The following is a 56,765-nucleotide window of genomic DNA, read 5'->3' as shown; positions in this document are numbered from 1 at the left end:
GTCCGGGGTGACACCATACTCCCGGAGCACCAGGCGGCGGGCTTCCACCCAGTGCCGCTCGGTGTCCATCAGAGTGCCGTCGCAGTCGAACACGACGGCCTTCGGGGTCCAGCTGAGAATCCGGTCTGCTGTCACTTTTCCGACCTTCCGCGAGACGTCTGGCCTGGTGGACTGCGGTCGGCCTCTCCCTCGCCCTCCCTCGTTCACAGAAAGGATTTTCCGTGCGGTAGGCCGCCACCGCGTTCGGGAATTGACGCCCCGTAACAGGGTCGCCACATTCGCGTCATGTCACCCACGGAATAGAGAGGACATTGCAAAAGCCACGGTAAATTCCCGCACGGCGGCCCGTCAATTGCCTCCGGCTTAATAGGCTTAAGTGATCGGTGATATACAGCCGACGCTGCGGCAGAGAATTCCAGAATTCCATCCGACAATCATGCGGGGGCATCCACGCGGCCCCGCGGCGGGCGCCGCGGGCCCGGCCCGGCCACGGCGGTCCGGAACCAGCCGCGGGCCGGGACCGGCCACGAGCTCCTCAGCCCTGCCCGTCCCCGGCGTCCTGCCGGTAGGTGACCTGGCCCAGTTCCAGGGCCGCCGTCCCGGCGGTGGCGTCGGCCAGCCACTCCCGGAACCGCTCCAGGTCCGTCTCGGCCACCCCCACCTCGATGGCGACCCGGGCGCCGTAGCGCACCCCGCGCACCGTACGGCCGGTGGCCCGCAGGTCGTTCTCCAGCCTCCCGGCCCGTCCGTGATCCACGGTCACGGTGGCCAGCCGCACCGGGTGGCGGGCGACCGTGCCGAGCGCGTCCAGCGCCTGGCCCACCGCGCCGCCGTACGCGCGGATGAGGCCGCCCGCGCCGAGCTGGACACCGCCGAAGTGGCGCGTGACGACGGCGACGACATCCCGGACCTCGCGGCGCAGCAGCATCTGCAGCATGGGCACCCCCGCGGTGCCGCCGGGCTCGCCGTCGTCGCTCGACTTCCGCACGGCCCCGGCGGGCCCGAGGACGTACGCCCAGCAGTGGTGGGTGGCGCCCGGGTCCCGCTCCCGGACGCGCCGGATCACCGCCCGCGCCTCCTCCTCGGTGGCCGCGGGCGCGAGCGTCGTCAGGAAACGCGACTTCCTGACCTCGGTCTCGTGGACCCCTTCGCCTGCCACCGTGCGGTGCTGCCCGTCCTGCATCGGGCCAGCGTACGGACCCCGGCGCCCGGGGCGTCCGCCGCCCTGCCCGCCGGCGGCCGGCGGTGGGCGTGCCCCGGCGCCCCCGCCGCCGTCACCGGGGAATGCGCCCGGCGCGCGCCCTGTTGACGGCGGCATGCATCAGGACACGGAGACGATCCGGCGGATACTGACCGGCACCGGCGGCACCTGGGCGGTGGTGGGCCTGTCCTCGAACACGGCCCGGGCGGCCTACGGCGTGGCGGGCGTGCTGCAGCGGTACGGCAAGCGCGTTGTGCCGGTACACCCGAAGGCGGAGACGGTGCACGGGGAGCAGGGCTACCCCTCCCTGGCCGACATCCCCTTCCCCGTGGACGTGGTGGACGTCTTCGTGAACAGCGCCGAGGCCGGGAAGATCGCCGACGAGGCGGTGGCGGCCGGCGCGCGGGCGGTCTGGTTCCAGCTCGGGGTGGTCGACGAGCGGGCGTACGAGCGGGTCCGCGCCGCCGGGCTGGACATGGTGATGGACCGCTGCCCGGCCATCGAGATCCCCCGGCTGGGCTGATCCGCCCCGGGCGGCACCGCCCCCGCCCCCGTCCACGGCCACCGGCCGTCAGCGGGCCAGGCCCTCGACGACGGCCGCCCCGGGCAGCCCGGCGAGCACCTTGCCGGTGACGATCAGCTTGCCGCGCCGGCGGCCGCTGCCGACGACGAGGTGCGGGCGGTCGACGACGGCCGCGTCCACCAGCAGCGGCCAGTGCTCGGGCAGGCCGATGGGCGTGATGCCGCCGTACTCCATGCCGGACTCCCCCACCGCGGTGTCCATCGGCGCGAACGACGCCTTGCGGGCGCCGAGATGGCGCCGCACGGCTCCGTTGACGTCCAGCCGGGTGGAGGAGAGGACCACACAGGCGGCGAGGGTGGTCTCCCCCGCCCGCCGGGCCGCGACGATCACGCAGTTGGCCGAGGCGTCGAGCAGCCCGGGGCCGTACGCCTCGGCGAAGACGGCGGTGTCCGCCTTCTCCGGGTCGGTGTCGACATAGAGGACGGACTCGGGGCCGGCCGTGTGGCGGGCCGTCACGGCCTCGGCGACCGGCGGGCAGAGCACATCGAGGCGCTCGGCCGCGGGCCACGCCTCGTCGAAGGTTCCGATGGGGGCTCGCATGGCCGCACGGTAGCAAGCGGACGGGGCCGGGCGCGGGCGAGGCTCCCACGCCTTCCGGACGCGCGGCCCGCCGGCCGCGGACAGGCCGGCCGGCCCGGCCCGGGCCCCCGCCCATGACGGGCCCGGCGGCCGCTCACCACTGCCGGATCGCGTACAGCAGCAGCGCGAAGCCGTGCAGGGCGACGGCCGCCAGCAGCAGGAGCCGCAAGGTGCGGTTGTTCATGGCCGGACCTTCCTCCTCGTGACCCTCCCCGCGGTCTTCCTCCGCGTGGCCTTCCTCAGCGTCCTCCGCGTCACCCGCGGTGGGCCGCCGGGCCGGGGTCCGCGCCCGTCCCCACCTCGGCCGGCCCCGCGCCGGAACCGCCCCGCCCGGCGGTGCCCTCCTCCGTCAGGCCGGCCGGCGCGGCGAGCGCCCGGAGTTGCGCGGCGGTGACCCCTTCCGGCGGGGGTTCCGGCGCCGGGGTGCGCAGCGGTGGCCGCCACCCCGTCCCCGGCTCCCAGCGGCGGACCACCCGGGCCGGCGCGCCGGCGACCACGGCGTGGTCGGGCACCGTGCCGCGCACCACCGAACCGGCGGCCACCACCACGTTGCGGCCGATCCTGGCCCCGGGGAGGACCACCGCGCCGGCGCCCAGCCAGCTGCCGGCGCCGATCTCCACCGGCGCGGTGCGCGGCCACTGGCGGCCGATGGGGGTGTGGGGGTCGTCATAGGCGTGGTTGTCGCTGGTGACGTAGGTGTACGGGCCGCAGTAGACCTCGTCGCCGAAGATCACCGGCCGGGAGGCCACCACGTGGCTCCCGCGCCCCAGCACGACACCGTTCCCCAGCACCAGCACCGGGTCGGGCCCCAGGTCGAGACCGGGCATCATCCCGGCCGTCAGCGTGACCTGCTCCCCTATCACACAGTGCGCCCCGAGGCGGATCCATTCCTCGCCGAAGACGGTGCCCTGCGGGTAGGCGAGGCGGGTGCCCTCCCCGATCCGCCCGAAGCGGTAGGGCCCGGGGGTCTCGCGGGTGACGGCGCCGGCCTCCCGCACCCAGCGCGCGCCGCGGTGCACGGCCCGCGAGACCGCGCGGCGGCGCCAGGCGGCGAGGGAGGAGAAGGGGTTCCGCTGGATCGGCACTCCGTCACCGTACTCATCGGTAGCCGCCGTGGTCCCCCGGGGCGGGGTGTGACCTTCGCCCCACGCGACCGCCCCGGGACGGCGGCGCCGCCCGCCGCCCCGCTCAGGTCACCCCCGTCCGGCGGCGGCCTCCCGGTGCGCCGCGGACAGCTCCCGGTACATCGCCGCGTTGAGCCGGATCGTCTCGCGCTCCTCGCCGGTCAGCTCCCGCTTGACCTTGGCGGGCACTCCGGCGACCAGCGAACCGGGCGGCACCCGCATCCCCTGCGGCACCAGGGCCTGGGCGGCGACGAGTGACCCGGCGCCGATGTGCGCGCCGTTGAGGACGGTGGCGCCCATGCCGATCAGGCAGTCGTCCTCCACGGTGCAGCCGTGCAGCACCGCGTTGTGGCCGACGGAGACCCGCTCACCGACGGTCACGGGGAAGCCGGGGTCGACGTGCACGGTGCAGTTGTCCTGGACGTTGCTGTCCGCGCCGACCACCACCGGGCCCAGGTCGGCGCGGACCACGGTGTGATACCAGACGCTGGCCCCCTCGGCCAGGGTGACCTCGCCGAGGACGACGGAGGTGGCGGCGGTGAACGCCCCCTCGTGGACCTCCGGCGTCCGGCCGGCCACCGCCGCGATCAACGCCCGTTCCGTCATGGCTCGCTCCTCGTCCGCGGGTGTACCGGGTGCGCCGGATGCGCTCCGGGCCGTTCCGGCTGTGCCGCCACGTCACCGGGTCACCACGGAGCCGCGTGACCGCGGATCCGCGGCTCCGCGTACCGTACGGCGGGCCGGCGCGCGGCCCCGCGCCGGCCCTGCCGCTCAGCTGTTCGGGCGCAGGGTCCAGACGATGGTCATCTCCCCGGTGACGGCCCCGTCCTCGCGGGTCAGCACCACCTCCACCGGGAACTCCGGGCGTGCGCCGCCGTCCAGCTCCGCGACCACCTCGGCGGCCGGGCGGCCCAGGCGGGCGGTCGCGGTGACCGGGCCCCGGGCGACCTTCCGGTAGTGGATCTCGGCCCGGACGGCGAGCGGCACCGCCCGGGAGAGCTGCTCGCCGAAGGCGGCGAGGACGACGGCGCCGCTGGCGGACTCGGCCAGCGTGAACATGGCCCCGGCGTGCGCGCCGCCGAGATGGTTGTGGAAGTCCGGCTGGTCGGGCAGCCGGACCGCCGCGCGCTCCGGTGTGGTTTCGCCGAACTCCAGCCCCAGGGTGCGGACCATGGGGACGGTGGCCGCCAGCAGGTCACCCGTCGCGGTGGACGAGGTCACGGCGGACGGGGGCGCGGCGGGCGAGGGAGGCGGGGTGGAGGTCGCGGCCGGTGGCGTCGTCTCTGACATGACCGCAGGTTACCAGCGGGTAGCACAACTGTGCGGCCCGGCGTGGCCGGACGTCACCGTCCGCTCTATCGTTGTCGGCCATGTGGCCAGGACAGCAGCCGCCCGGGGGCGAGCAGAACCCGCAGGACCCGCAGCCGTATCCGCAGCAGGGACCCGCGCAGCCGGGACAGCCGGCGCAGCATCACCCGTACCAGCAGGCGGGGCATCCGCCCCAGCCCAACCCCTATCTGCAGCAGCCGGGGTACCAGCAGCCCAACCCGTACCAGCAGCCGACCGCCCAGTGGGCGGCCCCCGGCACCCCCGGCGCGCCGAAGCCGCCGGACGACGGGAGGAAGACGAAGGCGGTCGCCATCGGCGCCGCGCTCGCGGTCCTGGTGGCGGCGGGCGTCACCGGCTTCCTGGTGTTCGGCGGTGACGACGGAGGCGGCCAGGCCGGCGGGGACCCGGATCCGTCGCCCTCCGCCTCGGCCTCCCGCTCCCCGTCGCCCTCGCAGAGCGCGGAGGAGAGCGACGGCCCCGACCCGGACAACCCGCGCGCGGGCAACCCGGCCGCCGAGCCGGTGGTCGAGGGCTGGCAGACGGTGGTCAACCCGAAGCGGCGGAACGCCTTCGACGTCCCCTCGGAGTGGGCGGTGAAGTCCCCGACCCTCGGCATCGGGTTCGAGGACGAGAACAGCAAGGAGGAGATACCCGGCGCCGTGACCATGATGACCGGGCCGGCCTACTACAAGGAGGACTCCTGCACCGTCGGGGACGACTCCTACGACCTCGGCGCCGCGGGAACCAAGGGCGCCCAGGGCGCGAAGAGCCTGCAGAACGCGGCCGAGACGGCGGCGGAGGTCTGGGTCTACGCCGCCTTCGACCAGGGCCAGACGGGCACCCGCAAGGTCACCGAGGCCACGTCCTTCAAGAGCGACCACGGGATCGAGGGCTACACGGCCACCGCCACGGTCACCGGCGTGAAGAAGAAGAACAAGTGCTCCTCCGACGGCAAGGCGTACACCGTCGCCTTCACGACGGAGGGCGGCGACTACGCGGTCTGGTGTCTCTACGCCGCGGCGGGCGTCGACGACGAGCTCCCGGACAAGACCATCGAGAAGATCATGAAGACCCTGCGGCCGCTGAAGAGTTCCTGAGCCGCGGGCCCGCCGACGCCGGGTACCGGACGGTCTCCGGGCAACCGGACGGGGACCCGCCCGCCGCGCCACCGCGCTCCGCCGCCGTCCCCCTCCCCGCACCGGCGGGAGCACGGCGGCGGAGCACCCCCGTCCGTCCGACACGAGAAGAGTCCTGACATGCCGTCACCGGCACGGGTCCGCCGCCCGGCCTGGGCGGGCCGGAACTACACCCTGCTCACCGCCGCCGCCGTGGTGACCGGCCTCGGCAACTCCGGGGCCCTGGTCGCGGCGGCGTTCGCGGTGCTGGAGTCCGGCGGCAGCGGGACGGACGTGGGGCTGGTCGCCGCGGCCCGCACGGTGCCGCTCGTCGTCTTCCTGCTCATCGGCGGCGCCGTCGCGGACCGCCTCCCCCGGCACCGGGTGATGGTCGCCGCCAACGCGCTCAACTGCGTCTCCCAGACCCTCTTCGGCCTGCTGGTGCTCAGCGGCGAGGCCCTGTCCGCGGGGCTCTGGCCGGTGCTGCTGCTGTCCGCCCTCGGGGGCACGGGGCACGCGTTCTTCGCCCCCGCCGCGGAGGGCATGCTGCTGGCCACGGTCTCCGGTGAGCACTCCGCGCGCGCCTTCGCCTTCTTCCGCATGGGCATGAGCGGGGCCAACATCGGCGGCGCGGCTCTGGGCGGGTTGCTCGTCGCCGCGGCCGGACCCGGCTGGGTCCTCGTCCTGGACGGGGCCGCCTTCGCCGTGGCGGCAGCCCTCCGGGCGTTCCTCGACATCCGGGAGATGCCCGAGCGGCCGCCCGCCGGCGGGCTTCCGGCGCAGCTGCGGGAGGGCTGGCGGGAGGTGGCCGGCCGGACGTGGCTGTGGGCGGTCGTCCTCCAGTTCGCGGTGATCAACGCGGTGGTCGGCGCGGCCGAGGCGGTCTACGGGCCGCTGGTCGCCCAGGAGCGGCTGGGCGGCGCGCGCTCCTGGGGCCTGGCCCTCGCGGCGTTCGGCGCCGGCACGGTGCTGGGCGCCCTGCTGATGACCCGGCTGAAGCCGCGCCGGATGCTGTTCACCGGCAGTGTGGCCGTCTTCGTGCTGGCCCTGCCCTCGGCGGCGCTGGCGGTGCCGGTGCCGGTCTGGGCCCTGTGCCTGGTGATGCTGGTGAGCGGCGTGGCGGTCGAGGTCTTCGCGGTCGGCTGGATGACGGCGCTGCACCAGGAGATCCCGGAGGACAAGCTCTCCCGGGTCTCCTCGTACGACTGGTTCGGCTCCGTGGCCATGGTGCCGGTCGCGACGGCCCTCGCCGGGCCCGCCGCGGACCTCTTCGGGCGCGAGGCCGCGCTGTGGGGCTGCTCGGCGCTGATCGTCCTGCTCACGGCGGCGGTACTGACCGTGCCGGACGTCCGGAACCTCACCCGCCGGGGACCGGGGGCGGCCGCCCCCGGCACGGTGGACGCGCTCGGCGGCAAGGCCACCGCCGCCCTGCCGGCGGCCCCGCCCGTGCCGCCCGTCCCCACCGGCCCGTCCGCCCCGGCGGCGGGCGAGGCCACCGGGCCGGAGGGCACCGGGCCACAGAGCCGCGGCTGATCCGGCGGGCCCGGCGCGGCCCGAGCGGCCCGGTGGCCCGGGCCCCGTCAGACCTCGAAGGCGCCCGGCGGCGGCACGGGCGGGGGCGCCGTCTGCCCGTCGTGCACCACGGCGGCCCCCGCCACCAGCCGCGCCAGCGCGTCGCCGTGCGCGACCCGCGCCGGGAACGGGTCCGCCGCGCAGCGCCGGGCCAGTTCCTCCACCGGCAGCTCCCGCCCGGAGGCGACGACCAGGCTGTTGGCGAAGCGGCGGCCGCGCAGGACCGCCGGCTCGGCGATCAGGCAGAGGTGCTCGAACACCGACCCGAGGGTGGCGAGTTGGGAGCGGAGGAAGTCCAGCGGCGGGCCGTCGGCGACATTGGCCACGTAGACGCCTCCGGGGCGCAGGACACGAGCCGCCGCCCGGGCGTACTCGGCGGTGGTGAGGTGGGGCGGCATCCGGGTGCCGCCGAAGACGTCCGCGATCAGCAGGTCGTGCCCGGCGGCCGGCGCACTCTCCAGCCAGGCGCGGGCGTCGGCGACATGGAGGGTGATCCCGCTGTCCGGCGGCAGCGGCAGCACTTCGGTGACGAAGCGGAGCAGTTCCCCGTCGGTGTCGACGACGGCCTGCCGGGAGCCGGGCCGGGTGGCGGCCACATGGCGGGGCAGGGTCAGGGCGCCGCCACCGAGGTGCAGAACGTCCGGCCCGGGCCCGCCGGCGGGCGGGTCCCCGACGGCGGCGTGAAGGACGTGGGCGACGCGCCGGGCGTACTCGAACTCCAGGTGCTCGGGCGCGTCGAGGTCGACGTACGACTGGGGGGCGCCGTCCAGGGTGAGCAGGTAGGCCCGCTCCCGGTCGACATCGGGCATCAGTTTGGCCAGGCCGCCGTCGACGGCCCGGCTCACGGGTATGGGCTCCTCCACCCGGCCATTGTGCCGTGCCGGGCCGGGACGGGCGGCGCCGGGGAACGACGGCGCCCCGGGGCCGCGCCGGTGGAGCCGGCAGGCCGCCGCGCGCCGGTGCGGCCCCGGGCCGCCGGCCGTCCCGGCACGCCGGGAGAGCCCGGCCGGGCCCGTGACCCTCACCACGGTGGCCCGGCCCGCGCGGGCACCGGCGCGGCGGCGCGGGAGCCGGCCCGTCCGCGGCGCGCCCCGCTCCGCCCCGGCCCGCGGCTGACCTGCGGCTGACCTGCGGACGGACGGGAGCCGGCCACGCGTGTCCCGCCACCGGCGGGGACGGGGCCGCGCGGGCCGGGAGAGGCGGTCACCGGCCCGCTGGACGGCCTCACTTGTGCGGCGGCCGGCGCGGGTGTCCGTTAGGCTCCCCCGCATGCACCACAGTCCCCCGCAGTCACCCGGCTGGACCGCTCGCGCCGCCGGGGTCCTGCTCTCCCCGTGGTCGCGGCTGACGCTGCTGGTGCTCCTCGTCGGCTGCGCGGCCACGGCCGTCGCCCTGATGGAGCCACAGCGGCTACTCGCCTCGGGGTGGCCGCCCCGGGTCTCGGACGGCGGGGCCGTGGTGCTCTTCGCCGCCGTCTACGGCGTGTGCACGGCCGCGCTGCTGCCGCGCCCGGTGCTCAACCTGGCCGGCGGCGCCCTGTTCGGCTCGCAGTTCGGGTTGATGGCGACGGTCGCGGGCACGGTCCTCGGCGCGGGCATCGCCTTCTGCCTGGGCCGCGCCCTCGGCCAGGACGCCCTGCGCACCCTGCTCCGCGGCCGCTGGCTCACCGCCGCCGACCGGCAGCTCAGCGACCACGGCTTCCGCTCGACGCTGGTGGTGCGGCTGGTCCCGGGGGTGCCCTTCGCGGCGGCGAACTACTGTGCGGCCGTCTCCCGGATGCGGCTGCTGCCCTTCCTGCTCGCCACCGGGCTGGGCTGCATCCCCAACACCGCCGCGTACGTGATCGCCGGCAGTCGCGCCGCGTCGCCGACCTCCCCCGAGTTCCTCGCCGCCACCGGGTTCATCGTGCTCAGCGGGGTGGCCGCGGTGCTCGTCGGCTGGCGCCGGCGCGGCCGGGTCCGGGCGGCCTGAGCGGGAATCCGCGCGGGCAAGGGCCCACGGGCTCCCGGCGCCGGACCGGCCGCGGCCGGCCATGACGTCCACCTGGTGAGCGTGTTCACCCTGGGGCGTTACAGTGCCCCCCGTCCGGCACGCGGTCAGCCGGCCGCCGGCACGCGCGCCCGCCGTGCCCGGGCGGTGAGCGGCCGCGCCGGGCAGTCCACGCCCTTCCGGGCCGGTCCGCGTCCGCGGCCCCGGCGGCCGGGGCCCGATCCTCCTGTGGGTGGCACAGCTCCATGTCCTGGTTCGAATCACTCATCCTCGGGCTCGTCCAGGGGCTGACCGAGTTCCTCCCGATCTCCTCCAGCGCCCATCTGCGGCTGGTGGCGGCGTTCTCCGGCTGGCAGGACCCGGGTGCGGCCTTCACGGCGATCACACAGATCGGCACGGAGGCCGCGGTGCTGATCTACTTCCGCAAGGACATCGGGCGCATCCTGTCCGCGTGGTCACGCTCCCTGGTGAACAAGGAGATGCGGTCCGACCATGACGCGGTGCTGGGCTGGCTGGTGATCGTCGGCTCCCTCCCGATCGGCGTGCTCGGGATCACTCTCAAGGACCACATCGAGGGCCCGTTCCGTGACCTCCGGCTGATCGCCACCACGCTGATCGTGCTGGGCATCGTGCTGGGCATCGCGGACCGGCTGTCGGCCCGCGCCGCGACCGGTGGCCGGCACCGGGCGTCCAGGCCGCTCAAGACCCTGCGGGACCTGGGTGTCCGGGACGGCCTGATCTTCGGTTTCTGCCAGGCGATGGCCCTGGTGCCCGGCGTCTCCCGGTCCGGCGCGACGATCAGCGGCGGTCTCTTCATGGGGTACTCCCGCGAGGCCGCGGCCCGCTACTCCTTCCTGCTGGCCATCCCCGCCGTGCTGGCCTCGGGTGCCTACGAGCTCAAGGAGATCGGCGGTGACAGCCATGTCGCCTGGGGGCCGACGGTCTTCGCGACCTTCGTGGCCTTCGCCGTCGGATACGCCGTCATCGCCTGGTTCATGAAGTTCATCACCCGGCGGAGCTTCATGCCCTTCGTGGTCTACCGGATCGCCCTCGGCCTGCTGCTGTTCGCGCTGATCGGGGCCGGGGTGCTCAGCCCGCACGCGGGCGAGTCCGCCGGCTGACGTCCGGGCGGCGCGGCACGGCGGGGCCCCGCGCTCCCCGGTACGCACGAACGGCCCCGCCGGCTGCGTCCGTGCGCGGGACAACACGGCGCGGCCGGCGCGTGCCCTCCGCCGGAGCCGGGTGGCGCGGCGTCCAATGGCCCTTGGCAGACCCCGGCCCCGGCCGTCCGCGGGCCGGCCCACGACGGCCGCCCGCGGGCCTCCTCTCCCGTCCGGCCCGCGGCCGGCGGATCAGAGAGGAAGCGCTCCATGCATCCCGGCTCCCCCCGGCGACCCGGCCGCCACGTCCTGCTCGGCACCGCCGTCGCCACGGTCCTCACCCTCACCGTCCCCGCCGGCGCCACCGCCTCGCCCGCGACCCCGAACACGCACGGCCCGGTGAACGAGGCGTTCTCCCGGGCCGCGGACGAGTTCGGCGTCCCCCGGGACCTCCTCGTGGCCCTCGCCTACGCGGAGACACGGCTCGACGGGCACGACGGCGAGCCCAGCCACGCCGGCGGGTACGGCGTGATGCACCTGGTGGGCGACGCGCGGGGGCACACCCTGGAGCGCGCGTCCGAGCTGACCGGCACCCCCGAGGAGGAACTGCGCACCGACGACGCCGCCAACATCCGGGGCGGCGCCGCGGTCCTGGACTCCTACGCCGACGAGGCCGGGCTGGGCGAGGAGCGGCGGCACCGGGCCGCCGCCTGGTACCCGGCGGTCGCCCGGTACGGCGGCGCGCAGCCCGGCACCGGGGCCCGCTTCTACGCCGACACCGTCTACCAGATCCTGGCCGAGGGGGTGCGGGCCCGCACCCCGGACGGCGAGGCCGTCGTCACTCCCGGGCAGGAGGTACGGCCGGAGCGCGGCCCCTACGCCGGGACGCCCGGGCCGGGGCCGGAGGGCGTCCCCGGGGAGGAGCCGGCGGACAAGGCCCGGAGGGCACCGGTCACGGCCCGTGACTACCCGTCCGCCCGCTGGGTCCCCGCCGATCCCGCCAACTACCGCAAGGGGCGCACCGCCCGGATCGACACCGTCGTGGTGCATGTCGCGCAGGGCACCTACGAGGGCACGGTGAGCTGGTTCCGCGATCCGTCCTCCCAGGTCAGCGCCCACTACGTGGTGCGCTCCTCGGACGGCGCGGTGACCCAGTCGGTGCGGGACGCGGACACCGCCTACCACGCCCGGCAGGCCAACGCGCGCTCCCTGGGCATCGAGCACGAGGGCTGGATCAACGACGCGAAATGGTTCACCGACGTCATGTACCGCTCGTCCGCGGCGCTCACCGCGTACCTCTGCGAGACCCACGGCATCCCCAAGGACCGGGCGCACATCGTCGGTCACGGGGAGGTCCCGGGCAACGACCACACCGACCCGGGGCCGTACTGGGACTGGAAGCGCTACATGGAACTGGTGCAACGCGCGTGACCCGCGGGGTGGCCGCAGGGGGCGCGGCGGACCGCGGCGGACGGGACCGGCCGGTCTCAGCGGCCCTCCGTGAGGCCGTCCGCCGCCGCGCCACGGCTGAGGACGGCCCGGCGCACCCGGTCCCGGACCTCCGGGAACCGGCCGGCGGTGGCGGTGACCACCCGGAACGGCGGCCCGGTGTCGGAGTGGACGGGGAGGAACTCGGCCTTCCGCACGGTCCAGCGGTCACCCTCGGGAACGAAGGTGAATCTGGCCATCGAACCCTCGTTCCCGCGGAACTTGGCGGGCACGAAGCTGGCGACCTGGTCGCCGAGGCCGTAGACCACCCAGGTGCCGCCCACCTTCTCGTACGGCTGCGGCACGTGGTTGTGCGTGCCGATCAGCAGGTCGATGTCGGGACGGCCACCGGTGCGGGCCGCGGTGAGCCGGCGGGCCAGGGACCGCTGGGCGGCGTCCGGCTCCTGCTGCCACTCGGTGCCCCAGTGCAGGCTGACCAGGACGACGTCGGCACCGGCCCGGCGCGCCGCCCGGGCGTCGGCGACCACCCGGTCCGGGTCGAGCAGGTTCACGGCCCACGTCCGGCCCCCGGGCAGAGGTATGCCGTTGGTGCCGTAGGTGTAGGCCAGATGGGCGATCTCCGCGCCGCCGGCCCGGAGCCGGGCGGGGCGGCGCGCCTCGGCGGCCCCGCGCGCCGAGCCCGCGTGGCGGACCCCGGCCCGGTCCAGGGCGTCCAGGGTGCGCCGGACACCGGCGAACCCGTCGTCGAGGGTGTGGTTGGAGGATGTGGAGCAGGTGTCGTAACCGGTGTCCCGCAGCCCTTCGGCGAGCTGGGGCGGGGAGCGGAAGAGGGGGTAGCCGGTGAACGGGCCCTCCTCGGGCCCCAGCGGTGTCTCCAGATGGCACACCGCCACATCGGCGGCGGACACGGCGGGCCGGACGCCGGCGAGGATGCGCCGGAAGTCGTGGTCCACGGCCCCCGCGGGACCGGCCCGGCCCGCTCCCGGCGCGCCGGTACCGGAAGGCCCGCTCTCACCGGCACCACCACCGGCATCGCGGCGGGCCTGCTCGATGACGGACGGGTAGGGGATGACGTCCCCGGACGCCAGCACCGTGAAGGCGGTGCGCCCGGCCGCCGCGGCCCCGTTCCCCGGGCCCGGCCCACCGCCCGCCCCGCTGCCGGGCAGGGCGGACCGTGCCGTGCAGGACGCCAGCACCACGGCGGCGAGCGCGCCGAGGTACAGGCCCGTCCGGACCGGCCACCGGGGGCGGACGGGACCGGCCGGTCCCAGCGGCCGCCCGCCGGTCCGCTCCGGCCACCCGCCGTGTCCGCCGTGACGGCGGTATCCGCCGTGACTGCCGCGACTGCCGTGTCCACCGTTCAACGGGGTCTCCCTGCGCCTCGGTGACGCCCCCTGAGGGCAGCCTCACCCCGGAGCGGGGCGGACGACAGCCCGGTACGGCCGCCCGGGTCACGGAGCCGTGAACGCGGCCGGCATCCCCGGTCTTACGCGCCGCCCTCCGGCGTGGGCCGGTCGGCGTACCGGACGCGGGAGATCTCCCGGACCTCGCCGAGGGTGCCCCACTCGTCCTTGCCGAGCCGGGTGAGCGGCCGCAGCCGTGTCACCTCGGGGTGGCCGTCGACCAGCATGTCCTCGGAGACGGCCGCGTGCACGACGCGGCCGAAGACCACCGTGGAGTCCCCCAGCCGGACGGTGCTGTGCAGCTCGCACTCCAGCACGGCGGGCGACCCGGCCACCCGCGGGGGTGCCACCTTGAGGCTCGGCTCCCGGGCGACGCCGACCGCGTCGAACTCGGACACGCCGTGCGGGAAGTCGGTGGCGGTGGCGTTGATCTGCTCGAAGAGCGGCTCGGGAGCGAGGTTGACCACGAAGGTGCCGGTCCGCTCGATGTTGCGCAGCGAGTCCTTGCGTCCCACGGAGGTGAACTGGACGACGGGCGGCGCCACGCAGGAGATGGTGAAGTACGAGTGCGGGGCGAGGTTGTCGACGCCGTCCGCCGAGGTGGTGGAGACCCAGGCGATGGGGCGGGGCACGACCACCGCGTTCAGCAGCGAGTAGAGCCGGTTCCGGCCGAGGTCGGCGGGGTCGAAGTCGATACGCATGGGGCCAGTATTCCCTCTCGTCCGGAGCCCCGGACGGTGGGCCCGGCGGGCGCGGGCGGATCCGTGCCGGAGGGAGCCCGGCGGTAGGAGGAAGCGCGCATCCTGCCGGGAGGGGGGCACTCCGCCCCACGGCGCCCCCCTCGGGTGGAGTTTGACGGACCCTGACGGACCAGGCATTACGTCTGGTAACACGCATGTGCGGCGGCTATTTCTCTCTACGTCAACTTCACGGAACGCAGTGCGACTTGGCTTCCGCTTCCATGATTAAGATGATGACCACATCAGCATTCCGTGGCGGACGCCGACAGCGGGGCCACCATCTCCCGTGTGTCGTCCGCCGGTACTCCCCTGCGCGGATCCGGGCGGGCTCGGGTGCCGGCGGTCGCCCGTCGTCGCATCTCCCCCGGTCTGCCCTCGCCCCCCGAGAACGAGGATCCGATGACCCAATTCGCACCGGAGGTCGTCTTCTGGTGCCTCGTCGCCGGCCTGGTCGCCGCCCTGGTCCTGCTGCTCCGTCAGCACGGCATCACCCGGGCGCTCCGCAGGCACGCGACGGCACTGGAGGACGGGCTCCGCGCCCGTGACCAAGAGGCCCGGCATCTGGTGGAGGTCCGCCTCCCAGCCCTGCAGTCCTCGCAGCATCAGCCGGGGGCGCTGCCCGGCCTGCTGCACGACCGGCTGGCCGGCACCTCCTTCGCCGAGTCCCTGCAGACCGTGATCGACCTGTTCAGCAGCGCCGCCGACCGCGCGCGTTCCCGCGCCGACCAGTCGGCGAAGGCCGCGCTGAAGGCGTCGATGCGCGCCCTTCAGGGTCTGGCGAACGAGCAGCAGCTCGCCATCACCGACATGCAGGACAACCACGACAGCCCTCATGTGCTCCAGGACCTGCTGGAGATCGACCACGCGAATGCCCAGTTCGGGCGGCGTGCCCAGGGCATCGCCGTCCTCTGCGGCTCCTGGCCGGGCCGGCAGCGCGCCGCCTCGCCGCTGGTCGACGTCGTCCGCGGCGCGAAGTCGCGGATCCGTGACTACCGGCGCGTCGAGGTGAGCGCCCAGGTCGATCTGGCCGTGGTGAGCCGGGCCGTGGAACCCGTGGTGCTCACGGTCGCCGAGCTGCTCGACAACGCCGCGCGCCACTCACAGCCCAACACCCAGGTCGAGGTCACGCTGCGCCCCGCGCACAACGGCACCGCCATCGTGATCGACGACGCCGGTGTCGGCATGGACAGCCGGGAGATCCAGAAGGCGTCCATGCTCCTCGCCGGACGCCAGGACATCGACATCAACCGGCTGGGCGATCCGCCCCAGTTCGGCTTCGCCGTGATCGGCGTACTCGCGGCCCGGTACGGATTCACCGTGTCCGTGGACACCCGGTCACCCTACGGAGGTGTCCGCGCCGTGGTGTTCCTCCCCAAGGAGCTGCTCACGAGCGTGAACGCCGACCACCCGGCCACGGCCGGGACCCACCCCACCCCCGCCCCCGCTGCGGCGCCCCGGCCGGCTCCGGCCGCGCCACAGGCCGCGCCCGCCCGCCCCGCCGCCGCCGAGCGGTCCGAGCCCGTACGGCCCGAACCCGTACGGTCCGCGACCGACCGGCCGGAGGAGCCCGGGCCCGCGCCCGCCGCCACCGCTCTCGGCCTGCCCAAGCGCCGTCGCCGTGCGCCCGTGCCGGAGCACGTCGCCGCCACCCGTGGTGACGCGGCGCAGCAGGACACCGACGCGCCGGCCGCCCGCCCGGCACACGAGACCGCCTCCCGGATGAGCGCCTTCGCGCGCGGCACCCGCTCCGGCCGTCTCCCCTCCCCGGACGATGAAGGGACCACGCAGGAATGAACTCTCGTACGGTCAACGATCTGGGCTGGATGCTCGACGACCTGCTCAACGTGCCCGAGGCCCGGCACGCCATCCTGCTCTCCGCGGACGGCATGCTCCGGGCCCATTCCGAGGGGATCAGCCGGGACGAGGCGGACCGCCAGGCGGCGGCGCTCTCGGGCCTTCAGTCCATCAGCCGCTCCACGGCCGAGTTCTGCGCCCGGGAGGAGTCCCCCTGGCAGCAGACGCTGGTCGAGTTCAGTGACGGCTACGTCTTCCTGGTGGCCGCCGGCACCGGCGCCTACCTCGCGGTGTCCGCCTCCCCCGAGGTGGACATGGAGGCCGTCACCTACCGGATGCACAAGCTGGTCGACCGGCTCGGCAAGGAGCTGACCAGTCCGCCCCGCCAGGACGCCGTCCACCACGCCGGCAGGCCGGTATGAGCCCGCCCCGCAGGAAGGAGCGGGGACTGGTACGTCCGTACGTGGTGACGGACGGTCGCGCGCACCCGACGCGCAACACTCTGGACCTGGTCACGCTGGTCATGGCCATGACCGACCGGCCCCTGGCGGGGCTGAGTCCGGAGAAGCGGCGGCTGATGGACCTCTGCCGGGGCGGGGCGCTCTCCGTCGCGGAGGTGGCGGGCCATCTGGACCTGGCGATCAGCGTCACCAAGGTCCTGCTCAGCGACCTGATCGACAGTGGTCACATCACCGCCCGCGCCCCGGTACCGCGGGCGGAACTCCCCCAGGCCCAGCTCTTGCAGGAGGTGCTCGATGGGCTCCGTGCTCGCCTCTGACCACGTATACCTCCCGGACACGGTCAGTACCACGGCCAAGATCCTGATCGTCGGGCACTTCGCCGTCGGCAAGACCACCTTCGTGGGCACCCTCTCGGAGATCAAGCCGCTGCGCACCGAGGAGACGCTGTCGGAGGCCGGCGCGCACATCGACGACCTCGCCGGTGTGCCCCAGAAGTCCACCACCACCGTGGCCATGGACTTCGGCCGGCTGACGCTCAGCGAGGACCTGGTGCTCTACCTCTTCGGCGCCCCGGGCCAGAAGCGGTTCACCCGCCTGTGGCGGGACATGACCCATGGCGCCCTGGGCGCGCTGGTGCTCGCCGACACCCGCAGGCTCGACCAGTCCTTCGACGTCATGGGACTGCTGGAGGAGCACGGGGTCCCCTACGCCGTGGCGGTCAACCGCTTCGACGACGCTCCCGGGTACCCCGACACGGAGATCCGTGAGGCGCTCGACCTCCTCCCGGAGACCCCGCTGATCACGTGTGACGCGCGGGACCCCGTCTCCTCCACGCACGCCCTGATCGCCCTCGTCCAGTACCTCCAGACCCGTCTCGCGCAGGAGAGCATGTGACCACCCCGCAATCCCCCGGGCAGCAGACCCAGCCGCCGCCCGGCTGTCCCGCCCACGCCGACGCGGCGGGCGGGCCCCCCCGGTCCGGCGTGGACACCGGCGTCGAGCGCCTCTACGGCCCCGCGTTCGCCGCCGACCCGGCCGCGACCTACGCCCGGCTGCGCCGCTACGGGCCGGTGGCTCCGGTGGAACTCGCCGAAGGCGTCGAGGCGTGGCTGGTGACCTCGTACGAGACCGCCCTCGACGTGCTCCGCAGCCCCGAGCGGTTCTCCGCGGACTCGCGGCGCTGGCGCGCGCGGGCGGACGGCACGGTCCCGGACGACAGCCCCGTCGTGCCGATGATGATGTACCGGCCGAACGCCCTGTGGACCGACGGGGCGGAGCACGCCCGGCTGCGCGGCGCGATCAACGACAGTCTGGAGCGGGTCGACCCCAACGCGCTCCGCAGCTACGTCGAGCAGAGCGCCGACACCCTCATCGACCGCTTCGGCCCGCGCGGCGAGGCGGACCTGCTCTCCGAGTACGGCGCGCAGCTGCCGCTGCTGGTCTTCGAGCAGCTCTTCGGCTGTCCCCCCGAGATCGGCGCGAAGCTGGTCACCGGCATGTCCGCCATCTTCAACTCCGAGGGTGAGGAGGCCGAGAGGGGCAACCAGCTCCTCGGCGAGAGTGTCTTCCAGCTGGTGGCGCTCAAGCGGTCCCAGCCGGGCCCGGACATCACCTCCTGGATGATGGCGCACCCGGCCGGCCTCACCGACGAGGAGATGATCCACCAGCTGATCCTGCTGATGGGCGCGGGCACCGAGCCGCAGCAGAACCTCATCTGCAACGGGCTGCGGCTGCTGCTGGCCGACGACCGCTTCGCCGGTGACCTGGCGGGCGGCTCCCTGCCGGTGGAGGACGCGCTGGACGAGGTGCTGTGGACGGACCCGCCCATGGCCAACTACTGCGTCCACTTCCCGCTGTACGAGCAGGAGCTGGGCAACCACCTGCTCCGTCCGGGCGAGCCGGTGCTGATCAGCCTGGCGTCCGCCAACAACGACCCCTCGCTGGTCTCCGACCGGCGCGCGGGGAACCGCGCGCATCTGGCGTGGAGCGCCGGGCCGCACGGCTGCCCGGCGAAGGACCCGGCCCGGCTGATCGCCGCGGTGGCGGTGGAGAAACTCCTCGATCGGCTTCCGGATATCGAACTGGCGGTCGGGGTAGATCAGCTGAGTTGGCGTCACGGGCCCTTCCACCGTGCGCTGGCCTCCCTTCCGGTCCGTTTCCCCCCGATCGCCGCCTCCGCGGTCGCAGAGAGAACTCTTGGAGACAGTGGATGGACACCACAACCCGCCCCCTCGTCATCGACCCCACCGGCAGCGACATCCACGGCGAAGCCGCCCGCGTCAGGGAGCAGGGGCCGGTCGGGCTGGTGGAACTCCCTGGCAAAGTGGTGGCGTGGGCAGTAAGTGACCCGGCGCTGCTGAAGGAGCTGCTGACGGACCCGCGGGTCTCCAAGGACCCGCGGCAGCACTGGCCGGCCTGGATCAACGGCGAGATCACCCCCGACTGGCCGCTGTTCACCTGGGTGGCGGTGACGAACATGTTCACCGCCTACGGCGCCGACCACCGGCGGCTCCGCAAGCTCGTGGCCCCGGCGTTCTCGGCGCGCCGTACGGCCGCGCTCCGCCCGCGCATCGAGGAGGTGACCGGGGAGCTGATCGAGCGGCTCGCGGCCGTTCCGGCGGGCGGCACGGCCGACCTGCGGGAGGGGTACTGCTACCCCATCCCCATCCAGGTCATCTGCGAGTTGTTCGGCGTGGCCGACGCCGGTATGCGGGAACGTCTCCGCACCCTGGTGGACAGCGTCTTCAACACCACGGCCGACGCGGCCGAGGTGGCCGCCACCTTCGAAGGGCTGCACGCGCTGCTCGGCGAGCTGGTGACGCTGAAGCGGGAGACCCCCGGCGACGACCTGACCAGCCTGCTGATCTCCAACCGCGAGGAGGACGGCTCCCGGCTGACCGAGGGCGAGCTGGTCGACACCCTGCTGCTGGTGATCAGCGCCGGTCACGAGACGACGGTCAACCTGCTGGACAACGCCATCCACCTGCTGCTCACCCACCCCGAGCAGCTCGCCCTGGTCCGCGAGGGCCGGGCGGCCTGGTCCGACGTGATCGAGGAGACGCTGCGGGTCGACGCGCCCATAGCCAGCCTGCCGCTGCGCTACGCCGTCGAGGACATCCAGGCGGGCGAGGTCACCATCCGGAAGGGGGAGGCGATCCTCGCCGCCTACGCGGCGGCCGGGCGCAACCCCGCGTACCACGGCCCGGACGCCGCCGGCTTCGACCTCACCCGCGTCAACAAGGAGCATCTGGCCTTCGGCCACGGGGTGCACTTCTGCCTGGGCGCCCCGCTGGCCCGGCTGGAGGCGGAGATCGCGCTTCCGGCGCTCTTCGAGCGCTTCCCGGAGATGGAGCTGGCCCGGCCCACGGAGGAGCTGGGACACATCGCCTCCTTCATCTCCAACGGGCACCGCACCCTGCCGGTGGTCCTGCGCCCGGCCGGCCCCGGGGCGGGCTGACCGGCTCCCGGGTTCCGCGCGCCGCGGCCCCGTCCCTCCTGGCCTCACGGCCGGGCGGGACGGGGCCGCGGCGCGTCGCGCTCGCGGAAAGGCGCCCGCCGGGGCCGGCGCCCGGGCCGGTGACGCGGGGAAGACGGTGCACCGGCCCGCCGCCCGGAGGCCGGGCGGCGCGGGCCACCGGCGGCGGGAGGACGGGCGGGCCGGAGATCGGCGGGCGGCGAGAGGTGTCGGGACAGCCGCGTGGGAAACCCGCGCAGGAGCCGTGAACGATCGACGGAGGCCGGCCGGCGGTGTGGCCGGCAGGACGGAACGCCTATGACCAGCGGGTACACAGGTCCCGAAGGCTTCGGACGGGACCCCATCGGAGACTTCCTCGCGCGCTTCCTGGGTGCCGCCGGCTCACGGCGTCCGCCGGGTTCCCGGTATCTGGACTTCGGCCGTCTGATGAGTGAGCCCGCGCGACGGCTCGTCTCCGACGCGGCCGGCTACGCGGCCGAGCACGGCAGCGCCGACCTGGACACCGAGCACCTGCTGCGGGCCGCGCTGACCACGGAACCGACCCGGACGATGGTGGCACGGGCGGGCGCCGACCCGGACCGCATCGCCGAGGAGATCGACCGCTCCGCCGACGAGGGCCCGCCGCGGAACACCGTGTCGGTCAGCCCCGCCGTCAAACGCGCCCTGCTCGACGCCCACGAGGTGGCCCGGTCCACCGGCGCCTCCTACATCGGCCCGGAGCATCTGCTGATCGCCCTCGCCGTCAACCGGGACTCCGCCGCGGGGCAGATCCTCGACGCGGCCCACTTCGACCCCGGCCCCCGGAACCAGCAGGGGGCGACGGCCGCGCCCGCGCCCGGGGGGCCCGAGCACCCGCCCGGCGCGGGCGAACGGAACACCCCGAACCTCGACAAGTACGGCCGGGACCTCACCGAGCTGGCCCGCCAGGGCCGGATCGACCCGGTCATCGGCCGCGACGAGCAGATCGAGCAGACCGTCGAGGTACTGGCCCGCCGCGGCAAGAACAACCCGGTGCTCATCGGCGAGGCGGGCGTGGGCAAGACCGCCGTCGTCGAGGGACTGGCCCAGCGGATCGCCTCGGCCGATGTCCCGGACGTGCTGCTGGGGCGGTGCGTCGTCCAGCTCGACCTGGCGGGCGTGGTGGCCGGCACCCGCTACCGGGGCGACTTCGAAGAGCGGCTGACCGGCATCATCGACGAGATCCGTGCGCACTCCGGGGAGCTGATCGTCTTCATCGACGAGCTGCACACCGTGGTGGGCGCCGGGGGCGGGTCCGAGAGCGGGCCGATGGACGCGAGCAACATGCTCAAGCCGGCCCTCTCCCGAGGCGAACTGCACGTCATCGGCGCGACGACGCTGGAGGAGTACCGGCTCCACATCGAGAAGGACGCCGCGCTCGCCCGGCGGTTCCAGCCGATCCTGGTGCCGGAGCCGGACACGGCGGACGCCGTGGAGATCCTGCGCGGCCTGCGCGACGCCTACGAGGCGCACCACCAGGTCCGCTACGCCGACGAGGCGCTGGTCGCCGCCGTGGAACTCGCCGACCGCTACCTCACCGACCGGTACCTGCCCGACAAGGCGATCGATCTGATGGACCAGGCCGGCGCCCGGGTGCGGCTGCGCTCCTCCACCCGCGGCACCGACATCCGCGCCCTGGAGCGGGAGGCGGAACAGCTGACCCTGGACAAGGCGCAGGCGGTGGGCGCGGAGGACTACGAGCGCGCCACCCAGCTCCGCGACCGGATCGCCGAGGTGGAACGGCGGATCGCGGACGGCCGGGACCGGCAGCGGAAACCGAACCACCGCATCGCCGAGGTCACCGTGGAGGACATCGCCGGCATCGTCTCCCGGCAGACCGGTATCCCCGTCAGCAGCCTCACCCAGGAGGAGAAGGACCGGCTGCTGGGGCTGGAGGAACATCTGCGCCACCGGGTCGTCGGGCAGGACGAGGCGGTCACCGCCGTCGCCGACGCGGTGCTGCGCTCCCGGGCCGGGCTGGCCTCGCCGGACCGCCCCATCGGCTCCTTCCTCTTCCTCGGCCCCACCGGGGTGGGCAAGACGGAACTGGCCCGCGCGCTGGCCGAGGCGCTGTTCGGCAGCGACGAGCGCATGGTCCGCCTCGACATGAGCGAGTACCAGGAGAAGCACACCGTCAGCCGGCTGGTCGGCGCGCCCCCCGGATACGTCGGGCACGAGGAGGCCGGGCAGCTCACGGAGGCCGTGCGCCGGAACCCCTACGCCCTGCTCCTGCTGGACGAGGTGGAGAAGGCGCACCCGGACGTCTTCAACCTGCTGCTCCAGGTGCTGGACGACGGGCGGCTGACCGACGCCCAGGGCCGCACGGTGAACTTCACCAACACCGTCATCGTCATGACCAGCAACCTGGGGTCCGAGGCGACCGGCCGCCCGACCACCCTCGGCTTCGGGTCCGCCGAGGCGGAGGCCGACGAGGAGGCGCGCCGGGAACGCGTGCTGCGTCCGCTGAGGGAGCACTTCCGGCCCGAGTTCCTCAACCGGATCGACGAGACCGTGATCTTCCGGCGGCTCGCCGACGACCAGCTGCGGCAGATCACCGACATGCTGCTGGAGGACACCCGGCGGCGGCTGCACGCCCAGGACATCGCCGTGGACTTCAGCCCGGACGCCGTCGACTGGCTGGCACACCGCGGCTACCAGCCCGAGTACGGGGCACGGCCGCTGCGCCGCACCATCCAGCGCGAGGTGGACATCCACCTCTCCCGGATGCTGCTCCGCGGCGAACTCCGGCCGCACGGCCGGCTGCGGGTCGACGTGGCGGACGGAGCGCTCTCCTTCACGCCCGACGGCGCAGCGGCGGAGGAGGCGGCGGAGGCTGAGGCGGCGGCCGGGCGGGAGAACGGGACCTGACGTCCCGCCGGACCGGTGGGACGAGCCCTGCGCCGGTGGCCGCCGGTCCGGACCCTGACCTGACACGGCACCCGGCGGGCCGCCCGCCCCACGACGCGGGGTGCCGGGTCCGTCCCCGGGGAAGAGCCGCCCCGCGCACCGGGGCGGAGCCGGCCGCTCGGCCCTGAGGGGGGAGAGCACCACCCGCGGGGCACCGGAGCCGCGGCCTGACCGGCTACGTCCTCCGCCCGCGGTCCTCGCGGGGACCGGCCCTCCGTCTCAGGACCGACCCGGCCCGCCACTCCGTCATCCCCTCGCGGTACCGGGCCCGGGACGGCGGAACGACGACACGGTCGCGCGCACGCGAAAGGGTGGGGGCATGCACAGGGGCAGGGAGAACCGGAGACCGGAACGCGCGAGCGGCGCACGGACGCGAGGACCGGCACGCGGAGGCCGCGGGTGAGCGCCCTGCTGGTGCCGGTTCTCCTCTCCTGCCTCTCCGCCGTGGTGTACGCGGGGGCGGCCGTCCTCCAGGAGCGCGTCGCGGCGGAGTCCGTCCCGGGCGCCGGGGCGGGCGCCGCGTGGCGCAGCGGGCGCTGGTGGATCTCGGTCCTCCTCAACGGCGCGGGCGCGCTGCTCCATGTCGCCGCGCTGAGTACCGGACCGCTGTCGCTGGTACAGCCGCTGGGTGTGCTGACGCTGGTCTTCGTCCTGCCGCTGGCCGCGCTGTGCGGCGGGCGGCGGGCCGGCCGGCCGGGGTGGTCCGGGGCGCTGCTGGTGTCGGCGGGGCTGGCGGGGCTGCTGTCGCTCACCGCGGCGCGGCCGGCACGGCTGCCGGACGGTGCGGAGCAGCTCACCCTGGCGGTGGTGACCGTCGGGGCCGTCGCCGCCCTCACCGGGCTGGCCGTCTCCCGGGCGGCGGCGCGGCCGGCCGTCCGCAGCGCCTTGCTGGCGTCGGCGGCCGGGGCGGCGTTCGGGGTGGCTTCCGTGTTCACCAAGGTGGTGACCGCGAACTGGGGCACGGGGCTCCCGGTGGCGGCGCAGGTGCCGGCGGCGGCGGTGACGGCGGGGCTGGCGATCGCCGGGCTGTTCGCCGCGCAGGCCGCTTACCAGGGAGGGGGACTCGCCGCGCCGCTGGCCACGGTGACGGTCGTCAACCCCGTGGTGGCAGCGGCGACCGGCGTCACGCTGCTGGGTGAGGGTTTCCGGTACGGGGCCACCGGCGTCGCCCTCGCGCTGGCCGCCGCCGGGGTCACCGCCCGGGGTCTGGCCGTCCTCACGGCGCGCCGGGCCGACGGGCCCCTGGACACCGTGCCGGCGGGAGAGCGGCGGGAGACCTCGGGCCCCGGGCCGGCGGCGGGCCGTGCGGAGCGGCCACCGCCGGCCGGGACGCCGGGGGCCGCCGGGGCCCGCCGCCCCGCGGACGCTCTTCGTGCCGTACCGGGCGGGCGTCCTCCCGGTCCCGTCCCGGTGCCGGGAGCCGCGCGCGCCCTCGCCGGGGATGCCGCGGGGCGGGACGGCTCGGCCGGTGCCGCCCCGCGGCCGGGCGCCCTGGTGTGAACTCCCGCGCCCCGGCGCGGATCCCGGGGGTGTCCCGGGCTCGCGCCGTGACGGAGACTGTCCGCGGTACGGAGGGCGGGACCCGGCAGGGAGGATCCGGATGCGGGTGACGGCACGCGGCGGGCGTGGGGAACGGGCGGAGCCCGGAGTGGCCGCGGAGCCCGGTGGCGGCCATCGGCCCGGCGGCCCCTGGCGGCGGGGGGCCGCCGCGCTGGCCGCGGGGGCGGTCCCCGCCCTGACGCTGCCCGCGCCCTCCTGGTGGTGGTGCGCCCCGGTCGCGCTGGTGCCCTGGCTGCTGCTGGTCCGCTCGGCGCCCACGGCCCGCCGCGCGGCGCTCGACGGCTGGCTGGGCGGGGCGGGGTTCCTGCTCGCCGTCCACCACTGGCTGCTGCCGAGCCTCCATGTGTTCCTGCTGGTGCTGGCGGTCCTGCTGGGGGCCTTGTGGGCGCCGTGGGGCGCGCTGGTGCGGCGGCTGCTCACGGACCGTCCGGGCCCGGGGGCGGTGGCGGCGGCCCTGGTGCTGGTGCCCGCCGCCTGGCTGATGGTCGAGCTGGTGCGCTCCTGGGAGTACCTCGGCGGTCCGTGGGGGCTGCTGGGCGCCGGGCTGTGGCAGGTGCCGCCGGCCCTGCGCCTCGCCTCGCTGGGCGGGGTGTGGCTGGTGACCCTGGTGGTGGTGGCCGTGAACACCGCGATCGCCGTGGTCCTCGCGGTGCCCGGTGCCCGCCGGGCCGCGCTCGCCGGTCTGCTGGCGTGTGCGGCGGTGGTGGGCTCGGCGTGGGCGTTCGCGCCGCTGCCGCGGCCCGCCGGGACGGCACGGATCGGTCTGGTGCAGCCCGGGGTCGTCGACGGGCCCGGCAGCGTCGACCGACGCTTCGACCGGCAGGTGGACCTCACCCGGAGGCTCGCCGGACGCGGCGCCGACCTCGTCGTCTGGGGCGAGAGCGGCGTCGGCCACGACCTGCGGGACCGTCCGGACCTCCGGCGGCGGCTGGCCCGGCTCTCCGCGGAGGTGGGCGCCGGCATCCTCGTCAATGTGGACGCCCGCCGCTCCGACCGGCCCGGGATCTACAAGAGTTCCGTCCTGGTCGGCCCGCACGGGATCACCGGCGAGCGCTACGACAAGATGCGGCTGGTGCCGTTCGGCGAGTACGTCCCGGCCCGCTCCGTGCTCGGCTGGGCCACCTCCGTGGGCAAGGCCGCGGACGAGGACCGGCGGCGGGGCACCGCCCCCGTCGTCACCCGGACCCCCGAACCGGCCGGCGGTCCCGGCCGGGCCGCTCCCCGGCGGCTGCGCGTCGGCCCGCTGGTGTGCTTCGAATCGGCGTTCCCGGACATGAGCCGCCATCTGGCGCGCGAGGGCGCCCAGCTGGTGATCGCCCAGTCGGCGACCTCCAGCTTCCAGCGCAGCTGGGCCCCCCGGCAGCACGCCTCGCTGGGGGCGCTGCGCGCGGCGGAGACCGGACGGCCGTTCGTGCACGCGACGCTCACCGGCGTCAGCGCGGTGTACGGACCGCGGGGCGAGCGAGTGGGTGCCGGTCTCGGTACGGACGGCGCCGCGGCCACCGTCCGTACCGTTCCGCTCGCCCGGGGGGTCACCCCCTACGCGCGGTTCGGCGACTGGGCGGTGCACGGCGCCGCGCTGGCCCTGGCCGGGTACCTCGGCCGGGAGGCGGCGCGCCGGGTCAGGAGCCGGAGAGCCCGCGCCCTCCGGTAGCCGCGCCGGCCGCACCGGCCTCGGTGATCACCCGCTCGCACAGTTCGTGGGTGGCGAGGGCGTCCTCGGCAGTGAGCAGCCGCCCGGCGCGCACGGCGTCCAGGAAGTGCGTCACGGCCTGCTCCACGCCGCGCTGCCGGGCGACGGGCACCCAGTCGCCGCGGCGGCGCACGCTGGGCTGGCCCTTGTGGTCGACGACCTCGGCGAGGTTGACCACCTGGCGCTTGGCGTCCTGGCCGGACACCTCCAGGATCTCCTCGGCGGAGCCGCTCATCCGGTTCATCACCCCGAGGGCCGTGAAACCGTCGCCGGAGAGCTGGAGGACGGCGTGGTGGAGCAGCCCGTCCCGGACGCGGGTCCGCACCGAGACGTGCTCGGGGGTGCCGGGCAGCAGGAAGCGCAGGGTGTCCACGACGTGGATGAAGTCGTCCAGGACGACCGAACGCGGGTCCCCGGGCAGCCCGACCCGGTTCTTCTGCAAGAGGATCAGGTCGCGCGGGAGGCCCCGGCACTGGGCGTACGCCGGCGCGAAGCGTCGGTTGAAACCGACGGCGAGGGAGACGCGGCGCTCGGCGGCCAGCCGCACGACGCGTTCGGACTCGGCGTAGTGGTAGGCGATCGGCTTGTCGACATAGGTGGGTACGCCCGCCTCGATCAGCCGGGTGGCGAGCTCCGCGTGGACCGCGGTGGGCGCGTGGACGAGGACGGCGTCCGGACCCGCCGCCAGCAGGGAGTCGAGATCGGTGTGGCGCCGCCGCTCCGGGACGTGGTGGCGCTCGCCGGTCTCCCGCAGCGTGCGCGGGGAGCGGGTGTGCAGATGGAGTTCGAGACCGGGCCGCGAGGTGAGGACCGGCAGATAGGCCTTGTGCGCGATGTCGCCGAGCCCGACACAGCCGACCCGGAGGGGCCGGGGCTCCCCGGCCGCCGGGGTGTCCGTGGCGGCCTCGGGAACGGAGATGGTCGCGGGGGTCGCGGGGGTCGCTGCCGCCTCGGCGGTCACGGGCGTCACTCCTTCCGCTGCTCCTGATGGTCCGGGGCGAGCGGGGTTCGCACCGGTGTGCGATCAGCATAGGGGCCGGGCGGCGGGCTCCGGCCGGCGATCCCGTCGAGACCGCGCAGCACCAGGCTGGGGCCGAGCCCCCGCGCCACGCGCACCCGCGGCGGCCGCGAGTGCTACACCGTGTGGGTGACGCTGCCTCACCCGCCCGGGCGAGGCCCCCGCCCGGGAACCACCGGCGTCCCGGGGCACGGAGCAGGCTGGGCCCGTGCACCCACGTACCGCAGCGATCCTCCTGATGGCACCTCTTCTGGCCGGCTGCGTCTCCGTCGCGGAGACGCCCGCGCCCACCGCCCCGGGCCGGGAGGGGGCCACGGGGCCCGCCGTGCCCGCCCCGGAGCCCTCGGGGCTCGCCGCCCTCCGCCCCGACGCGGCGTGGGAGGCGCTCGCCACGGCTGAGCCGGGCTCCGGGCCGGACTCCCCGCGCCGGCCCCGGGAGGCCGGCGCCGCCACGCCGGGCGGCGGCGTTCCCCCGGGACCCCCCGGCCCCCCGGCGGCCCCCCTGGTGGCCCCGGCACCGCCCGCCCTGCCCGGGCCACCCGCGCTGTCCGGGCCCTCCGTCTTCGCGGCGCCGCGCCCGTTCGCCGCGCCGCGCTCCAGGCCACGTTCCGTACCGCGGCCGGCCCCGCGCTCCGTACCGCGCTCCGTACCGCGTTCCGCGCCGCGATCGGGGCCGGGGCCCGCCCCGCGTTCCCTGCCGGCCCCGGCTCCGGCGCCACGCCGCCCCGCCCCGGCACCGCCGCGGTCCGATCCGCCCCGGGGGCCGCAGGCGGCGCGGCCGGCCCCGCCGGAGCGCTCCTCGCGGCCGGCCCCCGGGCAGGGCCCGCGCGCCTTGCCGCCGCCGGGCGCCGGGATGTGCCAGCTGGCCGAGCACTACGGCTACATGACCCCCGGCAGTGCGGAGTCCCGCGCCTGCCGGAACGTCTACGGCGGCTGACCCCCACCGTCGGCCAGCCGCCGCGCCAGCCGGTCGATCGCCGAGCGGACGCCGGCCGCGTAGGGACCGGCGTCACCCTCGGCGCCCGCCAGCGCCTGTGAAGCCGCGCGGGCCCGCCGCAGCTCGGCGGACGCCGCCCCGCGGAGCCCCAGCTTCTCGTAGTCCGCGGCCAGGTTGAGGTGGAGCGACGGCCGGAAGCCGCTGAGTGGCCGGTCCGCGCCCCGCGCCCGGGGGCGTTCCCCCGCGGCCTCGTCCGCCGCGGAGAGCGCCCGCAGATCCCAGGCCAGTTCACAGGCGGGGTCGTCCTGGGTGTCGGCCAGGTAGTGCGCGATCGTGCAGCGGTGCACGGGGGCACCGTTCTCAGCCGCCCGCTCCCATAGCCGGAGCAGGCGGTTCCGTGCCTCCTCGCGGTCACCGGCGTGGAGGAGCACCACGGCCTGGCCGATGCTCCGTTCCAGGTTCGCCGCCCCGTCGCCCCCGGGCTCGGCCGGCCGGTTCCGTTCCTCCGTCACCCGCGCCTCCGGTGCTCGCCGGCGTCCGGTCCGCCGCCGGCCGCCCGTCCCGGTGTCCGACGCTAGCCACCACGCGGCCCACGCGCCCGGCCACCGGGCCACTCGGGTCAGCCACCGTCCGGGAAGGGCCGGGCACGGAAGCGGCGCGGACTCCCGGCGACGGATATGGCCTCCCGGTCTCCGGGCCCTCCCCACCCCCGGCCCCGCTCCCGCCCCGGGGGTGGGACGACACCGCCGGGCGTCCCCGCACCCGCCGCTGCCCGGTCCGGCGGCCGGCGGGGACGTCCGCCGCCCGCCCGGAGACCCGGCGGGACGCCGCCCTCACGGCGGGCCCCGGGCACGCCCGGCACGTGCCGGGCCGCGCGCACCCACCCCGTGGTCGACCTGCCGCCGCGCCACCGGTGCCTGTCCGCCGTCCAGCCGTCCAGCCGCTCAGCCGGTCAACCGGTCAGCCGGTCAGCCGGTCAGCCGAGGTTCGGGATGCGCCAGTCGACGGGGGTGTGACCGTGATCGGCCACGGCCTTGTCGATCTGGCTGAAGGGGCGGCTGCCGAGAAACTTCTTCGCCGACAGCGGGGAGGGGTGTGCCCCCTCCACCACGGCGTGCCGGCCCGTGTCGATCAGTGGCAGCTTCTTCCGGGCGTAGTTGCCCCAGAGGACGAAGACGGCCGGGTCGGTGCGCGCGGCGACGGCGCGGATCACGGCGTCGGTGAAGCGTTCCCAGCCCTTGCCCTTGTGCGAGTTGGCCTCGCCGCCCCGGACGGTGAGCACGGCGTTGAGCAGCAGCACCCCCTGGTCGGCCCAGGGCATGAGGTACCCGTTGTCCGGGACCGGATGGCCCAGGTCGTCACGGAGTTCCTTGTAGATGTTCCGCAGCGACGGCGGGATCCGCACCCCGGGGCGGACGGAGAAGCACAGCCCGTGGCCCTGGCCCTCACCGTGGTACGGGTCCTGCCCGAGGACGAGCACCTTGACGCGGTCGTACGGGGTGGCCCGCAGCGCCGCGAAGACCTCGTCCCTCGGCGGGTACACCGGGCCGGCCGCCCGCTCGCGCTCCACGAAGTCCATGAGTTCCGCGAAGTACGGCTGGTCCAGTTCCTCGCCGAGGACGGGGCGCCAGGACTCGGGCAGCATGTCGGTCACGTCAACAACCTCCGGTGTCGGTCTCGAACGGTCCCCCGAACCTATCGCCCGGCACCGACACCGACCGGGACACCGGCAGCCCCGCCAGGAACCGCCGGTGCCTGCCGGCGCCCGGCCGGGAGGGCGGGGACGGCGGGCACCGGCGGTGCCCGGGCCGGGTTCCGTCCCGTCGCCCGGCGCCACCGGTCCGCGTCAGCCGACGCCCGCGTTGAGGAAGATGCCGCCGTCGACCACCAGGGTCTGGCCGGTGATCCAGGCGGAGCGGTCGGAGAGCAGGAACTCGGCGGCCCCGGCGACGTCCTCCGGCACGCCGAGCCGGCCCATCGGGTAGGCCGCGGCGGCCTCCGCCTCACGGCCCTCGTAGAGCGCCTGCGCGAACTTCGTCTTCACCACGGCGGGCGCCACCGCGTTCACCCGGACCCCCGGGGAGAACTCGTGCGCCAGCTGCAGCGTCAGATTGACCATGGCGGCCTTGCTCATGCCGTAGGCGCCGATGAACGGCGAGGCGGAGACCCCGGCGACGGAGGCGATGTTGACGATCGCCCCGCCGTGCTCCTTCTGCCACGCCTTCCAGGTGAGCTGGGCGAAGGCCAGCGCCGAGAGGACATTCGTCTCGAACACCTTGCGCGCCACCGCCGGGTCGAGGTCGGCGATCGGGCCGAAGACCGGGTTGGTGCCCGCGTTGTTGACGAGGTGGTCCACCCGCCCGAAGGCCTCCATCGTCCGCTCGACGGCCGCCGCCTGGTGCGCCGGGTCGTGCGCCTTGCCCGCGACGCCGATCACCCGGTCGGCGCCCAGCCGTTCGACGGCCTCCTTCAGGGTCTCCTCGGTACGTCCCGTGATGCACACCCGGTCTCCGCGGGCGACGAGCGCCTCGGCGACGGCGTACCCGATGCCCCGGCTGGCCCCGGTGACGATCGCTGCCTTTCCGCTGTCCCGCGTGCGCGGGCCGTTCTCCACTGCTGTCATCTTCTCCGTCTCCTCCGCTGTGTCCGCCCTGACCGCCCCTGACGCCCCGCCGCCGGTGACACCGGCCGCCACCGTCAGTCGAGCGGCCCGCCCGCCACGTACAGGACCTGCCCGGAGACGAACCCGGCTGCCTCGCCGGTGAAGTAGGCGATGGCCCCGGCGATGTCCTCGGGACGCCCGACGCGCTGCACGGGGATCTGCGAGGCGGCCGCCGCCTGGAACTCCTCGAAGTCCATGCCGACCCGGGCGGCGGTGGCGGCCGTCATCTCGGTGACGACGAAGCCGGGGGCGACGGCGTTGGCGGTGACGCCGAACTTGCCCAGTTCCTTGGCGAGCGTCTTGGTGAAGCCCTGCAGACCCGCCTTGGCGGCGGCGTAGTTGGCCTGGCCGCGGTTGCCCAGCGCGGAGCTGCTGGAGAGGTTGACGATCCGGCCGAACCCGGCGTCCACCATGTGCTTCTGGCAGGCGCGGCTCATCAGGAAGGCGCCCTTGAGGTGCACGTCCATGACGGTGTCCCAGTCGCTCTCGGCCATCTTGAAGAGCAGGTTGTCGCGGAGGACGCCCGCGTTGTTCACCAGGATCACCGGCGGGCCCAGCTCCTCGGCGATCCGTGCGACCGCCGCCCCGACGCGGCCGGCGTCCGCTACGTCGCAGCCGACGGCGAGGGCCCTGCCGCCCGCCGCCGTGATCCGCTCGGCGGTCTCCTGGCAGCCGGTCTCGTCGAGGTCGAGCACGGCGACGGCGCGGCCCTCCTCGGCCAGGCGCACGGCGGTGGCCGCGCCGATGCCGCGTGCGCCGCCCGTGACCAGGGCGACGCGCTGCTCGGTGGTGGACATGCGGGATTCTCCTCGTGCTCGGATACGGGCCGGACCGCCGGAGGCGCCGGTGAACGCGCCGGGGGGTGCGGGGGCCGGCGGCCCCGGAGGGCCGGATGCGGGGGTGAGCAACCGCTTAGTAGGTCTGCCGGAACGCTAGAAGCCCCCGCACCCCCTGTCAACGGCCGACCGTCCAGGAGCGCCGCACGTCACAGCGGTGACCGGTGCCACCACTCCGGTGCGCCACCGCGCCGGTCCGCCACGCGGGCGGAGCGCCCGGCCCCTGGCCGCGCGCTCCGCCCGGGCCGGTACGGCCCCGCGTGGCCACCGTCCACGCCTCAGCGGACGAGCAGCCCCAGGAGCCGCTCCGCCTCCGCGGCGGGGTCGGCCGTCAGCCCGGTGTGCACCGGTCCGGGCTGCACCACGGTGCTGCGCGGCGCCACCAGCCAGCGGAAGCGGCGCCCCGGGTCCTGTTCGGCCGCCGCCCCCGCCGCTCCGCCGCAGAACTCCTCCACGGCGCGCAGCGCCGCCCGGACGCCCGCGGTGTCGGCGTGCGGATCGAGGGCGCGCAGCCGTTCCTCGTCGAGGTGGGTACGGGCCGTGACGAAGGACCGCGCGCGGCAGTAGAGGAGGACCCCGGCGTTGAGCCGCTCACCCCGTTCGATCCGCGGCATCACACGCAGCAGCGCGTACTCGTACACCTCGCCCCCGCCGGCAGGTGCGGTCACCGGGCCGCCCTCCCGTCCCCGCGGTCCGCCACCGGGCCGGGGGCCGGCCCCTCGTGGACGGTGCGGGCCCGGCGCAGCAGGGCGCCGGCGTAGGCGCGGCGTACCTGGTCCGGGCCGTCGAAGCCGGGCTCGTCCGCCAGCCAGCTGTCCGGCACCAGAGCGGTGACCTCGGCCAGCAGGTCCTCGGTGACCTGGGGCGCCAGCTCCGCGGCGGCCGCGCGCACGTCGGGCCGGAAGGGGGCGAGCACGTGGTCGGCGGCCTCGTAGGAGCGGCCGGCGACCCGCTCGGCGGACGGCCAGTGGTGGTGCCAGATCATGGTCGCTCCGTGGTCGATGAGCCAGAGCCCGTCCCGCCACACCAGCAGATTGGGGTTGCGCCAGGAGCGGTCGACGTTGCCGATGAGCGCGTCGAACCAGAGCACCCGGCCGGCCTCGGCGGGGGTCACCTCGCGGGCGAGGGGGTCGAAGCCGAGGGCTCCGGAGAGGAAGCCGGTGCCGAGGTTCTCCCCGCCGCTCTCCCGGAGGAGGCGCTGCACTTCCGGGTCGGGCTCCCCCAGCCCGAGGACGGGGTCGAGCCGGACCACCGCCATCGGCGGCACCCGAAACCCCAGCCTGCGCGCCAGCTCCCCGCAGATCACCTCGGCGACCAGCGTCTTGCGGCCCTGCGCGGCGGCGGCGAACTTCACGACCCACAGCCCCAGGTCGTCTCCCTCGACCAGGCCGGGGAGCGAGCCGCCCTCACGCAGCGGGGTGACATAGCGGACCGCTGTGATCTCCGGGAGCCCGGGAGCTCCCGGAGCGCCGGGAACGGAGAAGGCCCCGGCGGGGCGGGAGGTCACCGGAACCCCGGGGACCGGGGGTGTCTCGGACGGCATCTCCTCAGATTACGGGGGCGCCGGGCCGCCTCCCCTCGGGGGCGGCCACGCCGGGGCGGTGGGACACCACCCGGGACAGCGCCCCCGGCCACCGGCGCTTCCTGGGAAAACCGCAAACATCTCTTTGCGAACAACTCTTTGCGAAGAGATGTTTGCGGTCTAGGGTGAACCCATGACCGACACCTCCGAGGGGCGGCCGACGCCGGCCGGCGACCCCACCCCCGCAGTCCTCGACGCGCAAGGGCTCCGCGCCATGGCCCATCCGGTACGTGTCCAGCTGATCGGGCTGCTGCGCAGGCACGGCCCCTCGACGGCCACCCGGCTGGCCGAGCGCCTGGGCGTCAACTCCGGTACGGCCAGCTATCACCTCCGCCGGCTCGGCGCCGCCGGTTTCGTCGAGGAGGACCCCGAGCGCGGCAACGCGCGCGAGCGCTGGTGGCGCCCGGTCCATCAGTCGACGTGGTTCAACGAGCCGGAGCTGGCCGCGGAGGCGCCGGAGGCCGCGCTGACCTATCTGCAGTCGGTGGCCGCCGAGTACGCCCAGCGCTCCCAGCGGGTGATCAACGAACTCGCGACCATGCCGCGCGCCTGGCGGGAGACGTTCGATCTGAGCAACTGGCCGCTGCGGATCACGTCCGAGGAGGCGGCCGCCCTGGGTGAGGAGGTGCGGGCCGTCCTCAACCGCTACCGGCGCGACGCGCCCGGGGCCGCCGCCACCGCGCCGGAGGGCGCCGAACGCGTCTCCGTCATTCTCCACCTGCTGCCCGAGCTCGACGAGGCCGCGCCCGCCGAGGAGGCCCCGGGACACCCCCGCCCGGCGGGCCCGGAGCCGTCGTGACACCCGGTGGGCCCTCCGGGTGTCAGGCCGGCTCCGGCCCGCGGTCCCTGCGCCCCCTCGCCGGGGTGCTGACGGCGATGGCGGTGTCGCTGACCGGCACCCGGATCTCGGCCATCGCGCTTCCCTGGTTCGTGCTCGTCACCACCGGCTCCACCGCCCGGACCGGGCTGGTGGTCTTCTGCGAGATGGTCCCCTACGTGGTGGTCAAGGCGCTGACCGGGCCGCTGGTGGACCGGGCCGGGCCGCGCACGGTCTCCTGGACGGCGGATGTGCTCAGCGCGGTGGCCGCCGGCGCGGTACCGCTGCTGCACGCCCTGGACCGGCTCTCCTTCGGGCCGCTGCTGTTCCTCGTCGCGCTGATCGGCGCGGCGCGCGGCCCCGGCGACCTGGCCAAGGAGGTCATGGTCCCGGAGGCGGCCGAGCGGGGCCGGATGCCCCTGGAGCGGGCGGCCGGCCTGGCCGGGGTGACCGAACGGCTCGCGTCCACGGCCGGCCCGGCGCTGGGTGGTTCGGCGGTGGCGCTCCTCGGTCCGCTGACGGCGCTGGCGGCCAACGCCGCGTGCTTCGCGCTGGGTTCGGTCGTCGTCCTGCTGACCCTGGACCGCCGGCCCCGGGCGGCCCCGCCGCCGTCCTCCGCACCCGGCGACGGGCACGAACCCGGGTCGGCGCCGGAGCCCGGCTACCGGCGCCGGCTGGGAGAGGGGTTCCGCTTTCTCCGCCGGGATCCGCTGCTGCTCACCGTCACCGTCATGGTCGGTGTCACGAATCTGCTGGACGCAGCGCTGAACTCGCTGCTCCTGCCCGTCTGGGCCAGGGACTCCGGCCACGGCCCCTCAGCCATCGGCCTGATCGGCAGCGCCCTCGGGATCGCCGCCGTCGGCGGCAGCCTGATCGCCGCCGCGGTGGCCCACCGGCTGCGCCGCCGGGCGGTGTTCTTCACCGGGTTCCTGCTCGGCGGTGCGCCCCGGTTCCTCGTCCTCGCCTTGGACCTGCCGCTGTGGGCCGTGGCCGGGGTGTTCGCGGTGAGCGGGTTCGGGCTGGGCTTCCTCAACCCGATCCTGGGCGCCGTCATGTTCGAGCGGATACCCCGGCCCCTGCTGGGGCGGGTCAAGGCGCTGGGCGCCGCGCTCGCCTGGGCCGGCATCCCGCTGGGCGGGCTCGTCGCGGGGGTGTCGGTGGCCGCGGCCGGGCTCGCCACGGTCCTGCTGGCGGGTGCGGCGGCGTACGCCCTCACCACCGGCCTGGCCGGACTGCGGCCGGAGTGGCGGGAGATGGACCGGCGACGCGCCCGGGACGTCCCCGGCCGTCCCCGGGAGGCACCGACGGCAGGCAGCGCGGCGGGAACCTGACGCGGAGGCCCTCAGCGCCTATGTCACGAACGACGACGAACTGTCCGACGGGCAGCTGACCGCCCCGCTCACCGGCCTCCTCGAAGCCCAGCCCCGGCCCGACCAGTGGCACGCATGTCACGGAGATTCAGAGAACTGCTGCCGGCTCATCCGCCGGTCAGCGCCATCCAGAGAGCGCCGCCACCCGCGGTGAGAACTCCACCCAGGACCGACAGGTCGGCGGGGCGGCACCGCGTCCAGCTCACCGCCACGTCGACGCTCGCACCATCAGGCTCCGGGCCGGTTCGAAGCCACCGATTGATCGTTGCCGCCGCCGCACCGCTGGTCCCCCGAAAGTGGTCGATGAAAGACCCGCCGTAGGCGAAGACCGCTACCGAACGCCCCCCTGACAGAGCAACCTCCAGGCCTCCGTCGTCACCGGCCGCAGCAGACTCGATCACCGCTTTCGCAACTGTGTGAGTCCGCAGGGGGTTGACCACCGTGAGCACACCGTCCCGCATGACGACTTTGCAGTTCACGATTCGCCCGATCAGTCCCGCGATCAGCAGGTAGGCCGGGATCCCCTGCCAGCCGGTTCGGAAACCGCTCATGGAGCTGACCTTCAGGACCGCTGCGAACATGCCGGTACCAAGGCCCACGGCCGCCGTCCCGAAGATGATCGACCAGGAGCGCCGCCTCAGCACGACAGAACGACCCGTCACCACAATCCCCACTTCCCCCGATGTACAACGCTTGGTATCACCCGCGCCCTTCCCCGGGTCGGCCACACCAACTCCGTCTCCGGAGGGGTGGGCGCGGCGGTGGCCCGGCCCGGCGGGCGCGCTCACCGGGACGACGCCGGAACCTCCGGTACCGGATCCCGGGCCGTCACACCGGTCTCCTCCTTGGGCACCGAACGCTGGGCGACGAGCGCCCCCGCCAGAACCGCGGCGCCACCCGCCAGTTGGGGAACGGACAGGTGTTCCCCGAGCAGGACCCAGGCCAGCGCGGCGGCCACCACCGCCTCCAGGCAGGCCACCACCCCGGCGACCTGCGGTGAGAGCCGCCGTATCGCCACCACCCCGAGCAGATAGGCGAGCACGGTGGCCACCAGGACGACATAGCCGACCAGCAGCAGGGCGGGCACCTCCGTCTCCCCCATGCGCGCCGGCCCGGCGAGCACCCCCCAGGCGCCGTTCCACGGCCGGGCGGCCACCGTCAGCGCCACCGCGCCGACGAGGAAGCCGTACGCGATCACGCCGGCGGGATCGGCGGGGTCCTCTCCCCCGTCGCCCTGGTCGGAGAGGACGAAGTAGGCCACCTGGCAGCAGGCCGCGCCGAGGGCGAGCGCCAGGCCGACGGGGTCGAAGCCCAGTCCGCTCCAGATCTCCACCACACAGGCCAGCCCTCCCACGGCCAGTACGGCGCCGAGCGCGGCCGCGGGCCCCACCCGCCGCCGCCGCACGAAACGGACCCAGCCCAGCACCAGCGCCGGAGCCAGGTACTCGACGAGGAGGGCGACGCCGACCGGCAGGCGGGAGATGGCGCTGAAGTAGAAGACCTGGACACCGGCGACGGCGAACATCCCGTACCCGGCGAGCAGTACGGGCCTGCGGCGGAGCAGCTGCCGGTGGCGCCAGGCCAGCGGCGCGGTCACCAGCGCCGCGCCGGCGACCCGCAGCCACACGACGAAGAGCGGGTCGGCACCGGCCTCGATCAGCGGCTTGGCCGCCACCCCCGAGCCACCGAAGGCGAAGGCCGAGGCGAGAGCGAGACCGAGACCGGCGGTGACGCGGACGGAGCCACGGGGAGAGCTCTGCATGGCCGCATCTTGTCAGCACCGTATACATATGTCATGCCTGTCATCCCGGAAGGTGCTGACAGCCACGGTGGCGCGGAGAGAGGGGTGTGGGAGACCAGGTCCGCGCATCACGACAGCGGCCCGGCGCCCTGTCCTCGGCATCGGCATCGGCATCGGCATCGGCATCGGCATCGGCGTACGGGACGGCGCGGGCGCGGCGGAACGGCGGTCGCACACGGTCGCACACCGGTCCCACCGGACGCGCCGCACCCGTCCTGTCCGCCGAACCCGCCGCGTCAGCTCCCGGCGTCCACAGGCCGGGGCTCCGGCCGGGCCAGCAGCCGCGCGGCGTCCACCCCGGTCCGGCGGAGCACCTCGGCGGCCCGGCAGTCCGGTTCGGCGGCGAGAGAGGCCAGCAGATCCGGGCCGGAGACGGCGGCCTCGGCACCCCGGGCCCTGGCCCGGGCGGCGGCCCCGGCCAGGGCGGTCACCGCGGCCGGTGAGAGCGGCGCCGTGCCACCGCGCACCGGGCGGCGGTCCGCGCCGGCGCCTTCGGCCGAGCCGTGCCAGCGCAGCCCGTAGCCGATGCTGCGCTGGGCCAGATAACCGCGGAGCCGCAGCAGCCGCGCGGGACGGTCGTCGAAGAGGGCCCGGGTCTCCGGGTCGGAGTCCAGCAGGCTGTGCAGCAGGTGCGCCGTGTCGGTCTGCCGGTCACCGGCGCGCAGCGCGAGACGGCGGGCACCGGAGACCACGGCGGCCGGCGCCTCCGGAAGCGGCCCACCACCGGAGGGGCGGGCGGGGCGGAGCGGCTGAACGGGCACGGTCGTCTGTGGCGCACGGTGGAGCACTCCCCCACCCCATCACTCCGGAGCCGCCCAGGCATCCCCGGCACGACCCATCTCCGCCTCCGCCCAAGGGCGGGCCCGTACGACCGGCGCCTCATCCCCTCGAATGAGAGCACGTGGCGTGCACCGGGCGCGCGAACCATCCGATGCGCCGGGCGGAGGGCCGTGAGCGCCCAGGTGGGAGAGGGAAACGGCGCCCCCGCCGGCCCTCCGCCCGTCGGCATGCCGGTCCACCGGCCCCCGGGCCGTTTCGGCAGCGTGCCGCGCCGGGCGGCTCAGGGCGGGGTGGGCAGCCAGCTCACCTCGCCCGCCAGCAGGGCGTAGCCGCCGAACGCAACGATGTCGATCAGGGCGTGCGCCGCCACCAGCGGCCCCACCCGCCCCCAGCGCCGGTAGAGCCAGACGAAGACGACCCCCATCACGATGTTGCCGACGAACCCGCCGATCCCCTGGTAGAGGTGGTACGTCCCGCGGAGCAGGGCGCTCGCGGCGAGCGCGGCGCCGGGCCCCCAGCCCAACTGGCCGAGACGCCGCAGCAGATAGCCGACGACCACGACCTCCTCCAGCAGGGAATTCTGCACCGCTGAGGCGACGAGCACGGGGAACTTCCACCACACCGGCGGCAGGGACTCCGGCACCACCGTCAGATTGACGCCGGCCGCCCACACGGCCAGGTAGAACAGCAGTCCACTGCCGCCGATGGCCGCCGCCACCAGCGCTCCGCGCCCCAGGTCGGAGCCGGGCCGCCGGCGGTCCAGACCCAGGGCCCGCAGTCCGGGAACCCCCTCACGGAGCAGCAGGTGCGCGACGAGGACGACCGGTACCAGGGCGGTGCCGATCCCGAACAGCTGCCAGGCCAGATCGAGCCAGGGGCGGCCGGGGGCCCGGGAGCCGTTGAGGGTGGCGGCCCGGTCCTGGAGATCGCCGGGGGCCGTGACCGAACCGGTGAAGCTGATCACGGCGGAGAGCGCGCTGGCGCCGAGGGAGAGCGCGAGCACGATCAGCAGCTCCTGCCGCAGCACCCGCCGCGACGGCGTCGCTCCCCCGCTCTCCGGCACGGCGGCGCCGTCCCCGCCGTTCGCCCCGCCGCCGTCGGCCCGGCCGCCCCCCGCGTCCGCCGTACCCTCCGGTTCCGCCCGCACTGACCGCCTCCGCTCCGCCGCCTTCCCCCTTTTCTACACGGGCGGAGGGACGGTCACCGGGCGGGGTGGCGGACGGGGCAGGGGGCGGCACGCCCCCCGTGGGCGCGCGCCCGTACGGCAGGGGCGTCCCCGGATGTCCGCCGTCCCCCGGAACGCCGGGGTCACCAAGCGCGCCGGGGCCTGCCTCACTCCGGCAGGTCCGCCGGCCAGCTGTGCACCGGTTGCCCGGAGCGGGCCAGCTCCGCGTAGCGGCGGGTGGTGGCGGCCAGCGCGGTCTGCCGGTCCAGTCCGCGCTCACGCGCCTGGCGGAACGCCTCGGCCTGCCAGGAGGCGCCGTTCACCCGTCGCCGGCAGCGCTCCTCGATGATGCCGAGATAGTGGTCGCGGTCGGCGGGTTCCACGTCCCAGGCGTCCAGGCCCGCGGCCGCCAGCGGCAGCAGTTCCTCGCGGACCAGACGCGTCGCGGGCACCTCCTCGACCGCGCCGGACCGGCCGGCCCGGGGCCAGCGCAGGGTGGCGTCGATGCCGTGGCGGCAGGCGGTCTCGAAGTTCCACGCCGCGTCGTCGAAGGCGAGCCTGGTCCACACCGGGCGGCTCTCGTCGGCGAGGGCCCGGACCAGACCGTAGTAGAAGGCCGCGTTGGCGATGACGTCGTCGACGGTCGGCCCGGCGGGCAGCACGCGGTTCTCCACCCGCAGGTGGGGGACGCCGTCGGCCACGTCGTACACGGGCCGGTTCCAGCGGTAGATGGTGCCGTTGTGCAGCATCAGCTCGTGGAGGCCGGGCACCCCGCCCTCGTCGAGCGCCTTGAGCGGGTCCTCGTCGTGGCACACCGGCAGCAGCGGGGGGAAGTAGCGCACGTTCTCCTCGAAGAGGTCGTACGCCGACTCGATCCAGCGTTCGCCGAACCAGGTGCGCGGGCGTACACCCTGCGCCTTGAGTTCCGGGGCGCGGGTGTCCGTGGACTGCTGGAACAGCGGTGGCCGGGACTCCCGCCACAGCTCACGCCCGAAGAGGAAGGGCGAGTTGGCGCCCACGGCGATCTGCGCCGCCGCCACCGCCTGGGAGGCGTTCCAGACCGCGGCGAACCGGGCCGGCGTCACCTGCAGATGGAGCTGCACGGAGGTGCAGGCGGCTTCGGGGGCGATGGAGGCACTGGTGTAGTGGAGGCGCTCCACCCCCTCGATGTCGAGTTCGAGGTTCTCGCCCCGCGCGGCCAGGATGCGGTCGTTGAGCAGCGTGTAGCGGTGGGCGTCCGAGAGGTTCGCCGAGACGAGGTCCGGACCGGCGAGCGTCGGCAGAATTCCCACCATGACGATCCCCGCGTCCACTTCCCGTGCTTTGCCGTCGGCATAGGAGAGGGCGGTACGGATCTCCTCGGCGAGCTGGTCGAGTACCCGTCCCGACAGCCGGTGCGGCACGATGTTCACTTCGAGATTGAACTGTCCCAGCTCCTCCTGGAAATCACCGCTGCGGATGCGTTCCAGAACTTCGGCATTGAGCATGCGGGGCATCCCGTCGTCCCCTGCGAGATTCAGCTCGATCTCCACCCCCATGAGATTCTTGGGGCGGTCGAACCTCTTCTCCTCCAGCAACCGCCCGAGTCCCTCCAGACACTGGTGCAGTTTGCTGCGGTATCGCTGCGGATCGGCCAGGTCGAACCCGTCCGCCTCGACCTTCTCACCCATCGGGGGTTCCTCCTCCGGTGCACCGGGGCCGGGGCACGGCCCGGCCGGGCCGTGGCGTCACGCCCCGGCGGACAGCATCTGCCCGCTAGGATGCCCCGTACACCCGAGGGGCACTTTCCTTCGGCATAACGAGGGAGCTGTGCGCGGAACAGCCACCGGGCAGCGGGAGAACACCGCGATGGGCAATGATGTGGCGGAAAACACCGGCGGGTTCCGGCCGACCCCATAGGCGCTGCCACCCGAGGCCACCGCTTTCCCGGCCGGGACAGAACGGTGGGAAAGCGCCCGGACCGCCGGGCCGGTTTGCGCCTTGCCCGTAATACGGACGTCGGCTAGCCGAAACGTGCCGTGAACACTGTCCGTATAAACTCCTCTTACGCGGGCAGAGAGTACGTGCGCCGGCATTTCGTCTCCGGCCCTCACCTCTGACCCGCATGCTGACATCGCCGTCCGCACGTGCCCAGTCCTCCCGTGTCTCCCCCAGTGAGAGGCGACCCATCATGCCGCTGCTTTCCTCCCCGGCACCGGGACCCGCGCGGGCCAGCGCCCTCGCGGCCCTCGGTTCCCCGGCCGCCGCCCGCGCCGTCACCCCCGCCCTCCGCGTCCACCCCGGTCCGCTCGCTCCCGAATCGCCGCTGCCCGTCCACGTCATGGAGGGCATCAATGAGCCGGACGGCCCGCGGGTCCGGCTGACCGGCTGGCGCTTCCTGATCCGCGGCGGCGGGCGCACCGTGGCCGCCGTGGAGACGGCGCACACCCCCGACGGCTGGGTCTCCTCCCGCTTCTTCGGGGGCCCCTACCTCTCCTCCACCGAGCACGCCCTGCGCCAGGCCGACGCGCTGCCGGTCCCCCACCAGCCGCGCCTGCTGTCGGTGCCGGAGCTGTACATGCTCACCCTCTGGCTGCACGGCGACACCACGGCCGACCCCGCGACGGGCCGGCCCGACCCCGAGGACCTGCTGATCCCGCTCGCCCCGGCGCCCCCGGGCATCGCCGCGCACCGCCCGCACCGGGTCTCCGACCTGCTGCCCGTCCTCACCCTGCGGCTGGGTCCGGTGGTCCCGCTGGCGGGATCGGCGGCCTGACCCACCGCCCCGGCACACCGTACGCGCCCCGCGGCCACCCGCCGCGGGGCGCGCCGTTGTGCGCCGCCCCGGCGCGCCGGCCCTCGGACCCCCGACCGGACTAGTCCGCTCCGGCCATGGCGAACCATCCGAAGGGGCCGTCCTCTTGACAGCGACCGTCCGCAAGAGTGGTGGGTCACCCACCACGCCATCCGGGTGGGCGGAAACCACTGCGGAATCCTCCTCCGCACGCGACACTGAAACCGGACGACCGACACGGGGGAACGACGATGGACCATACGCGACACCGCACGAGAACCACCACACCACAGCGGAAGATCCCACCCATGTGCCAGCACCCCTCACCGTGCCCGACAGCCGACTCAGCCGACCGGGAGGCCGCCGTCCTGGTGGCACACCACCCCGAGCAGGGCTGGAGCCTGCTGTGCAACGGCGTCCTGCTCTTCGAGGACACCGGTGAACTGCTGCCCGACGGGCAGATCATCGCCCCGCACCGACCACCGGCCGGTGGTCAGGTGACCACGGCGGCCTGACGGCCGGCCCGGGGCAGGCACGGAACCGCCCCGGGGTCACGGAAGATCACAGGGCCGGCCCGGCGCACCGCCGGACCGGCCCCGCTCATGTCCACGCCCGCGTGCCACCCGGCCCGGACGGTACGGGCCCGGGCAGGGCCCGGCCGGGGGACGGACCGGCCACGGCACGCCTCCCGCCCCCTGGCCGCCGGCCCGGCTCAGGAGTCGTACGCCTCCAGAGGGGGGCAGGAGCAGACGAGGTTGCGGTCACCGTAGGCACTGTTGATCCGCCGCACCGGCGGCCAGTACTTGTCCGCCGCCCCGACCCCGGACGGGAATACGGCCGTCCGCCGGTCGTAGGGGTGCTCCCACTCCCCCGTGAGCGTTGCCGCGGTGTGCGGCGCGTTCCGCAGCGGGCTGCCCTCGACGGGCCACTCCCCCGAGGCCACCTGCTCGATCTCCCCGCGGATGGCGATCATCGCCTCGCAGAAGCGGTCGAGTTCGGCGAGGTCCTCGCTCTCGGTGGGCTCGATCATCAGCGTGCCGGCCACCGGGAAGGACATGGTGGGCGCGTGGAACCCGTAGTCGATCAGCCGCTTGGCGACGTCGTCCACCGTCACCCCGGTGGCCTTGGTCAGCGGCCGCAGGTCCACGATGCACTCGTGTGCCACGAGCCCCGCCGGGCCGGTGTAGAGCACCGGGTAGTGCGGCTCCAGCCGCTTCGCGACGTAGTTGGCGCTGAGGACCGCCACCTGGGTGGCCCGGCGCAGCCCCTCGGCTCCCATCAGCCGGATGTACGCCCAGGAGATCGGGAGGATGCCCGCCGAGCCCCAGGGGGCCGCCGACACCGGGCCCACCCCGGTCTCCGGTCCGGCGGCGGGCTGCAGCGGGTGGTTCGGCAGGTACGGGGCGAGGTGCGCGCGGACGGCGACCGGGCCCACGCCGGGGCCGCCGCCACCGTGCGGGATGCAGAACGTCTTGTGCAGGTTGAGGTGGGAGACGTCGCCGCCGAAGCGCCCCGGGTCCGCGAGCCCGACCAGCGCGTTGAGGTTGGCGCCGTCCACGTAGACCTGACCGCCGGCGTCGTGCACGGCGGCGCAGATCTCCCCGATGTGCTCCTCGAACACGCCGTGGGTCGAGGGGTAGGTGACCATGAGCACGGCCAGTTCGTCGCCGTGAGCCTCGATCTTGGCCCGCAGGTCCCCGGCGTCCACCTCACCGTTCTCCGCGGTCTTCACCACGACGACCCGCATGCCGGCCATCACCGCGCTGGCCGCGTTGGTGCCGTGCGCGGAGGACGGGATGAGGCAGACCGTGCGCCGCTCCTCGCCCCGTGACCGGTGGTAGGCGCGGACCGCGAGCAGTCCCGCCAGCTCGCCCTGGGAGCCGGCGTTCGGCTGGAGGGAGACCTTGTCGTAGCCGGTGACCTCGGCCAGCCGCTCCTCCAGCTCACGGATGAGGGTGAGATAGCCCTCGGCCTGCTCCACCGGGGCGAAGGGGTGCAGGGCGCCGAAGCCGGGCCAGGTGACCGGCTCCATCTCGGTGGTCGCGTTGAGCTTCATCGTGCAGGAGCCGAGCGGGATCATCCCGCGGTCCAGCGCGTAGTCCCGGTCGGCGAGCCGGCGCAGGTAGCGCAGCATGGCCGTCTCGGAGCGGTAGGCGTGGAAGACGGGGTGGGTCAGGTAGGGGTCGGCGCGCAGCAGACCGCCGGGCAGCGCGTCGGCCGCGGCGGTGTCCAGTTCCGGGACGGAGGAGGCACCGGCCGGGACACCGAACGCGGACCAGACGACGGCCAGGTGCTCCCGGGTGGTGGTCTCGTCACAGGCGATGCCCACGTGGTCCGGGTCCGTGAGCCGCAGGTTGACCCCGGCGTCCCGGGCGGCGGCGACGACCTCGGCGGCCCGTCCGGGCACCCGGGCCGTCACCGTGTCGAAGAAGGCGCCGTGCACGATCTCGACGCCGCCGGCCCGCAGCCCTTCGGCGAGCACCGCCGCGTAACGGTGGGCCCGGCGGGCGATGGCGGCCAGGCCGTCCGGCCCGTGGTGGACGGCGTACATCCCGGCCATCACGGCGAGCAGTACCTGGGCGGTGCAGATGTTGCTGGTGGCCTTCTCGCGGCGGATGTGCTGCTCACGGGTCTGCAAGGCGAGCCGGTAGGCGGGCTCGCCATCCGCGTCGACGGAGACGCCGACCAGCCGCCCGGGCAGGTTGCGGGCGTAGGAGTCGCGCACGGACATGTAGCCGGCGTGCGGCCCGCCGAAGCCCATCGGCACGCCGAACCGCTGGGTGGAACCGACGGCGATGTCCGCGCCGAGTTCCCCGGGCGAGGTGAGCAGGGTGAGGGCGAGCAGGTCGGCGGCGACGGTGACGACGGCACCCAGTTCGTGCGCCCGTTCGATCACGGTGCGCGGGTCCGTGATCCGCCCGGAGGCGCCGGGGTACTGCAGCAGCACACCGAAGACGCCTCGTTCGGCGACCTCGTCGGGGATACCGGCGCCGAGGTCGGCGGTGACGATCTCGACACCGGTGGGCTCGGCCCGGGTCCGCAGCACGGCGAGGGTCTGCGGCAGGCAGTCGGCGTCGACCAGGAAGACCCCGTCCTTGACCTTTCCGACGCGCCGGGAGAGCGCCATCGCCTCGGCGGCGGCGGTGGACTCGTCCAGCAGGGACGCCCCCGCGGTCGGCAGGCCGGTGAGGTCCGCGACGAGCGTCTGGAAGTTGAGCAGCGCCTCCAGCCGGCCCTGCGAGATCTCCGGCTGGTACGGGGTGTACGCCGTGTACCAGGCGGGGTTCTCCAGGACGTTCCGCAGGATCACCGGCGGCGTGAACGTGCCGTGGTAGCCGAGGCCGATCATGGACGTGAGGACCTGGTTGCGGCCGGCCAGCTCGCGGAGTTCCGCCAGCACCTCGGCCTCGCCGCGCGCCTCGGGCAGCGACAGTGCCCCGGTGGTCCTGATCACCTCGGGGACGGCGGCGGCCGTGAGCTCGTCCAGCGAGCCGTAACCGACCTGGGCGAGCATCTTGTCCAGAGCTTCGTCCCCGGGGCCGATGTGGCGCCGCGCGAACGGGGTGCCGCGTTCCAGCCGGGCGAGCGGTGTGCGGGTGGCGGGCGTCTCGGTCATCTGGGGAGGCCTCCTGGTCGGCGCGGACCTTCGAGGGACACCCTTCTCGGGTACCCCGTGGGCCTCCCCCTCTGTCGTCGACCTGAGAGCTTCGCCGGATTCCCGATGGGCGTCCGGCTTTCACCGTCGGTGAGGGCGGGTGCCCGGGCCGCGGCCCGGCGCCCGCCCTGCTTTCCAGAGTGACCTCGTCCGTGCGGTACGGGTGCCTGAGAGATTCCGGGGAGGGTTTGCTCCTTCGGCGCCTCCGGCGGGGCGGAGGACTCTCCCGCGCGGGTTCGGCGGTCCCGTTCAGCCTACCAGCGGGGTCCGGGGGCGGCCCCGAGTGGCCACCGCGCCGGATCTGGCTTTACGTGGGTCCAGGGACCGAGAGGAGCCACCGAGTACCGGGAGGGACCGTGCAGCCGGGGATCGACCCGCGGAGCCTCATCGGCCGCAAGGCCGTCGGCCGCGACGGAACGAAGATCGGCACCATCGACGAGGTCTACCTCGACGACATCACCGGGCAGCCCGCGTGGGCGGCCGTCCGCACGGGCCTGTTCGGCCGGGACGCCTTCGTGCCGCTGGACCCCAGCGAGTTCACCGGCGGCGTGCTGCGCGTGCCTTACCCCCGGTCGCTGATCCGCTGCGCCCCGGATTTCGCAGTGGGCCGCCACCTCTCGCCGGAGCAGGAGATCCAGCTCTACCACCACTACGGGCTGGAGGCCGAACTGCCCGACGGGGACGAGGAGGGCGAGGACGGTCCCCCGGCCGCCGGACGCGGCTCGCCGGGCCCCGTGGGCGGCTCCGGGGGCGGCCCGGAGAGCGGCGGGGGGACCGGCCGGGCCACCGGTCCCGGCGGCTGACCACCGGCCGGACGCACCAGCGGCGGCGGGTCGGCCGGCTCCAGGAGGGGGTCGTCCCCCCGGAGCGTGCGTACCCGCCCCGGGGCCGACCACGGCTGTTCGAAGCGGACGGTGACCCTGCCCAGGCCGCTGCCCTGGACCCATCCCGCCCCGTACACCCCGTGCCGGACGTCCTGGCCGGGCCGCCACTTCCGCTCCCCCGCACCGGGCCCTCCCGGCGCGCCCACGGCGCCGGGCGCCGCTCCGGACGGATCCGGGCGGGTCCCCGCCTCCTCACCGCCCGCCTCCCGGGAACCGGCCGCGGTCACGGGCCCGGTACCCGCGGGCCCGGCCTGGGCGAAGAGATCCTCCTGGGTGAAGTCCGCGAGACCGCTGACGCCGACGCCGAGCAGCCGCACCCCGCCGGTGGTGTCCACACCGTCCAGCAGCCGCACGGCCGCCTCCCGGACCACGGCCGGGTCGTCGGTGGGCCCCCGCAGCGTCTCCGAACGGGTCAGGGTCGAGAAGTCGTACCGCCGGACCTTGAGCACGACCGTACGCCCCGACCGGCCGGCCGCCCGGAGCCGGTCCACGCAGCGCCCGGCCAGCCGGACCACCTCGGCGCGGACCCGGGTCCGGTCGTGCAGGTCGACGTCGAAGGTGTCCTCCACCGATATGGATTTGCCCTCCCGCTCGGCGACGACGGGCCGGTCGTCCTGCCCGGTGGCGAGGGCGTGCACCGAGGTGCCGTGCGCCTTGCCCAGCAACCGCACCAGCTCCGCCTCACCCGCCTCGGCCGCCTCGGCCACGGTGTGGATGCCGGACCGGCGGAGCTGCTCGGCCGTGGCGGGCCCCACCCCCGGCAGCGCGCGGACCGGCATCGGCGCGAGCAGCTCCCGCTCGGTGCCCGGTTCGATGACCACCAGACCGTCCGGCTTGGCCTGTTCGGAGGCCGTCTTGGCCAGCATCTTGGACGCGGCCAGGCCCACCGAGGCGGTGAGTGTGGTCGCCTCCAGGAGAGCCGCCCGCAAGCGCTCACCCGTCGCCCGCGCCTCGGCGGCCGAGGCGGGCGGCGCGGGGCCCGCGGCCAGGTCCACGAACGCCTCGTCCAGGCTGAGCGGCTCCACCAGCGGCGACAGTTCCCGCAACATCTGCATCACCACCTCGCTCACCTGGCGGTACAGGCTGAAACGGGGGGTCAGATAGGCGGCGTGCGGACAGAGCCGTCGGGCCTGGGCCGTCGACATGGCGGAGTGCACCCCGAAGACCCGGGCCTCGTAGGAGGCGGTGGCGACCACGCCCCGCGGCCCCAGCCCGCCCACGATCACGGCCTTGCCGCGCAGGCTGGGCTTGGACGCCTGCTCCGCCGAGGCGTAGAAGGCGTCCATGTCCAGGTGGAGGATCGACGGTACGGGTCTCACGGGACCGATGCTGCCCTACGCGACCGACAGCGCGGGGGCAGGGGACCCGCGGCGGGTCCGCGGCGCGCCGGCTCAGCCGGCCCGGTTGCGGCGGCGGGCCAGCTCGTCACCGGGGTGGTGGCCGACGAGGGTCTCCCCGGTGTCGACCCGTTCCCCGTGCAACTGGGACAGGGCCGCCTCCACGTCCCGCCAGACCACGCCGACGGCGATGCCGAACATGCCGTGCCCGCCCTGCAGCAGCCCGACGACCTCGTCCGGGGAGGAACACTCGTGCACCGTCGCGCCGTCGCTCATCAGCGTCATCCTGGCGAGATCCGCGCGGTCGCGGGTGCGCAGATGGCGGACGGCGGCACGGATGTTCTGCAGGGAGACCCCGGTGTCGAGGAACCGCTTGACGATCTTGAGGACCACCACGTCCTCGGTGCTGTAGAGGCGCTGGGTGCCCGACCCCTGCGCGGGACGCACGCTCGGCTCCACCAGCCCCGTGCGGGCCCAGTAGTCGAGCTGCCGGTATGTGATGCCCGCGGCCGCGCAGGCCGTGGGGCCCCGGTACCCGATGACCGTGGAAGCCCGGGCGGGGGGCGCCGCCGATTCCGTCCTGTTGGTCTTCTGGACGGGAGCGGCGCCACCCCCGTGGAGCGGAAGGGGACTGCCCGCCGCTGTACCGTCGCCGGTGCTGCTCACGCCGACCTCCGTCCTTGACCTGCCTTGTCGACGGTAGGCAGTCACCCGGGGTGCGTCAACGATCGCCGCGCTCGGCACGCCGAGTGATAATCACCCTGAGAGGGGTTTCCCGTGACCACGGCCGGGGAACGGCTCAGCGGATGCGGCGGCCGAGCCGCGGAGCGGCTCCTGGCCGGCTACTGATTGCTCGTGCCGAAGTCCTCCGGCGAGATCTGGTCGAGGAACTCGCGGAACTTCTCCACCTCGTCCTCCTGCTCGTCCGGGATGGCGATGCCGGCGTCGTCCAGCACGCCGTCACTGCCGTAGATCGGGGTCCCGGTGCGCAGGGCGAGCGCTATGGCGTCGGACGGGCGGGCACTCACCTCGACACCGCTCGCGAAGACCAGCTCCGCGTAGAAGACGCCCTCGCGCAGGTCGGTGATCCGGACCTGGGTCAGCTCCTGGCCCACCGCCTCCAGCACGTCCTTGAACAGGTCGTGCGTCAGCGGCCGGGCGGGGGCCATGCCCTGCTGGGCGAAGGCGATCGCGGTCGCCTCGCCCGGTCCGATCCAGATGGGCAGGTACCGGTCGCCTCCCACCTCACGCAGGAGCACGATCGGCTGGTTGGAGGGCATTTCCACCCGGACACCCACAACGTCGAGCTCGTTCACACAGCAACCCTAGGACCTGCCCGGCCGTTTTGGGTAGTCGGGCACCCCGGCGAAGCGCATCCTCAGCGCAGCCGCACGCCCAGCGACGCCTGGACCAGGGCGGCGTGCAGCCGCAGCGAGAGCGTCGCCAGCTCGCGCGCGGTGGACTCGGCGTGGGCCCGGGTCTGCGGGTTCCGGTGCCGCCGCAGCGGGGCGACGACCTGCTCGACGAGACCGGCCTCACGGTCCGCGGCGGCCTTCATCACGCGCAGATGGCGGGGTTCCAGCCCGAAGCGGCCCAGCTCGCCGAGGAGCCGGGCGACGGTGACCGCGTCCGGGCCGTACGCTCCGCCCTCCCCGCGGGTGAGCAGGCCGTAGGACTCCCACGCGGCGAGTTCGTCCTCGGTCGCGCCGGTCTCGGCCAGCAGCCGTTCACGGTCGACGCGGGCCGGCGCCGGCTCAGCGTGCTCCAGCACCGCCTCCAGGGGGTCGGCGGGGGCCCCCGGGGCGGGGACACCGGGCCGTTCACCCCGCTCCAGGGCGTCGAGGTGCTCCCGGATGACCTTCAGTGGCAGGTAATGGTCACGTTGCATCCGCAGCACCCGGGCCAGCCGCTCGACATCGGCCGGGCAGAACTTCCGGTAGCCGGAGGGCGTGCGCCGGGGCTCCACCAGCCCCTCCGCCTCCAGAAAGCGGATCTTGGAGACGGTGATCTCCGGGAACTCCTCCCGGAGCAGGCCCAGCACCCTGCCGATCCCGAGCAACCGGTCCCCGGGGGCGGCACCGGACCCGGCGCCGCCCCGCGATGACTGGGCCATGGGCCTTCCCCCGTGGTCAGAGGCTCCGCTGGCTCGCGTAGAAGACCAGGCGGTACTTGCCGATCTGCACCTCGTCACCGTTGGCCAGCGGCACCGAGTCGATGCGCTCCCGGTTGACGTAGGTGCCGTTGAGACTGCCGACGTCGGCGACCGTGAAGGACCCGTCCGCGGCGCGCCGGAACTCCACATGGCGGCGGGAGACCGTCACGTCGTCCAGGAAGATGTCACCCTGCGGATGACGGCCCGCGGTGGTGAGGTCACCGTCCAGCAGGAACCGGCTGCCCGAGTTGGGACCACGCCGGACGACCAGCAGCGCCGAGCCGTGCGGCAGGTCGTCCACGGCGGCCTGGGCCTCCGCGGACAGCGGGGGCGCGGTCTGGCCCGTCGCCTCCGCCTCGTAGGCCTCCAGCCCCGAGATCGAGATGGTGGAGGTGGTCTCCGAGGGGCGCTCCGAGGGCGCGGTGCGCAACGGCGCGCCACAGTTGGAGCAGAACCGGCTGTCCTCGGCGTTCCGGTGCCCGCACCTCTGGCAAACCGGCAGAGCCGACATGGGCTGCCCCTCCTGCTGCGACGGCCCACCGGGGGGCTGGGCTGCCGAACCTATGCGGCCTGACGCCGCAGGGTCAACAGCGGACGCGCCGGGTCCACCCCCGCCCTCCACCTCATCCCGGAAGAGCGGCCGCTCTCCCTGGTGCGCGACGCCCTCCTCGGGGCGGTCGGCGCGGTGCCGGCCGCCCTCTTCGCGGGCGCTCTTGCCGAACAACTTCCCGAACAACTTCACGGGCGATTCCCCTTGACCGAAACAGACCCGCCCGTGGGGCAGGACGCAACCTCGCTGCACTTCATCCGTGCCGCTGCGGACGTGAAGACAACGTCCGTGCGCACCAGACAGTTTCCACCACGCACCACCTTCGTGATGCCATGACCCCCCGTAACCCCGGGCACCCGGGGTGTCCCTCGCGCGCGCCGCCCGCGCTCCGGCGCCCGGCCGCCTCTCACGGCGACGACGACCGAGCGTAGTCAGGCCGATCCTCCGGCCGCAAGGCGTCCACGACGATCTTCTCCTCGGCGCTGACATCCACCGTGGCCTGCTCCTTCTCCAGGCTCTGCACGACACCGCCCGGGATGTTCAGGGCCGGCTCCAGGTCCTGGGGGTCCCCGATCGCCAGGATCCGGAAGGGCTGGGACACCCGCCGGCCGTCGATCCGCACCCGGTCGCCGTCCTGGGCGAAGTAGGTGTCCGCCACGATCCGGACCTCGTTGATCTGGATCGCCTCGGCGCCGGCGGCCCGCAGCTCCTGGACGGCGTCGAGCAGGCGGTCACCGTCCACGCCGCCCCGCGGCGCGCCGACGGTGATGGAGAGCCCCGGTCCCTGGGCGGCCACCGTCCCGGCCAGCACGCCCAGTTGCTGCCTCCGCTGCTCCGTCTGCCGACGCGCCTCCTCGGCCTGGTCGGAGCTGGTCTCCAGCTCGGTGCGCTGCTCCTCCAGTCGCCGTTTCTCCTCCTGCAGCCGCTTCGTCTGGTCGTCCACCTCGTCGAGGATGCGGACGAGGTCCTCCTGGCGGGCACCGCGGAGGACGCTCGCGTCATTGGTGGAGCGGACCTGGATCGCCAGTCCCAGCCCCAGGACGAACAGGAGCAGCGCCATGATGAGCTGATTGCGGCTGATCCGGGGCGGCCACAGCGCCGCGCGCAGCCGCTGCCGCCCGGTGAGGCCGCCACCGGCCCCGTCCTCCCCGGCGCGGCCGGCGGCCGCGGACGGGGTACCCGGGAGTTCCGCGCCGCCCTCCGGGATCTCCGGTCCCCCGGCCCCGGTCGGTGGGCCGGACGCCTCCGTCCCGGCCTGCCCGGCCGTCCCGGCAGGCCGCGCGTGGGCGCGCGGAGGCAACGGCCGGCCGGGCGCCGGGTGGCCGGTTCCCGGCCGGGACTCCGCCTCCGCCTCCGCCTCCGCCGGGAGCGGCCGCCGTTCCGGGCGCGGGCCGCCCAGCCGGGGCCAGGTGCCCCCGGGCACGGGCGGTGTGGCCCTCTCCCCGCGCGGCGCGTCCTCGCGCTCGTTCCCGTGGCGGGGCGGGACGCTCCCCGCCAAGCCGGGCGGTTTCCCGCCACGGCCGCCGTCGCCGTACCCGCTCACGTTCTCGTCCCCGCGCTCGTCGTTCACCGGCCTCACGCCCGGAAGACGTGACGGCGGATGGCGGCCGCGTTGGAGAAGATCCGGATGCCCAGCACCACCACGACGCCGGTGGAGAGCTGCGAGCCGACGCCGAGCTGGTCGCCCAGGAAGACGATCAGCGCGGCCACCACCACGTTGGACAGGAAGGACACCACGAAGACCTTGTCGTCGAAGATGCCGTCCAGCATCGACCGCAGACCGCCGAACACCGCGTCGAGCGCGGCCACCACGGCGATCGGGAGGTACGGCTCCACCACCGCCGGCACCTCGGGCCGGACCAGCAGTCCGACCGCGACTCCCACGACGAGGCCCAGTACGGCGATCACGATATGCCCTTCCCTGTGTCTTCGGTGGCGCCGGCGCTCTTCCCCGCGCCGTCCGCGCCCAGCGGCTCGGCGATGCGGATGATCAGGCTCGGCGCGGCCGGGAGTTCGACCTTCTCCTGCACCGAGACGCTGACCCGGATCCCGTAGTTCTTCTCCAGCACCGCGAGGTACGCCCCGTCCGCACTCGAGCGGAATTCACTGCTCAGCCGCTTCCCGTCGCCCACCGCGAGCACCGTGTAGGGCGGCGCCAGCGGCCTGTTGTCGACCAGTATCGCCTCCCCGGCCCGCCTGATCGCCGAGACGGAGGTGAGCCGCTGGCCGTTGACGGAGACCGCTTCCGCGCCCGCCCCCCACAGACCGTTGACCACCCGCTGCATGTCCCGGTCCCGGACCCGGCCGCTGTCGGAGAAACTGCTGCTGCCGCGGGGGCCGCCGGTGCCGCCGTCGGCGGGCCCGGCGTCGTCCACGACGAACTTCACCCCCGGCCCGCTCACCGGCGTCGCCCCGGCCAGCAGCGACGTCAGCTCCCCTCGCCCGCCCCCGTGCCGGCGCAGGGCCTCCTGCTGCTTCTCCCCGACCTCCCGGCGCAGCGCCTCGACGGTCGACTCCAGCCCGTCGGTGCGGTCGGTGCCGTCCTGGATCCGCTGGATCAGCCCCTCGCGTTCCTTCGCCCGCACCGGCGCCTCGACCCGAGCCTGGGCGGCGCCGACGGTGACGACGGCCGCCACGAGCGCCAGACCGGCCGCGAGGCCGAGCCGCGCCCGCAGGCTCTTCGGCAGCCCGGTGGTCCCCCCGGCCTCACGCCGTGCGGCCGACTCGGCGTAACCGTCGTCCAGGCTGTGTTCCGTCACATTCGTCAGCAGCGACATGGAGGCATCGGGACGGGAACGGCGCGCGGGCGTACTCCGATCAGGGGGGTGCTGCGACATGCCGCACATCGTCGCACGTCGCGGCGGCGGCTCCGAACGGGCCCTCCGTTACGGGGCCGTAGGCCGGTCCGCCATCGGCCGGCGGACCGGCCCCCGGCCCCCGGCGGGTCCCGCCGGGGGCCGGGACGGCTCAGCGGCCGGCGCTGTCGACCACCGCGGCCCACTCGTCCAGCAGGGCCTGCGCGGAGGCGTCGTCCGGGCCCTCGGCCCAGAGATGGGTGACCGCCTCGGCCGGGTCGGGCAGGACCATGACCCAGCGGCCGTCGGCCTCCACCACGCGGACACCGTCGGTGGTGTCCACCTGCCGGTCTCCCGCGGCCTCCACCACGGTGCGCATGACGAGCCCCTTCACCGCCCAGGGGGTCGCGATGTCACGGCGGGAGACATGGGCCCGCGGGATGCGCGCGTCGATCTGGCTGAGGGTCAGCTGGGTGCGGGCCACCAGTGCGATCAACCGGACGAAGGCCGCCGTGCCGTCGAAGACACTGCTGAACTCCGGCACGATGAAGCCGCCCTTGCCGTCCCCGCCGAAGACCGAGGATTCGGAACGGCTGACCCGGGTCAGATCGTCCGGGGAGGTCGTGGTCCACTCCACCTGGGTGCCGTGGTAGGCGGCCACCTGCTCGGCGATCCGGGTGGTGGTCACGGGGAGGGCCACCCGGCCGCTGCGCCGCTCAGCGGCGACCAGGTCGAGCATGACCAGCAGGGCCCGGTCGTCCTCGATGATCCGCCCCCGCTCGTCGACGAGCGACAGCCGCTCACCGATGGGGTCGAAGCGCACACCGAACGCGGCGCGGGCCGAGGAGACGATCTCCCCCAGCCGCACCAGCCCGGCACGGCGCGCGTCCGCCGTCTCCGTGGGGCGCGACTCGTCCAGACCGGGGTTGATGGTCAGGGCGTCCACGCCCAGCCGGCCCAGCAGGCTGGGCAGGACCAGCCCGGCGCTGCCGTTGGAGGCGTCGATCACGATCTTCAGCCCCGCCTCCTCCACCCCGGTGGTGTCGACGGCGCGCAGCAGGGAACCGGTGTACGCGTCGAAGACGCTCGCCGGGAAGCGAAGGTCCCCGATCTCCCCGGGGAACGCCCGCCGGTACTCCTGACGGGCGTAGACGCGGTCCAGCTTGCGCTGCCCGGCCTGCGAGAGATCCGCGCCCCGCTCGTCGAAGAACATGATGTCGACGGAGTCCGGGACACCTGGCGAGGTACGGATCATGATGCCGCCGGCGCTGCCGCGCGCGGTCTGCTGGCGGGCCACGGGCAGGGGGACGTTCTCCAGGTCGCGGACGTCGATGGCGCTGGTCTGGAGCGCGGAGATGACGGCCCGCTTCAGGGCCCGGGCACCACGGGAGTGGTCACGCGCCGTGGTGACCGTCGAGCCCTTCTTCAGCGTGGTCGCGTACGCCCCGGCGAGCCGTACGACCAGCTCCGGCGTGATCTCCACATTGAGGATGCCGCTGACACCGCGGGCCCCGAAAAGCTGGGCCTGGCTGCGCGACTCCCAGATCACCGAGGTGTTGACGAAAGCACCGGCCTCGATGGTCTTGAAGGGGTAGACCCGGACATTCCCCTGCACGATCGATTCTTCGCCGACGAGGCACTCGTCGCCGATCACGGCCCCGTCCTCGATGCGGGAGGCCCGCATGATGTCGGTGTTCTTGCCGACGACGCAGCCCCGGAGGTTGCTCTGCTGGCCGATGTAGACGTTGTCGTGCAGCACGGCCTTGTGCAGGAAGGCCCCGCTCTTCACTACGACGTTGGATCCGACCACCGTGTGCTCACGGATCTCGACGCCGGCCTCGACCTTGGCGTAGTCCCCGACGTAGAGGGGCCCGCGCAGCACCGCGTCGGGGTGGACCTCGGCGCCCTCCGCCACCCATACCCCGGGGGAGATCTCGAAGCCGTCGATCTCCACGTCGACCTTGCCCTCGAGCACGTCGGCCTGCGCCTTGACATAGCTCTCGTGGGTGCCGACATCCTCCCAGTAGCCCTCGGCGACGTAGCCGTAAACGGGCTTGCCTTCCTTCATCAGCTGCGGGAAGACATCACCCGACCAGTCCACCGAGACGTCCGCCTCGACGTAGTCGAACACCTCCGGCTCCATCACATAGATGCCGGTGTTGACCGTGTCCGAGAAGACCTGGCCCCAGGTCGGCTTCTCCAGGAACCGCTCGACCTTCCCCTCGTCGTCGACGATGGTGATACCGAATTCCAGGGGATTCGGCACCCTGGTCAGGCACACCGTGACGAGAGCGCCCTTCTCGCGGTGGAAATTGATGAGCTCGGTGAGGTCGAAATCGGTGAGGGCGTCACCGGAGATGACGAGGAAGGCGTCGTCCTTGAGGGCTTCCTCGGCGTTCTTGACACTGCCGGCGGTACCGAGGGGCTTCTCCTCGTTGGCGTAGGTGAGCTCCATTCCGAGCTCCTCGCCGTCGCCGAAGTAATTCTTGACGAGGGAGGCGAGGAACTGGACCGTCACCACGGTCTCGCTCAGTCCGTGCCGCTTGAGCAGCCTCAGTACATGCTCCATGATCGGCCGGTTCGCAACCGGCAGCAGTGGCTTGGGCATGCTTGAGGTCATGGGGCGAAGGCGGGTACCTTCGCCGCCGGCCATCACGACGGCCTTCATGTCGGAAGCGTCCTCCTTGAAGAGACGACGGTCACACCGACCGAGCCGTCCGGTGCACCGGATGCACCCGTGGCTCCGGCACGCGGGAAATCGCGCTCAGCCGGTGCACCGCGTCAGGGCAGGCTCAGTCGGCACCTGTATCCGCCTTCACGAGTCGGCGGACCTGGACCACATAGAGAGTTCCTGCCCACCAATAGAGAGTTGTACCCCATCCCGCGAAGGCCCATCCGAAAATGGCGGCCAGCTGAGGCAGCCAGCCGGTTCCGTCACTCAGCAGCAGCAACGGGAAGGCGTACATGAGGTTGAACGTCGCCGCCTTGCCGAGAAAGTTGACCTGGGGCGGTGGATAGCCGTGCCGGCGGAGGATTCCCACCATCACGAGCAGTATCAGGTCCCGGGCCAGCAGCGCCCCTGTCAGCCAGAGGGGGAGGATTCCCCGCCAGGTCAGCCCGACGATCGTGGACAGGATGTACAGCCGGTCCGCGGCGGGGTCGAGGATCCGGCCCAGGTTGCTGATCTGGTTCCAGCGCCGGGCGAGCTTGCCGTCCAGGTAGTCGCTGACCCCGCTGAGCGCCAGGACCAGCAGCGCCCACCCATCCGCTTTCGGTCCTCCGAACTCGGGCAGCAGGATCAGCCACAGGAAGAGGGGCACGCCGGCCAGGCGCGCCATACTGAGCACGTTGGGGATGGTGAGGACACGGTCCGTCTGGACCCGTGTCTCCTGGACCTCCACTCCGCGGCCTCCCCTTGAGGACGTATTCGACGATGCTCCCTGACCTTACCCGGGTGTGCGCACGCCGGGCACAGGGGGAGGTAACGGCCACGGCGCCCCGGAGGGCGGACATGAAAAAAGCCGGTTTTCCCGGGCCGTCAAGGCCCGGGAAAACCGGC

General features: G+C 74.5%; 52 protein-coding genes, 1 pseudogene and 1 riboswitch (1 of these 54 running past the window's edge). Of the genes and pseudogenes, 21 read left to right on the top strand and 32 right to left on the bottom strand.

Annotated features, from left to right (window positions below; all coding sequences use genetic code 11):
• Window positions 1-135: the start of an HAD family hydrolase gene (locus HCK00_RS13910; RefSeq protein ID WP_168102221.1), read on the bottom strand. The gene continues 645 nt to the left of window position 1, outside the view; 135 of the gene's 780 nt are visible here — the first part of the coding sequence; it begins with the start codon at window positions 133-135; its stop codon lies off the left edge, out of view.
• 400 nt (window positions 136-535) lie between these two features.
• Window positions 536-1,183, bottom strand: coding sequence for a YigZ family protein (locus HCK00_RS13905; RefSeq protein WP_168102220.1), 648 nt, complete (start codon window positions 1,181-1,183; stop codon window positions 536-538).
• Between the two features lie 133 nt (window positions 1,184-1,316).
• Between HCK00_RS13905 and HCK00_RS13900 the strand changes: the two genes are divergently transcribed.
• Window positions 1,317-1,724, top strand: coding sequence for a CoA-binding protein (locus HCK00_RS13900; protein WP_168102219.1), 408 nt, complete (start codon window positions 1,317-1,319; stop codon window positions 1,722-1,724).
• A gap of 48 nt (window positions 1,725-1,772) precedes the next feature.
• On the opposite strand, the gene HCK00_RS13895 is transcribed toward HCK00_RS13900, so the two are convergent.
• The 4 genes from HCK00_RS13895 to HCK00_RS13880 form a co-directional block, all read right to left on the bottom strand.
• Entirely contained in the window at window positions 1,773-2,324 is a 552-nt protein-coding gene (locus HCK00_RS13895) for a YbaK/EbsC family protein (protein WP_168102218.1), read from the bottom strand.
• A 293-nt stretch (window positions 2,325-2,617) separates the two neighbouring features.
• A complete protein-coding gene (locus HCK00_RS13890) occupies window positions 2,618-3,448 on the bottom strand; it encodes an acyltransferase (protein WP_168102217.1) in 831 nt (276 codons plus the stop codon).
• Between the two features lie 108 nt (window positions 3,449-3,556).
• A complete protein-coding gene (locus HCK00_RS13885) occupies window positions 3,557-4,093 on the bottom strand; it encodes a gamma carbonic anhydrase family protein (protein ID WP_168102216.1) in 537 nt (178 codons plus the stop codon).
• Window positions 4,094-4,258: 165 nt separating this feature from the next.
• Entirely contained in the window at window positions 4,259-4,777 is a 519-nt protein-coding gene (locus tag HCK00_RS13880; RefSeq protein WP_206320344.1) for a DUF4442 domain-containing protein, read from the bottom strand.
• A gap of 80 nt (window positions 4,778-4,857) precedes the next feature.
• Between HCK00_RS13880 and HCK00_RS13875 the strand changes: the two genes are divergently transcribed.
• Window positions 4,858-5,913: a DUF8017 domain-containing protein gene (locus HCK00_RS13875; protein WP_168102215.1), complete on the top strand. Its 1,056-nt coding sequence runs from the start codon at window positions 4,858-4,860 to the stop codon at window positions 5,911-5,913.
• Window positions 5,914-6,072: 159 nt separating this feature from the next.
• On the top strand, window positions 6,073-7,464 hold the full coding sequence (locus HCK00_RS13870) for an MFS transporter (RefSeq protein ID WP_168102214.1): 1,392 nt from the start codon (window positions 6,073-6,075) through the stop codon (window positions 7,462-7,464).
• A 47-nt stretch (window positions 7,465-7,511) separates the two neighbouring features.
• Here the strand turns inward: HCK00_RS13870 and HCK00_RS27625 are convergent, their stop codons facing one another.
• Window positions 7,512-8,366 (bottom strand): spermidine synthase, encoded by an 855-nt coding sequence (locus HCK00_RS27625; RefSeq protein WP_311765312.1) that lies wholly within the window; start codon window positions 8,364-8,366, stop codon window positions 7,512-7,514.
• Window positions 8,367-8,772: 406 nt separating this feature from the next.
• Here HCK00_RS27625 and HCK00_RS13860 point away from each other — a divergent pair, with 406 nt between their 5' ends.
• The 3 genes from HCK00_RS13860 (at window position 8,773) to HCK00_RS13850 (ending at window position 12,023) form a co-directional block, all read left to right on the top strand.
• Window positions 8,773-9,474, top strand: coding sequence for a TVP38/TMEM64 family protein (locus HCK00_RS13860; RefSeq protein WP_168102212.1), 702 nt, complete (start codon window positions 8,773-8,775; stop codon window positions 9,472-9,474).
• Between the two features lie 263 nt (window positions 9,475-9,737).
• Window positions 9,738-10,613 (top strand): undecaprenyl-diphosphate phosphatase, encoded by an 876-nt coding sequence (locus tag HCK00_RS13855; RefSeq protein WP_168102211.1) that lies wholly within the window; start codon window positions 9,738-9,740, stop codon window positions 10,611-10,613.
• Between the two features lie 249 nt (window positions 10,614-10,862).
• Window positions 10,863-12,023 carry an N-acetylmuramoyl-L-alanine amidase gene (locus HCK00_RS13850; RefSeq protein WP_168102210.1) on the top strand — a complete coding sequence of 387 codons (1,161 nt, stop codon included), beginning with the start codon at window positions 10,863-10,865 and terminating at the stop codon, window positions 12,021-12,023.
• A gap of 56 nt (window positions 12,024-12,079) precedes the next feature.
• Here HCK00_RS13850 and HCK00_RS13845 read toward each other — a convergent pair whose 3' ends face one another.
• Entirely contained in the window at window positions 12,080-13,234 is a 1,155-nt protein-coding gene (locus HCK00_RS13845) for a CapA family protein (RefSeq protein ID WP_240965575.1), read from the bottom strand.
• A gap of 293 nt (window positions 13,235-13,527) precedes the next feature.
• Window positions 13,528-14,145, bottom strand: a complete 618-nt coding sequence (locus HCK00_RS13840; protein WP_168102209.1) for a flavin reductase family protein — start codon at window positions 14,143-14,145, stop codon at window positions 13,528-13,530.
• A gap of 438 nt (window positions 14,146-14,583) precedes the next feature.
• Here HCK00_RS13840 and HCK00_RS13835 point away from each other — a divergent pair, with 438 nt between their 5' ends.
• From HCK00_RS13835 to lnt, 9 genes are all read left to right on the top strand, one after another.
• On the top strand, window positions 14,584-15,978 hold the full coding sequence (locus tag HCK00_RS13835; RefSeq protein ID WP_168102208.1) for an ATP-binding protein: 1,395 nt from the start codon (window positions 14,584-14,586) through the stop codon (window positions 15,976-15,978).
• On the top strand, window positions 15,975-16,400 hold the full coding sequence (locus HCK00_RS13830; RefSeq protein ID WP_168102207.1) for a roadblock/LC7 domain-containing protein: 426 nt from the start codon (window positions 15,975-15,977) through the stop codon (window positions 16,398-16,400). The genes HCK00_RS13835 and HCK00_RS13830 overlap by 4 nt, the downstream gene beginning before the upstream one ends.
• Entirely contained in the window at window positions 16,397-16,756 is a 360-nt protein-coding gene (locus HCK00_RS13825; protein ID WP_168102206.1) for a DUF742 domain-containing protein, read from the top strand. The genes HCK00_RS13830 and HCK00_RS13825 overlap by 4 nt, the downstream gene beginning before the upstream one ends.
• Entirely contained in the window at window positions 16,734-17,333 is a 600-nt protein-coding gene (locus HCK00_RS13820) for a GTP-binding protein (RefSeq protein ID WP_168102205.1), read from the top strand. Before HCK00_RS13825 ends, HCK00_RS13820 begins: the two co-directional genes overlap by 23 nt.
• Window positions 17,330-18,781, top strand: coding sequence for a cytochrome P450 (locus tag HCK00_RS13815; protein WP_375781963.1), 1,452 nt, complete (start codon window positions 17,330-17,332; stop codon window positions 18,779-18,781). The genes HCK00_RS13820 and HCK00_RS13815 overlap by 4 nt, the downstream gene beginning before the upstream one ends.
• A complete protein-coding gene (locus tag HCK00_RS13810; RefSeq protein ID WP_375781968.1) occupies window positions 18,676-19,896 on the top strand; it encodes a cytochrome P450 family protein in 1,221 nt (406 codons plus the stop codon). The genes HCK00_RS13815 and HCK00_RS13810 overlap by 106 nt, the downstream gene beginning before the upstream one ends.
• 315 nt (window positions 19,897-20,211) lie before the next feature.
• Window positions 20,212-22,800 (top strand): ATP-dependent Clp protease ATP-binding subunit, encoded by a 2,589-nt coding sequence (locus tag HCK00_RS13805; protein ID WP_168102203.1) that lies wholly within the window; start codon window positions 20,212-20,214, stop codon window positions 22,798-22,800.
• A gap of 438 nt (window positions 22,801-23,238) precedes the next feature.
• Window positions 23,239-24,339: a DMT family transporter gene (locus HCK00_RS13800; RefSeq protein ID WP_168102202.1), complete on the top strand. Its 1,101-nt coding sequence runs from the start codon at window positions 23,239-23,241 to the stop codon at window positions 24,337-24,339.
• A 100-nt stretch (window positions 24,340-24,439) separates the two neighbouring features.
• On the top strand, window positions 24,440-26,053 hold the full coding sequence (lnt, locus tag HCK00_RS13795) for an apolipoprotein N-acyltransferase (RefSeq protein ID WP_168102201.1): 1,614 nt from the start codon (window positions 24,440-24,442) through the stop codon (window positions 26,051-26,053).
• Here lnt and HCK00_RS13790 read toward each other — a convergent pair.
• The 7 genes from HCK00_RS13790 to HCK00_RS13760 all read right to left on the bottom strand — a co-directional run bounded on the left by HCK00_RS13790 (window position 26,022) and on the right by HCK00_RS13760 (window position 33,088).
• Window positions 26,022-27,011, bottom strand: coding sequence for a Gfo/Idh/MocA family protein (locus HCK00_RS13790; RefSeq protein ID WP_168102358.1), 990 nt, complete (start codon window positions 27,009-27,011; stop codon window positions 26,022-26,024). The genes lnt and HCK00_RS13790 overlap by 32 nt on opposite strands.
• Window positions 27,012-28,034: 1,023 nt before the next feature.
• Window positions 28,035-28,559: a hypothetical protein gene (locus tag HCK00_RS13785; RefSeq protein ID WP_375781962.1), complete on the bottom strand. Its 525-nt coding sequence runs from the start codon at window positions 28,557-28,559 to the stop codon at window positions 28,035-28,037.
• A gap of 464 nt (window positions 28,560-29,023) precedes the next feature.
• On the bottom strand, window positions 29,024-29,692 hold the full coding sequence (ung, locus tag HCK00_RS13780) for a uracil-DNA glycosylase (protein WP_168102356.1): 669 nt from the start codon (window positions 29,690-29,692) through the stop codon (window positions 29,024-29,026).
• Window positions 29,693-29,893: 201 nt separating this feature from the next.
• The gene (locus HCK00_RS13775) at window positions 29,894-30,670 is read right to left on the bottom strand and encodes an SDR family oxidoreductase (protein WP_168102200.1); all 777 of its coding nucleotides are present in this window, start codon (window positions 30,668-30,670) and stop codon (window positions 29,894-29,896) included.
• A gap of 74 nt (window positions 30,671-30,744) precedes the next feature.
• A complete protein-coding gene (gene fabG / locus HCK00_RS13770) occupies window positions 30,745-31,506 on the bottom strand; it encodes a 3-oxoacyl-ACP reductase FabG (RefSeq protein WP_168102199.1) in 762 nt (253 codons plus the stop codon).
• Between the two features lie 317 nt (window positions 31,507-31,823).
• Window positions 31,824-32,159: a DUF3037 domain-containing protein gene (locus HCK00_RS13765; RefSeq protein ID WP_206320357.1), complete on the bottom strand. Its 336-nt coding sequence runs from the start codon at window positions 32,157-32,159 to the stop codon at window positions 31,824-31,826.
• Window positions 32,160-32,209: 50 nt separating this feature from the next.
• Window positions 32,210-33,088 (bottom strand): HipA family kinase, encoded by an 879-nt coding sequence (locus tag HCK00_RS13760; RefSeq protein WP_240965562.1) that lies wholly within the window; start codon window positions 33,086-33,088, stop codon window positions 32,210-32,212.
• Between the two features lie 172 nt (window positions 33,089-33,260).
• Between HCK00_RS13760 and HCK00_RS13755 the strand changes: the two genes are divergently transcribed.
• Both HCK00_RS13755 and HCK00_RS13750 read left to right on the top strand, forming a co-directional pair.
• Complete coding sequence (locus tag HCK00_RS13755) at window positions 33,261-33,926, top strand: ArsR/SmtB family transcription factor (protein WP_168102197.1); 666 nt, start codon at window positions 33,261-33,263, stop codon at window positions 33,924-33,926.
• Window positions 33,923-35,275, top strand: coding sequence for an MFS transporter (locus tag HCK00_RS13750; RefSeq protein WP_375781961.1), 1,353 nt, complete (start codon window positions 33,923-33,925; stop codon window positions 35,273-35,275). Before HCK00_RS13755 ends, HCK00_RS13750 begins: the two co-directional genes overlap by 4 nt.
• A 146-nt stretch (window positions 35,276-35,421) precedes the next feature.
• On the opposite strand, the gene HCK00_RS13745 is transcribed toward HCK00_RS13750, so the two are convergent.
• The 5 genes from HCK00_RS13745 to HCK00_RS13725 all read right to left on the bottom strand — a co-directional run bounded on the left by HCK00_RS13745 (window position 35,422) and on the right by HCK00_RS13725 (window position 40,730).
• A complete protein-coding gene (locus HCK00_RS13745; protein WP_206320343.1) occupies window positions 35,422-36,042 on the bottom strand; it encodes a hypothetical protein in 621 nt (206 codons plus the stop codon).
• 56 nt (window positions 36,043-36,098) lie between these two features.
• On the bottom strand, window positions 36,099-37,076 hold the full coding sequence (locus tag HCK00_RS13740; RefSeq protein ID WP_168102195.1) for an EamA family transporter: 978 nt from the start codon (window positions 37,074-37,076) through the stop codon (window positions 36,099-36,101).
• 275 nt (window positions 37,077-37,351) lie between these two features.
• Window positions 37,352-37,876 (bottom strand): Clp protease N-terminal domain-containing protein, encoded by a 525-nt coding sequence (locus HCK00_RS13735; RefSeq protein WP_311765309.1) that lies wholly within the window; start codon window positions 37,874-37,876, stop codon window positions 37,352-37,354.
• Between the two features lie 299 nt (window positions 37,877-38,175).
• The gene (locus tag HCK00_RS13730) at window positions 38,176-38,958 is read right to left on the bottom strand and encodes a CPBP family intramembrane glutamic endopeptidase (RefSeq protein ID WP_168102353.1); all 783 of its coding nucleotides are present in this window, start codon (window positions 38,956-38,958) and stop codon (window positions 38,176-38,178) included.
• A gap of 269 nt (window positions 38,959-39,227) precedes the next feature.
• On the bottom strand, window positions 39,228-40,730 hold the full coding sequence (locus tag HCK00_RS13725; RefSeq protein ID WP_168102193.1) for a glutamate-cysteine ligase family protein: 1,503 nt from the start codon (window positions 40,728-40,730) through the stop codon (window positions 39,228-39,230).
• A gap of 500 nt (window positions 40,731-41,230) precedes the next feature.
• On the opposite strand from HCK00_RS13725, the gene HCK00_RS13720 reads away from it, so the two are divergent.
• Window positions 41,231-41,815 carry a hypothetical protein gene (locus HCK00_RS13720; RefSeq protein ID WP_168102192.1) on the top strand — a complete coding sequence of 195 codons (585 nt, stop codon included), beginning with the start codon at window positions 41,231-41,233 and terminating at the stop codon, window positions 41,813-41,815.
• Window positions 41,816-42,141: 326 nt separating this feature from the next.
• Window positions 42,142-42,348, top strand: a complete 207-nt coding sequence (locus tag HCK00_RS13715) for a DUF5999 family protein (protein ID WP_168102191.1) — start codon at window positions 42,142-42,144, stop codon at window positions 42,346-42,348.
• A 197-nt stretch (window positions 42,349-42,545) separates the two neighbouring features.
• Here HCK00_RS13715 and gcvP read toward each other — a convergent pair whose 3' ends face one another.
• On the bottom strand, window positions 42,546-45,449 hold the full coding sequence (gene gcvP, locus HCK00_RS13710; RefSeq protein WP_168102190.1) for an aminomethyl-transferring glycine dehydrogenase: 2,904 nt from the start codon (window positions 45,447-45,449) through the stop codon (window positions 42,546-42,548).
• A 184-nt stretch (window positions 45,450-45,633) separates the two neighbouring features.
• Window positions 45,634-45,727, bottom strand: a riboswitch (glycine riboswitch).
• A gap of 72 nt (window positions 45,728-45,799) precedes the next feature.
• Between gcvP and HCK00_RS28725 the strand changes: the two are divergent.
• Window positions 45,800-45,988, top strand: a pseudogene (locus HCK00_RS28725) (PRC-barrel domain-containing protein); the annotation flags it as partial.
• 149 nt (window positions 45,989-46,137) lie between these two features.
• On the opposite strand, the gene HCK00_RS13700 reads toward HCK00_RS28725, so the two are convergent.
• The 5 genes from HCK00_RS13700 to HCK00_RS13680 all read right to left on the bottom strand — a co-directional run bounded on the left by HCK00_RS13700 (window position 46,138) and on the right by HCK00_RS13680 (window position 50,603).
• Entirely contained in the window at window positions 46,138-47,691 is a 1,554-nt protein-coding gene (locus HCK00_RS13700) for a DNA polymerase IV (protein ID WP_168102189.1), read from the bottom strand.
• A gap of 72 nt (window positions 47,692-47,763) precedes the next feature.
• Window positions 47,764-48,375 carry a MerR family transcriptional regulator gene (locus tag HCK00_RS13695; protein ID WP_168102188.1) on the bottom strand — a complete coding sequence of 204 codons (612 nt, stop codon included), beginning with the start codon at window positions 48,373-48,375 and terminating at the stop codon, window positions 47,764-47,766.
• A gap of 176 nt (window positions 48,376-48,551) precedes the next feature.
• Complete coding sequence (locus tag HCK00_RS13690; RefSeq protein ID WP_030544685.1) at window positions 48,552-49,025, bottom strand: bifunctional nuclease family protein; 474 nt, start codon at window positions 49,023-49,025, stop codon at window positions 48,552-48,554.
• Between the two features lie 62 nt (window positions 49,026-49,087).
• Window positions 49,088-49,822: a transcriptional regulator FtsR gene (gene ftsR / locus HCK00_RS13685; RefSeq protein ID WP_168102187.1), complete on the bottom strand. Its 735-nt coding sequence runs from the start codon at window positions 49,820-49,822 to the stop codon at window positions 49,088-49,090.
• 16 nt (window positions 49,823-49,838) lie between these two features.
• Entirely contained in the window at window positions 49,839-50,603 is a 765-nt protein-coding gene (locus HCK00_RS13680) for a double zinc ribbon and FHA domain-containing protein (protein ID WP_311765307.1), read from the bottom strand.
• Here HCK00_RS13680 and HCK00_RS28485 point away from each other — a divergent pair.
• Window positions 50,514-50,747 carry a hypothetical protein gene (locus HCK00_RS28485; RefSeq protein WP_311765329.1) on the top strand — a complete coding sequence of 78 codons (234 nt, stop codon included), beginning with the start codon at window positions 50,514-50,516 and terminating at the stop codon, window positions 50,745-50,747. The genes HCK00_RS13680 and HCK00_RS28485 overlap by 90 nt on opposite strands.
• A gap of 70 nt (window positions 50,748-50,817) precedes the next feature.
• Here the strand turns inward: HCK00_RS28485 and HCK00_RS13675 are convergent, their stop codons facing one another.
• The 5 genes from HCK00_RS13675 to clsA form a co-directional block, all read right to left on the bottom strand.
• Window positions 50,818-51,711, bottom strand: a complete 894-nt coding sequence (locus tag HCK00_RS13675; protein ID WP_375781967.1) for a DUF881 domain-containing protein — start codon at window positions 51,709-51,711, stop codon at window positions 50,818-50,820.
• Between the two features lie 275 nt (window positions 51,712-51,986).
• Window positions 51,987-52,319, bottom strand: coding sequence for a small basic family protein (locus HCK00_RS13670; RefSeq protein ID WP_168102186.1), 333 nt, complete (start codon window positions 52,317-52,319; stop codon window positions 51,987-51,989).
• Window positions 52,316-53,248: a DUF881 domain-containing protein gene (locus HCK00_RS13665; protein ID WP_168102185.1), complete on the bottom strand. Its 933-nt coding sequence runs from the start codon at window positions 53,246-53,248 to the stop codon at window positions 52,316-52,318. Before HCK00_RS13665 ends, HCK00_RS13670 begins: the two co-directional genes overlap by 4 nt.
• 130 nt (window positions 53,249-53,378) lie before the next feature.
• Entirely contained in the window at window positions 53,379-55,874 is a 2,496-nt protein-coding gene (locus HCK00_RS13660) for a mannose-1-phosphate guanyltransferase (RefSeq protein ID WP_168102184.1), read from the bottom strand.
• Window positions 55,875-55,998: 124 nt separating this feature from the next.
• Window positions 55,999-56,607 (bottom strand): cardiolipin synthase ClsA, encoded by a 609-nt coding sequence (gene clsA / locus HCK00_RS13655; protein WP_168102183.1) that lies wholly within the window; start codon window positions 56,605-56,607, stop codon window positions 55,999-56,001.
• Window positions 56,608-56,765 lie beyond the last annotated feature (158 nt).

It is taken from the genome of Streptomyces zingiberis, from assembly GCF_012034935.1.
In the GTDB taxonomy this organism is placed as follows: domain Bacteria; phylum Actinomycetota; class Actinomycetes; order Streptomycetales; family Streptomycetaceae; genus Streptomyces; species Streptomyces zingiberis.
This window is presented reverse-complemented; position numbering and strand designations above follow the sequence as displayed.

Bases quoted from the DNA above. Each gene is read 5' to 3' on its own strand.
- HCK00_RS13905 (WP_168102220.1), bottom strand. From the start codon at position 1,183: ATGCAGGACGGGCAGCACCGCACGGTGGCAGGCGAAGGGGTCCACGAG.
- HCK00_RS13900 (WP_168102219.1), top strand. From the start codon at position 1,317: ATGCATCAGGACACGGAGACGATCCGGCGGATACTGACCGGCACCGGC.
- HCK00_RS13895 (WP_168102218.1), bottom strand. From the start codon at position 2,324: ATGCGAGCCCCCATCGGAACCTTCGACGAGGCGTGGCCCGCGGCCGAG.
- HCK00_RS13885 (WP_168102216.1), bottom strand. From the start codon at position 4,093: ATGACGGAACGGGCGTTGATCGCGGCGGTGGCCGGCCGGACGCCGGAG.
- HCK00_RS13880 (WP_206320344.1), bottom strand. From the start codon at position 4,777: ATGTCAGAGACGACGCCACCGGCCGCGACCTCCACCCCGCCTCCCTCG.
- HCK00_RS13875 (WP_168102215.1), top strand. From the start codon at position 4,858: ATGTGGCCAGGACAGCAGCCGCCCGGGGGCGAGCAGAACCCGCAGGAC.
- HCK00_RS13870 (WP_168102214.1), top strand. From the start codon at position 6,073: ATGCCGTCACCGGCACGGGTCCGCCGCCCGGCCTGGGCGGGCCGGAAC.
- HCK00_RS13860 (WP_168102212.1), top strand. From the start codon at position 8,773: ATGCACCACAGTCCCCCGCAGTCACCCGGCTGGACCGCTCGCGCCGCC.
- HCK00_RS13855 (WP_168102211.1), top strand. From the start codon at position 9,738: ATGTCCTGGTTCGAATCACTCATCCTCGGGCTCGTCCAGGGGCTGACC.
- HCK00_RS13850 (WP_168102210.1), top strand. From the start codon at position 10,863: ATGCATCCCGGCTCCCCCCGGCGACCCGGCCGCCACGTCCTGCTCGGC.
- HCK00_RS13840 (WP_168102209.1), bottom strand. From the start codon at position 14,145: ATGCGTATCGACTTCGACCCCGCCGACCTCGGCCGGAACCGGCTCTAC.
- HCK00_RS13835 (WP_168102208.1), top strand. From the start codon at position 14,584: ATGACCCAATTCGCACCGGAGGTCGTCTTCTGGTGCCTCGTCGCCGGC.
- HCK00_RS13830 (WP_168102207.1), top strand. From the start codon at position 15,975: ATGAACTCTCGTACGGTCAACGATCTGGGCTGGATGCTCGACGACCTG.
- HCK00_RS13825 (WP_168102206.1), top strand. From the start codon at position 16,397: ATGAGCCCGCCCCGCAGGAAGGAGCGGGGACTGGTACGTCCGTACGTG.
- HCK00_RS13820 (WP_168102205.1), top strand. From the start codon at position 16,734: ATGGGCTCCGTGCTCGCCTCTGACCACGTATACCTCCCGGACACGGTC.
- HCK00_RS13805 (WP_168102203.1), top strand. From the start codon at position 20,212: ATGACCAGCGGGTACACAGGTCCCGAAGGCTTCGGACGGGACCCCATC.
- lnt (WP_168102201.1), top strand. From the start codon at position 24,440: ATGCGGGTGACGGCACGCGGCGGGCGTGGGGAACGGGCGGAGCCCGGA.
- ung (WP_168102356.1), bottom strand. From the start codon at position 29,692: ATGCTGCCCGAGTCCTGGCGCCCCGTCCTCGGCGAGGAACTGGACCAG.
- HCK00_RS13775 (WP_168102200.1), bottom strand. From the start codon at position 30,670: ATGACAGCAGTGGAGAACGGCCCGCGCACGCGGGACAGCGGAAAGGCA.
- fabG (WP_168102199.1), bottom strand. From the start codon at position 31,506: ATGTCCACCACCGAGCAGCGCGTCGCCCTGGTCACGGGCGGCGCACGC.
- HCK00_RS13765 (WP_206320357.1), bottom strand. From the start codon at position 32,159: ATGCCGCGGATCGAACGGGGTGAGCGGCTCAACGCCGGGGTCCTCCTC.
- HCK00_RS13760 (WP_240965562.1), bottom strand. From the start codon at position 33,088: ATGCCGTCCGAGACACCCCCGGTCCCCGGGGTTCCGGTGACCTCCCGC.
- HCK00_RS13755 (WP_168102197.1), top strand. From the start codon at position 33,261: ATGACCGACACCTCCGAGGGGCGGCCGACGCCGGCCGGCGACCCCACC.
- HCK00_RS13740 (WP_168102195.1), bottom strand. From the start codon at position 37,076: ATGCAGAGCTCTCCCCGTGGCTCCGTCCGCGTCACCGCCGGTCTCGGT.
- HCK00_RS13725 (WP_168102193.1), bottom strand. From the start codon at position 40,730: ATGGGTGAGAAGGTCGAGGCGGACGGGTTCGACCTGGCCGATCCGCAG.
- HCK00_RS13720 (WP_168102192.1), top strand. From the start codon at position 41,231: ATGCCGCTGCTTTCCTCCCCGGCACCGGGACCCGCGCGGGCCAGCGCC.
- HCK00_RS13715 (WP_168102191.1), top strand. From the start codon at position 42,142: ATGTGCCAGCACCCCTCACCGTGCCCGACAGCCGACTCAGCCGACCGG.
- gcvP (WP_168102190.1), bottom strand. From the start codon at position 45,449: ATGACCGAGACGCCCGCCACCCGCACACCGCTCGCCCGGCTGGAACGC.
- ftsR (WP_168102187.1), bottom strand. From the start codon at position 49,822: ATGGCCCAGTCATCGCGGGGCGGCGCCGGGTCCGGTGCCGCCCCCGGG.
- HCK00_RS13665 (WP_168102185.1), bottom strand. From the start codon at position 53,248: ATGTCGCAGCACCCCCCTGATCGGAGTACGCCCGCGCGCCGTTCCCGT.
- HCK00_RS13660 (WP_168102184.1), bottom strand. From the start codon at position 55,874: ATGAAGGCCGTCGTGATGGCCGGCGGCGAAGGTACCCGCCTTCGCCCC.